This window comes from Micromonospora sp. Llam0 (assembly GCF_003751085.1).
Classification (GTDB): domain Bacteria; phylum Actinomycetota; class Actinomycetes; order Mycobacteriales; family Micromonosporaceae; genus Micromonospora_E.
This window is the reverse complement of sequence record NZ_RJJY01000002.1, coordinates 2,618,783-2,669,580: the sequence shown is the minus strand read 5'-3', so window position 1 is coordinate 2,669,580 and position 50,798 is coordinate 2,618,783. Positions and strand designations below refer to the sequence as shown.

The 50,798-nt window shown below is 71.2% G+C and carries 47 protein-coding genes, 2 pseudogenes and 1 riboswitch (1 of these 50 cut by a window edge); of the genes and pseudogenes, 11 read left to right on the top strand and 38 right to left on the bottom strand.

Going from position 1 to position 50,798, the window contains the following annotated elements; translation table 11 throughout:
• Nucleotides 1–296: 296 nt before the first annotated feature.
• The 3 genes from EDC02_RS39420 to eccB all read right to left on the bottom strand — a co-directional run bounded on the left by EDC02_RS39420 (nt 297) and on the right by eccB (nt 2,197).
• Nucleotides 297–614, bottom strand: coding sequence for a WXG100 family type VII secretion target (locus EDC02_RS39420; protein WP_123605183.1), 318 nt, complete (start codon nt 612–614; stop codon nt 297–299).
• 228 nt (nt 615–842) lie between these two features.
• Nucleotides 843–1,031 carry a type VII secretion protein EccB gene (locus tag EDC02_RS42230; protein WP_233606679.1) on the bottom strand — a complete coding sequence of 63 codons (189 nt, stop codon included), beginning with the start codon at nt 1,029–1,031 and terminating at the stop codon, nt 843–845.
• Entirely contained in the window at nt 995–2,197 is a 1,203-nt protein-coding gene (gene eccB, locus EDC02_RS39415; RefSeq protein ID WP_233606678.1) for a type VII secretion protein EccB, read from the bottom strand. Before eccB ends, EDC02_RS42230 begins: the two co-directional genes overlap by 37 nt.
• Nucleotides 2,198–2,344: 147 nt before the next feature.
• Between eccB and EDC02_RS39410 the strand changes: the two genes are divergently transcribed.
• Nucleotides 2,345–2,731 carry a phage holin family protein gene (locus EDC02_RS39410; RefSeq protein ID WP_123604353.1) on the top strand — a complete coding sequence of 129 codons (387 nt, stop codon included), beginning with the start codon at nt 2,345–2,347 and terminating at the stop codon, nt 2,729–2,731.
• Between the two features lie 141 nt (nt 2,732–2,872).
• Here EDC02_RS39410 and EDC02_RS39405 read toward each other — a convergent pair whose 3' ends face one another.
• The 21 genes from EDC02_RS39405 to mqnC form a co-directional block, all read right to left on the bottom strand.
• On the bottom strand, nt 2,873–3,562 hold the full coding sequence (locus EDC02_RS39405; RefSeq protein ID WP_123607135.1) for an anti-sigma factor: 690 nt from the start codon (nt 3,560–3,562) through the stop codon (nt 2,873–2,875).
• Complete coding sequence (locus tag EDC02_RS39400; protein ID WP_233606748.1) at nt 3,559–4,053, bottom strand: sigma-70 family RNA polymerase sigma factor; 495 nt, start codon at nt 4,051–4,053, stop codon at nt 3,559–3,561. The genes EDC02_RS39405 and EDC02_RS39400 overlap by 4 nt, the downstream gene beginning before the upstream one ends.
• 92 nt (nt 4,054–4,145) lie before the next feature.
• Entirely contained in the window at nt 4,146–4,940 is a 795-nt protein-coding gene (locus EDC02_RS39395) for an IclR family transcriptional regulator (RefSeq protein WP_123607133.1), read from the bottom strand.
• A gap of 243 nt (nt 4,941–5,183) precedes the next feature.
• The gene (locus EDC02_RS39390; protein ID WP_123607132.1) at nt 5,184–6,242 is read right to left on the bottom strand and encodes a polyprenyl synthetase family protein; all 1,059 of its coding nucleotides are present in this window, start codon (nt 6,240–6,242) and stop codon (nt 5,184–5,186) included.
• Between the two features lie 45 nt (nt 6,243–6,287).
• Nucleotides 6,288–7,844 (bottom strand): NADH-quinone oxidoreductase subunit NuoN, encoded by a 1,557-nt coding sequence (gene nuoN / locus EDC02_RS39385; protein ID WP_123607131.1) that lies wholly within the window; start codon nt 7,842–7,844, stop codon nt 6,288–6,290.
• Nucleotides 7,841–9,376 carry an NADH-quinone oxidoreductase subunit M gene (locus EDC02_RS39380; protein WP_123607130.1) on the bottom strand — a complete coding sequence of 512 codons (1,536 nt, stop codon included), beginning with the start codon at nt 9,374–9,376 and terminating at the stop codon, nt 7,841–7,843. Before EDC02_RS39380 ends, nuoN begins: the two co-directional genes overlap by 4 nt.
• Nucleotides 9,373–11,292, bottom strand: coding sequence for an NADH-quinone oxidoreductase subunit L (gene nuoL, locus EDC02_RS39375; protein WP_123607129.1), 1,920 nt, complete (start codon nt 11,290–11,292; stop codon nt 9,373–9,375). The genes EDC02_RS39380 and nuoL overlap by 4 nt, the downstream gene beginning before the upstream one ends.
• A 12-nt stretch (nt 11,293–11,304) precedes the next feature.
• Nucleotides 11,305–11,604, bottom strand: a complete 300-nt coding sequence (gene nuoK, locus EDC02_RS39370; protein WP_123607128.1) for an NADH-quinone oxidoreductase subunit NuoK — start codon at nt 11,602–11,604, stop codon at nt 11,305–11,307.
• A complete protein-coding gene (locus tag EDC02_RS39365; RefSeq protein WP_123607127.1) occupies nt 11,601–12,356 on the bottom strand; it encodes an NADH-quinone oxidoreductase subunit J in 756 nt (251 codons plus the stop codon). Before EDC02_RS39365 ends, nuoK begins: the two co-directional genes overlap by 4 nt.
• Complete coding sequence (gene nuoI / locus EDC02_RS39360; protein WP_123607126.1) at nt 12,353–12,946, bottom strand: NADH-quinone oxidoreductase subunit NuoI; 594 nt, start codon at nt 12,944–12,946, stop codon at nt 12,353–12,355. The genes EDC02_RS39365 and nuoI overlap by 4 nt, the downstream gene beginning before the upstream one ends.
• 1 nt (nt 12,947) lies before the next feature.
• Nucleotides 12,948–14,297 carry an NADH-quinone oxidoreductase subunit NuoH gene (nuoH, locus tag EDC02_RS39355; protein WP_123607125.1) on the bottom strand — a complete coding sequence of 450 codons (1,350 nt, stop codon included), beginning with the start codon at nt 14,295–14,297 and terminating at the stop codon, nt 12,948–12,950.
• On the bottom strand, nt 14,294–16,780 hold the full coding sequence (locus tag EDC02_RS39350) for an NADH-quinone oxidoreductase subunit G (protein ID WP_123607124.1): 2,487 nt from the start codon (nt 16,778–16,780) through the stop codon (nt 14,294–14,296). The genes nuoH and EDC02_RS39350 overlap by 4 nt, the downstream gene beginning before the upstream one ends.
• Nucleotides 16,780–18,132, bottom strand: coding sequence for an NADH-quinone oxidoreductase subunit NuoF (nuoF, locus tag EDC02_RS39345; protein ID WP_123607123.1), 1,353 nt, complete (start codon nt 18,130–18,132; stop codon nt 16,780–16,782). The genes EDC02_RS39350 and nuoF overlap by 1 nt, the downstream gene beginning before the upstream one ends.
• Entirely contained in the window at nt 18,129–19,127 is a 999-nt protein-coding gene (gene nuoE, locus EDC02_RS39340; RefSeq protein ID WP_199758134.1) for an NADH-quinone oxidoreductase subunit NuoE, read from the bottom strand. The genes nuoF and nuoE overlap by 4 nt, the downstream gene beginning before the upstream one ends.
• Entirely contained in the window at nt 19,124–20,446 is a 1,323-nt protein-coding gene (locus tag EDC02_RS39335; RefSeq protein ID WP_123607121.1) for an NADH-quinone oxidoreductase subunit D, read from the bottom strand. The genes nuoE and EDC02_RS39335 overlap by 4 nt, the downstream gene beginning before the upstream one ends.
• The gene (locus EDC02_RS39330; RefSeq protein WP_123607120.1) at nt 20,443–21,189 is read right to left on the bottom strand and encodes an NADH-quinone oxidoreductase subunit C; all 747 of its coding nucleotides are present in this window, start codon (nt 21,187–21,189) and stop codon (nt 20,443–20,445) included. The genes EDC02_RS39335 and EDC02_RS39330 overlap by 4 nt, the downstream gene beginning before the upstream one ends.
• A 31-nt stretch (nt 21,190–21,220) precedes the next feature.
• Nucleotides 21,221–21,898: an NADH-quinone oxidoreductase subunit B family protein gene (locus EDC02_RS39325; RefSeq protein ID WP_123607119.1), complete on the bottom strand. Its 678-nt coding sequence runs from the start codon at nt 21,896–21,898 to the stop codon at nt 21,221–21,223.
• A 10-nt stretch (nt 21,899–21,908) separates the two neighbouring features.
• Nucleotides 21,909–22,274: an NADH-quinone oxidoreductase subunit A gene (locus tag EDC02_RS39320; RefSeq protein ID WP_123607118.1), complete on the bottom strand. Its 366-nt coding sequence runs from the start codon at nt 22,272–22,274 to the stop codon at nt 21,909–21,911.
• Between the two features lie 137 nt (nt 22,275–22,411).
• Entirely contained in the window at nt 22,412–23,683 is a 1,272-nt protein-coding gene (locus EDC02_RS39315; RefSeq protein WP_199758075.1) for a geranylgeranyl reductase family protein, read from the bottom strand.
• A gap of 178 nt (nt 23,684–23,861) precedes the next feature.
• Nucleotides 23,862–24,563, bottom strand: a complete 702-nt coding sequence (locus EDC02_RS39310; protein WP_255500688.1) for a demethylmenaquinone methyltransferase — start codon at nt 24,561–24,563, stop codon at nt 23,862–23,864.
• A 540-nt stretch (nt 24,564–25,103) separates the two neighbouring features.
• Nucleotides 25,104–26,294, bottom strand: a complete 1,191-nt coding sequence (mqnC, locus tag EDC02_RS39305) for a cyclic dehypoxanthinyl futalosine synthase (protein ID WP_123607115.1) — start codon at nt 26,292–26,294, stop codon at nt 25,104–25,106.
• A 2-nt stretch (nt 26,295–26,296) separates the two neighbouring features.
• Between mqnC and EDC02_RS39300 the strand changes: the two genes are divergently transcribed.
• The 3 genes from EDC02_RS39300 to EDC02_RS39290 all read left to right on the top strand — a co-directional run bounded on the left by EDC02_RS39300 (nt 26,297) and on the right by EDC02_RS39290 (nt 29,434).
• Nucleotides 26,297–27,883 carry a phospholipid carrier-dependent glycosyltransferase gene (locus EDC02_RS39300; RefSeq protein ID WP_123607114.1) on the top strand — a complete coding sequence of 529 codons (1,587 nt, stop codon included), beginning with the start codon at nt 26,297–26,299 and terminating at the stop codon, nt 27,881–27,883.
• Nucleotides 27,855–28,823 carry an endonuclease domain-containing protein gene (locus EDC02_RS39295; RefSeq protein ID WP_123607113.1) on the top strand — a complete coding sequence of 323 codons (969 nt, stop codon included), beginning with the start codon at nt 27,855–27,857 and terminating at the stop codon, nt 28,821–28,823. The genes EDC02_RS39300 and EDC02_RS39295 overlap by 29 nt, the downstream gene beginning before the upstream one ends.
• A gap of 95 nt (nt 28,824–28,918) precedes the next feature.
• Nucleotides 28,919–29,434 (top strand): hypothetical protein, encoded by a 516-nt coding sequence (locus EDC02_RS39290; protein ID WP_123607112.1) that lies wholly within the window; start codon nt 28,919–28,921, stop codon nt 29,432–29,434.
• Between the two features lie 27 nt (nt 29,435–29,461).
• On the opposite strand, the gene paaE is transcribed toward EDC02_RS39290, so the two are convergent.
• From paaE to paaA, 5 genes and pseudogenes are all read right to left on the bottom strand, one after another.
• A complete protein-coding gene (gene paaE / locus EDC02_RS39285; RefSeq protein ID WP_123607111.1) occupies nt 29,462–30,580 on the bottom strand; it encodes a 1,2-phenylacetyl-CoA epoxidase subunit PaaE in 1,119 nt (372 codons plus the stop codon).
• Nucleotides 30,580–31,110, bottom strand: coding sequence for a 1,2-phenylacetyl-CoA epoxidase subunit PaaD (paaD, locus tag EDC02_RS39280; RefSeq protein ID WP_123607110.1), 531 nt, complete (start codon nt 31,108–31,110; stop codon nt 30,580–30,582). The genes paaE and paaD overlap by 1 nt, the downstream gene beginning before the upstream one ends.
• Nucleotides 31,104–31,913: a 1,2-phenylacetyl-CoA epoxidase subunit PaaC gene (gene paaC, locus EDC02_RS39275; RefSeq protein WP_123607109.1), complete on the bottom strand. Its 810-nt coding sequence runs from the start codon at nt 31,911–31,913 to the stop codon at nt 31,104–31,106. Before paaC ends, paaD begins: the two co-directional genes overlap by 7 nt.
• A complete protein-coding gene (paaB, locus tag EDC02_RS39270; RefSeq protein ID WP_123607108.1) occupies nt 31,910–32,212 on the bottom strand; it encodes a 1,2-phenylacetyl-CoA epoxidase subunit PaaB in 303 nt (100 codons plus the stop codon). Before paaB ends, paaC begins: the two co-directional genes overlap by 4 nt.
• Nucleotides 32,213–32,307: 95 nt before the next feature.
• Nucleotides 32,308–33,396, bottom strand: a pseudogene (paaA, locus tag EDC02_RS39265) (1,2-phenylacetyl-CoA epoxidase subunit PaaA); the annotation flags it as partial.
• Between the two features lie 408 nt (nt 33,397–33,804).
• On the opposite strand from paaA, the gene EDC02_RS39260 reads away from it, so the two are divergent.
• Both EDC02_RS39260 and EDC02_RS39255 read left to right on the top strand, forming a co-directional pair.
• Nucleotides 33,805–34,785, top strand: a complete 981-nt coding sequence (locus EDC02_RS39260; protein ID WP_123607106.1) for a serine hydrolase — start codon at nt 33,805–33,807, stop codon at nt 34,783–34,785.
• A gap of 73 nt (nt 34,786–34,858) precedes the next feature.
• Entirely contained in the window at nt 34,859–35,866 is a 1,008-nt protein-coding gene (locus tag EDC02_RS39255) for a hypothetical protein (RefSeq protein ID WP_370461633.1), read from the top strand.
• A 34-nt stretch (nt 35,867–35,900) separates the two neighbouring features.
• Here the strand turns inward: EDC02_RS39255 and EDC02_RS39250 are convergent, their stop codons facing one another.
• On the bottom strand, nt 35,901–36,773 hold the full coding sequence (locus tag EDC02_RS39250) for a menaquinone biosynthetic enzyme MqnA/MqnD family protein (protein ID WP_123607492.1): 873 nt from the start codon (nt 36,771–36,773) through the stop codon (nt 35,901–35,903).
• A gap of 281 nt (nt 36,774–37,054) precedes the next feature.
• On the opposite strand from EDC02_RS39250, the gene EDC02_RS39245 reads away from it, so the two are divergent.
• Together EDC02_RS39245 and EDC02_RS39240 are read left to right on the top strand one after the other, a co-directional pair.
• On the top strand, nt 37,055–39,211 hold the full coding sequence (locus EDC02_RS39245) for an AAA family ATPase (protein WP_123607105.1): 2,157 nt from the start codon (nt 37,055–37,057) through the stop codon (nt 39,209–39,211).
• 100 nt (nt 39,212–39,311) lie between these two features.
• On the top strand, nt 39,312–40,304 hold the full coding sequence (locus tag EDC02_RS39240; RefSeq protein WP_123607104.1) for a hypothetical protein: 993 nt from the start codon (nt 39,312–39,314) through the stop codon (nt 40,302–40,304).
• A gap of 16 nt (nt 40,305–40,320) precedes the next feature.
• Here the strand turns inward: EDC02_RS39240 and EDC02_RS39235 are convergent, their stop codons facing one another.
• A complete protein-coding gene (locus EDC02_RS39235) occupies nt 40,321–41,925 on the bottom strand; it encodes an alpha/beta hydrolase fold domain-containing protein (RefSeq protein ID WP_199758074.1) in 1,605 nt (534 codons plus the stop codon).
• 243 nt (nt 41,926–42,168) lie between these two features.
• Between EDC02_RS39235 and EDC02_RS39230 the strand changes: the two genes are divergently transcribed.
• The gene (locus tag EDC02_RS39230) at nt 42,169–42,936 is read left to right on the top strand and encodes a VOC family protein (protein WP_123607102.1); all 768 of its coding nucleotides are present in this window, start codon (nt 42,169–42,171) and stop codon (nt 42,934–42,936) included.
• A gap of 72 nt (nt 42,937–43,008) precedes the next feature.
• On the opposite strand, the pseudogene EDC02_RS39225 reads toward EDC02_RS39230, so the two are convergent.
• The 4 genes and pseudogenes from EDC02_RS39225 to EDC02_RS39210 all read right to left on the bottom strand — a co-directional run.
• A pseudogene (locus EDC02_RS39225) lies at nt 43,009–43,770 on the bottom strand (ABC transporter ATP-binding protein); the annotation flags it as partial.
• Between the two features lie 71 nt (nt 43,771–43,841).
• Nucleotides 43,842–44,918 (bottom strand): iron ABC transporter permease, encoded by a 1,077-nt coding sequence (locus tag EDC02_RS39220; RefSeq protein WP_123607101.1) that lies wholly within the window; start codon nt 44,916–44,918, stop codon nt 43,842–43,844.
• A gap of 1 nt (nt 44,919) precedes the next feature.
• The gene (locus EDC02_RS39215; protein ID WP_123607100.1) at nt 44,920–45,888 is read right to left on the bottom strand and encodes an ABC transporter substrate-binding protein; all 969 of its coding nucleotides are present in this window, start codon (nt 45,886–45,888) and stop codon (nt 44,920–44,922) included.
• 123 nt (nt 45,889–46,011) lie between these two features.
• Nucleotides 46,012–46,076, bottom strand: a riboswitch (cobalamin riboswitch).
• A gap of 139 nt (nt 46,077–46,215) precedes the next feature.
• Nucleotides 46,216–48,120: a M14 family zinc carboxypeptidase gene (locus EDC02_RS39210; RefSeq protein ID WP_123607099.1), complete on the bottom strand. Its 1,905-nt coding sequence runs from the start codon at nt 48,118–48,120 to the stop codon at nt 46,216–46,218.
• A gap of 331 nt (nt 48,121–48,451) precedes the next feature.
• On the opposite strand from EDC02_RS39210, the gene EDC02_RS39205 reads away from it, so the two are divergent.
• Entirely contained in the window at nt 48,452–48,784 is a 333-nt protein-coding gene (locus EDC02_RS39205; protein ID WP_199758073.1) for a hypothetical protein, read from the top strand.
• A 66-nt stretch (nt 48,785–48,850) separates the two neighbouring features.
• A complete protein-coding gene (locus tag EDC02_RS39200; protein ID WP_123607098.1) occupies nt 48,851–49,276 on the top strand; it encodes a DUF2809 domain-containing protein in 426 nt (141 codons plus the stop codon).
• A gap of 1 nt (nt 49,277) precedes the next feature.
• Here EDC02_RS39200 and EDC02_RS39195 read toward each other — a convergent pair whose 3' ends face one another.
• From EDC02_RS39195 to EDC02_RS39185, 3 genes are all read right to left on the bottom strand, one after another.
• Nucleotides 49,278–49,643: a GntR family transcriptional regulator gene (locus EDC02_RS39195; protein ID WP_123607097.1), complete on the bottom strand. Its 366-nt coding sequence runs from the start codon at nt 49,641–49,643 to the stop codon at nt 49,278–49,280.
• Nucleotides 49,640–50,419, bottom strand: coding sequence for a hypothetical protein (locus EDC02_RS39190; RefSeq protein WP_123607490.1), 780 nt, complete (start codon nt 50,417–50,419; stop codon nt 49,640–49,642). Before EDC02_RS39190 ends, EDC02_RS39195 begins: the two co-directional genes overlap by 4 nt.
• 106 nt (nt 50,420–50,525) lie before the next feature.
• Nucleotides 50,526–50,798: the final stretch of a cation-transporting P-type ATPase gene (locus EDC02_RS39185; protein WP_123607096.1), read on the bottom strand. Its footprint extends 2,448 nt past the window's final position; 273 of the gene's 2,721 nt are visible here — the last part of the coding sequence; its start codon lies beyond the right edge, outside the window; the stop codon is at nt 50,526–50,528.

Here is a 50,798-nt window from a genome sequence, read left to right as displayed (position 1 = left end):
ATCTCCCGCAGCAGGGCCTGGAGATTCTGCGCCGCGCCGCGCCACCGGCCTGCCGCTGCTCGTACGCCTGACGGGCCGCACCGTCCCAGGTCGCTACCAGTGGCGCAGCCTCCGCTCCACCTGGTGCAACTGCGACCCGAAGAGTACGCAGCGCCTGCCCCGATGTCGGCGCTGGCCTTGTTGCAACGCCCGAAATCCACCACCAGCTCGCCGTCGGCCAACTTGGTCACCTCCTCTGTGTCATACCGCCGCGCCGCCCGCCAGGTCGTCCCGAGGCGGCAGGCCGCCGGGCCGGCTCAGAGCGGCAGCTCGATCCGTCGCCCCGCCCGGGTCACCCGGTCCGCCGCCGCGACGTCCGTCGCCTGGTACTGCGTCCCCGCGGTACGGATCGCTCCGGCCGTCTCGCGCAACGCCCGGTGCAACGCCGCCTGCTCCCTGGCCCACCCGGCTGTGACCTGCTCGAAGGATCGGCCACCGGCACCACGCCAGGCGTGCTGAAGCACCTCCAACCGCTGCAGCAGACCGCGCAGCATCGCATCGAGCTCCTCGTCGACCTGGTCGAAACGGCTGGCTGCCCGCTGCATGACCGCCAACTCGGCTTGCGTCTGCGACACGCTGTGGCCCCTCTCGGTCCCGGTCCGCCCCGGTGCTCTCCGCCCCGGTGCTTCCCGCGCCGGACGGTGCCCGCTCACCCCGCCGTCGACGGCGGTGAACGTCACCTCGCCGACCGTAGTCGGGTCGGCCCGTCGCCGCTGCCCCGGACTCGTCCGCTGTGGATAACGGCTCGGTTGCGGTGGCACCGGCGACGAATCAGCCAGAGCGCGGCTCAACCGGGGAGGCGGTCAGCCGAGGGCGAGCCGCCGGTCCAGGTCCGGACCGGCCGGCACAAGCTCGACCACCTCGGCCGGCAGCCGCGACCGCGCGGCGCCCGGGTAGCCGAGCGTCGGCAACACCGCTGGATCGGGGACCGGATGGCGTAGTCCAGCGTCGGTGATCAGGCTGACCTGCGGGGTGTCCCCGTCCGGCCGCACCGCCTCGTCCCGCCGTACCGCCTCGTCCGCCGTACCGCCTCGACCAGAGCGCCGCCGCCGGGCGGCAACCGGACGCCCGTGGCCGGGGCGTCCGGATCCACCGCCACCCGTAGCGGGGACTGGATCCCGGCGCCGCCGACGCAGACCGTGCCGGTCGCCGCCGACCGTAGGGCCGGCGTCTCGGCCGGTGGTGCCTGGGGACCGTCCGGGATCAACTCGTCGACCCGGGGCAGGCCGCTGAACCGGCCCTGGGTCAACCGGGTCGGGCCGGCCTGGTCGTGCGCGGTCAGCAGCAGATCGGCCTGCACCTGGGTGATCCCGGCCAGCCCGTCACGGTACGCCACCGCGTACTGTCGCAAGCCGCTCTGAGTGACTACCAGGAAGACCTCGCCGACCGTGGTGTCCGGAATCGTCCGGGACGGCTGCCCGGCACCGGGGACCGTCAGGCGGCCCAGGTCGGCCCCGGCCGGCAGGGCCCGGACCACCGCCGGCGCGACCGGCAACGGGCGGTGCCGGGTCCAGCCGAGCGCGGCGAGCACCAGCTCCGGTTCGGTCACGGCGTGCCGGCGACCCCGCCAGATCAGCTGTACGGCACCGTCCGGTAGCCGGGTGAGCAGCGCGTCGTCGCCGAGCGGCCGACCGCCGGAGCTACCCACGCCGAGCAGCACCGACATGCTGGGCGCGGCTGACTCACCCTGGTCGGCGACGCTGGAGCAAACCGTCCACTCCGGACCGGTCAGGTCCTCGGGGCGGGGCAGCGAGTCCGGCGCGTCGGGGATACCCAGCGGAGAACCTCGCTCGACGCCGCGTAGCGCGGCCTGCCGCACCAGCACGGTACGCGGTGGAGCCGTACCCGCGATCAGCAACGCCGAACTGTAGTTCCGCACCGGGTGCAGCCGGCCGGCGCGGTAGACGTACCGGGCCCCGGACTCCCGTTCGACGATCACCACCCGGCTGTCCCGCCAGTCGGTGGCCACGGATCCGGTCACCGCGCCGTACGCCGCGGCACCACCGAATCCGAGCACGGCGACCAGCACCCCGGCCAGCGTCGCCGGGGCGGTCCGGCGGGCTGGTCGTGCCGGATCGGCCTGCCTGGACACCAACGCTTCGACCAACCGTCGCGCTGCGTACCGGTGGGACTGCAACTGGTGCTGCCGGGACGTCAACCGTGCACCTCCGGGAGCGACGGGCCGCAACCGGTGCACGACATGGCGTCACGGGCGGTTCGACCATGAGAGAGGGTGACACACGATGGTATCGCTGGACGGCGATGCCGGGCGCGACGGCGACGACCGGCATGGCAGGATTCCCGGATGGGTTTCCTGAAAAGCCTCCTCATCCGCCTGGGTAGTACGGCGTTGGCGTTCTGGCTGGCCACCCTGATCATTCCGGGCATCACGTTGCAGACCGACGCGATCGGCGAGGCGGTCGTCACGCTGCTGTTCGTGTCGGTCATCTTCGGCGTGGTGAACGCGGTGCTGCAGCCGATCATCAAGACCGTCGGGTGTGGCCTGTACCTGCTGACCCTCGGGCTGATCGCGGTGGTCGTCAACGGACTGCTGTTCCTGTTGACCGGATTCATCGCCGGCCAGCTCGACCTGCCGTTCCAGGTAGACGGTTTCTGGCCGGCCGCCGTGCTCGGGGCGCTGCTGGTCGGGGTGGTCACCTGGCTGCTGGGTCTGGTGCTGGACCGGGACTGACCGGCCAGCCAGGTCGGCCAGCCAGGTCGGCCAGCCAGATCGGCCAGCCAGATCGGCCAGCCAGATCGGCCGCCGTGGGACGCCACCCAGTCAGCCGACCAGGTACGCCGCCCAGTCAACCGACCCAGTCAACCGACCGGGTCAGCCAACCTGGTACGCCAGGATCGCCGCGCCGTCGGCACGGACCAGTTCGAGCCGTTCCAACTGGTCGTGCTCGAACCGGGTAGCCCCGGTGAAGACGATCTCGGCTCCGGGGCTGACCGCCCACGAGCCGACCTGCTGCTTGGCCCCGTCCCGGTCGTAGGCGACCAGTTCGAAATCCATCGGTCGGCCGTCCGGGTTGGTCGGCTCCCACCAGCAGCGCATGGTGACCTCGGTGCCGTTGGCCGCCGCCTGCAGACCCACCTCGGCGTGGATCGGCAACTGCGAAGCCACCGGCTGCATCGCGACGAGCTGGGAACCGGGCGCGGTATCCGGCGTACCGCCGGCACCCACCCAGCCGACCCCGAAGCCGACCACGATCGCGAGACCGGCGGCGGCCAGCGCCGCCCCGGCGGTCTGCCAGCGGCGCATCCGCCGGCCCCGGCGGCGGGCCCGGCCCGCCGCGTCGACCAGGGTGGCCAACCGGGGCTCGGTCGACGGCGGGTCGCTGATCTGCTCGAAGCCGGCTGGATCCAGCCGGCCGAGCAGACCGGGCAGCACCGCGATGTCGGCGACCGCCTGCCGGCAGCTCGGGCAGCCGGCGAGGTGATGCTCGTACGCCGCTCGCTCGGCGGGTGACAGGGCACCCAGGACGTACGCGCCGTCGTCGTGCGCGTAGTCACACCTCACTGGGTCACCCCCATCTCCTCCAGCACCAGCCGCAACGAGCGCAGTGCGTAATGTGTCCGTGACTTCACGGTACCCGGCGGAACACCGAGCCTGGCCGCCGCCTCCGATACCGAACGCCCCCGGTAGAAGCACTCGATCAGCACTTCCCGGTGCGGTTGGGAGAGCCGGCCGAGGGCTTCGGCGACGGTCCACGCCTCCACGGCACGGTCCGCCTCGTCCACCGCTGGTGGTGGTTCCGGCAGTTCGTCGGTGACCACCTCGCCGACCCGGACACTGCGTCGACGCCAGGCGTCAATCGCGAGGTTCCGAGCCGTGGTGAACAGCCAGGCCCGTACGGATCCCCGCTCCGGGTCCAGCGACTCGGGATGTCGCCAGGCCCGCAGCAGCGTCTCCTGGACCAGGTCCTCGGCCCGCTGCCGGTCGCCACCGGCCAGCCGCAGCGCATGGGCGAAGAGCGCGTCACCGTGCTCTTCGTGCAACGCGCGCATCAGTTGTGAATCCTGGTCGGTCAAGAGGCGCCCTTCCCTTCCGCCTCATGACACGTAGCCGTCGGCCAGGCGGTTCAAGGTCCTGGAGAAACTGTTCAGCAGCCCGGATGCTCGGGGCCGGTCATCGCCTCGGCGACCGCCCGGGCGGCGGTGAGCAGTTTCGCACGGACCACCCGGGCCGAGGTCATCATCTCGGCCGCCGGCAACGCGCAGGCGATCGCCACCCGCCGCTCGACGTCCTTGTCCGCGTTGACCATCACCGCGGCGCAGGCGAGGCCCTGCCGGTACTGCCCGATCTCCAGGTGCATGCCGCGCCGGTCGCCGACCGCGAGATCGGCTTCGAAGCCCTCGATGGTGGTGATCGTGGCCGAGGTGAACGGCCGCATGCCGAACTCTTTGAGGTAGCGGAACCGCTGGTCGGGGGTGAGGGTGGCGAGCAGCGCCTTGCCCAGCGCGGTGGCGTGCGCCCCCTCGTCGAACCCGGGCACCAGGTCCTCAAGGTACGGCGAGCGCAGCCCGTCAGCCGATGCGGTCACCGCCACCTGGGCACCGACGAAGCGGCCGAGGTAGTGGCTGTAGCCGGTCTCCACCGCTGCGCGGCGCAGCGCCTCACCGACCGCTGGCGGGCCGCGGAACGCGGCGACCAGTTCGCGGTAGCGGTCGGCCACCTCGAGGCCGACGATGTAGGTGCCGTCCTCGCGACGGATCACGTAGCCCTCGTACGCCAGGGTGCGCACCAGGTGGTACGTGGTCGCCACGGTCAGCTCGCAGCGCCGGGCAATCTGTTTGACGGTCAGTCCGCGCGGAGCACGTCCGACCGCTTCGAGCACACGCAGTGCCCGTGAAACGCTCCGGATGAGGTCCGAAGGTTCCGCCAAGGGGTCGCGCACAACCACCTCCGCCGCCGGGGACTTACACCATATGAAAAGACAGCCGCCTGTGGAATGCCCTTTCGAATCAGGGGCACCAGGTGGCGACTATCGGTGTGGCGCCCGACACGTACGGTTCATGCTATTGGCTAACGCAACATCATCGCAAATGGAGGTGCCGTTCGTCGCTCCCGTACCCCCGCCAACCGGCGGAAATCCGCCCGTGCGACCGGACCGGGACCGGGACCGAGAACCAGGACCCGGCTAGTTCGTCCGGTCGGCGATGAAATCGCACAGCGACTGCATCGCCTGCCGGGCCGGGCCGGGCGGCAGCGGCGCGAGCCGGGACCGGGCGTCCTCGGCGTAGCCGCGCACCGTCTCCCGGGCCCGCTTCAGCGCCGGCGACTCGCGCAGCAGGGCGAGCGCCTCGGCGTGCAGATCGTCGTCGGTGACCGGGCCGGCGGCCAGGATCTCCCGCAGTCGCCGGGAGGCGGCGTCACCGTCATCCGAGCCGAGCGCGTAGAGCACCGGAAGCGTGTGCACCCCCTCCCGCAGGTCGGTACCGGGTGTCTTGCCCGACTGGGCGGAGTCCGAGGCGATGTCGAGCAGGTCGTCGGAGAGCTGGAACGCCACCCCGATGATCTCGCCGTACCCGGCAAGGGCCTCGACGTGCTCCGGGGCCGCGCCGCCGAACATCCCGCCGAACCGCGCGGAGGTCGCGATCAGCGACCCGGTCTTGTCCCCGATCACCTTCAGATAGTGGTTGACCGACTGCTCCCCGTCACGCGGGCCGACCGTCTCGGCGATCTGGCCGTGCACCAGCCGGGCGAACGTGCGGGCCTGCAGCCGTACCGCCTCGATGCCGAGATCCGCGGCGAGGTCGGCGGCCCGCGCGAACAGGTAGTCCCCGACCAGGATCGCCACCGAGTTGGTCCACCGCGAGTTGGCGCTCGGTGCGCCACGACGCACCAGCGCCTCGTCCATCACGTCGTCGTGGTACAACGTCGCCAGATGGGTCAGCTCCATCACCACCGCCGCCGGCACCACCAGCGGTGCCGCCGGGTCGCCGAAGTGCGCACCGAGCGCCACCAGCAACGGGCGGAACCGCTTGCCACCGGCCTCGACCAGGTGGCGGGCCGCCTCGGTGACGAACGGGTCGGCGCTGAACACGCTGTCGCGCAGCTCGGCCTCGACGTCGGCCAGGATCCCGGCGATGGACGCCTGCAGCTGCGGGTCGACGATGTCGATCCCGATCGAGGTCACCGCTCCCGCGCCGGACGCGAAGGAGCTGCCGTCAGCCGTCCTCACCACACCCCCAACCATGCCACAGCGGCGGTGGCGGCCCAGGTTGGGGGCGGGTGAGGTGGTTCATCGGACAAACTCGGCGGCGTTGCTGGTCAGATCGAGCAGCGCTCCCGGCGCCACCCCGAGCAGCAGGGTGGCCAGTACGCCGATCATCAGCGCCGCCGAGGTCAGCGCACCGGGGATGACCACCGTCGGGGTGGCGTCGCTCGGCTCACTCAGCCACATCATCACCACCACCCGCAGGTACGGGAAGGCGAGAATCATGCTGGTCACCACACCGGCGATCACCAGCCAGATCTGGCCGTCCCCGACCGCCGCCCCGAAGACCGCGAACTTGCTGGTGAAGCCGCTGGTCAACGGGATGCCGGCGAACGCCAGCAGGATGAAGGTGAAGATGCCGGCGAACAGCGGGGACCGCCGGCCCAACCCCGCCCAGCGGGACAGGTGGGTGGCCTCGCCGTCGGCGTCGCGGACCAGGGTGACCACCGCGAACGCGGCGAGCACGATGAAGCCGTACGCCACCAGGTAGAACATCGTGCTGGCCAGGCCCTCGGCGGACAGCGACAACACGCCGACCAGCAGATAGCCGGCGTTGGCCACCGACGAGTACGCCAGCAGCCGCTTGATGTCGGTCTGGGTGACCGCCAGGATCGCCCCGACCAGCATGGTCAGGATCGCGACCGTGCCGAGCACCGGGGTGAAGTCCCACGCCGCGCCGTAGAACGCCACGTGCAGCACCCGCAGCAGCGCACCGAACGCGGCGACCTTGGTGCAGGCGGCCATGAAACCGGTCACCGGTGTCGGTGCCCCCTGGTACACGTCCGGGGCCCAGACGTGGAACGGGGCGGCCGTCGCCTTGAACAGCAGGCCGACCGAGATCAGCGCGATGCCGGCGAACAGCAGCACCGGGCTGGACTGCGAGGTCTCCACCGCCGCCCGGATGGTGGCGAAGTCGACCCCGGGCCCGGTCGGGCTGTCCACCCCGGAGGTGAAGCCGTAGGTCAGCGCCAGCCCGAACAGGAAGAACGCCGAGGAGTAGGCGCCCAGCATGAAGTACTTGAGCGCCGCCTCCTGGCTGAGCAGCCGACGCCGCCGGGCCAGCGCGCAGAGCAGGTACAGCGGCAGCGAGAACGCCTCCAGGGCGATGAACATGGTCAGCAGGTCGTTGGCCGCGACGAACAGCAGCATGCCGGCGAGGGCGAACAGCGCCAACGGGTAGACCTCGGTGGCACCGGACCGGCCGGCGGCCTGCTTGCGGTCCTCGGTCGAGTTGACCACGACCGCCGCCTGGGCGACGAAGGCACCACCGGTTTCCAACGACCGCTCACCGATCAGCAACATCGCCATCACGCCGAGCACCAGGATCGCGCCCTGCAGGAACAGCGTGGGGCCGTCGACGGCGATCGCCTCACCGGCGGTCACCGTCCGGGTGCCGCCCTGCAGGACCACCGCGACCAGCGCGCCGACCATGCTGGCCAGGGCCAGCACCAGCTGCACCGGGTTGCGCAGTGTGCGGGGCACGAACGCCTCGACGAGGACGCCGATCATCGCCGCGCCGAACAGGATCAGCATCGGCGAGATCGCCGCGTAGTCGATCGCGGGGGATGAGAACTCGCTCACCGGGCCGCCTCCTGGATTACGCCCTCGGTCGGGGCGGGGTCGGACGTGCCGACGTCATCGAACAACGTCGCCTCGATGGCCGGGTTGATGACGTCGGTCAACGGCTTCGGATAGAAGCCGAACAGCAGGATCAGGGCGATCAGCGGGGCCACCACGACCTTCTCCCGCAGGGTGATGTCGCGCTTCATGCCGTCGACCGTGGTCAGCGCCGGGTTCAACGTGCCCTGGGTGGTGCGCTGCACCATCCACAGCACGTACGCCGCGGCCAGAATGATGCCGAGGGTGGCGATCACCGCGACCGGTTTGTTCACCGAGAAGGTGCCGATCAGCACCAGGAACTCGGAGATGAACGGCGCGGTGCCGGGCAGCGCCAGCGACGCCAGGCCGGCGAAGAAGAACACCCCGGCGAGCACCGGGACCATCTTCCCGGCCCCGCCGAAGTCGCTGATCAGCGCGGAGCCGCGCCGGGCCACGAACATCCCGACGACCAGGAAGAGCAGGCCGGTGGCGAGCCCGTGGTTGACCATGTAGAGCACCGCGCCGGTGCCGGCCTGGGTGGTGAACGCGAAGATGCCGACGCCGATGAAGCCGAAGTGCGAGATCGAGGTGTACGACACCAGCCGCTTCAGGTCGTTCTGGCCGACCGCCAGCAGGGCCGCGTAGATGATGCCGATCACGGCCAGGGCCAGCGCCCACGGGGCGAACCACTGCGACGCCTCCGGGAACAGCCCCAGGCAGTAGCGCAGGATGCCGAACGTACCGACCTTGTCCATCACGCCGACCAGCAGCGCGGCCGATCCGGCGGGCGCGGCACCACCGGCGTCGGGCAGCCAGGTGTGGAACGGGAAGAACGGCGCCTTGATCGCGAACGCCACGAAGAAGCCGAGGAACAGCCAGCGCTCCACGCCGGTGGACATGTCGATCTCGCTGAGCGCCTGCCAGTCGAAGGTCTGCCCGCCGACCACCCACAGCCCGATCACCGCGGCCAGCATGAACAGACCGCCGACCAGCGAGTAGAGGAAGAACTTCACTGCCGCGTACTGCCGCTGGTGGCCGCCGTAGCTGCCGATCAGGAAGTACATCGGCACCAGCATGACCTCGAAGAACACGTAGAACAGGAAGATGTCGGCGGCGGCGAAGACGCCGATCATCGTGCCTTCGAGCAGCAGCAGCAGACCGAAGTAGACCGGCACCGACCGCTTCGACGCCTCCGCGTCGTGCCAGGAGGCGAGGATCACCAGCGGCACCAGCACCGCGATCAGCATCAGCATGACCAACGCGATGCCGTCGGCGGCGAAGGTGAAGTTCACCCCCCAGTTGGGGATCCACGGGTACGACTCACGGAACTGGAACCGGTCACCGCCGACGGTGAAGGCGAACCACATCACCAGTGACAGCACCAGCACCGCCACCGACCAGCCGAGCGCCAGCCACTTGGCCAGCTCCCCCTGGCGGCGCGGGACGAGCGCCACCACGAGCGCGCCGACCAGCGGCGCCACGGTCAGCACCGAGAGGAACGGAAAGTCGTTCACGCCAGCCATCCCATCTGCAGGGCGAGGAACGCCGCGACCACCACGAAGGCACCGGCGAGCACGGACATCGCGTACGAGCGCACGAAGCCGGTCTGCAGCCGCCGCAGCCGCCCGGAGCTGCCGCCGATCGCGGCGGCCAGCCCGTTGACCAGGCCGTCGACTCCCCGGTTGTCGAGGAAGACCAGCGCCCGGGTGAGGAAGATGCCCGGCTTTTCGAACACCACCCGGTTGAACGCGTCGGTGTAGAGGTTGTGCCGGGCGGCAGTGACCAGCACCCCGGCCGGCTGCTCCTGCTCGGCGGTGCCGTTGCGGAACAGCATGATGCCGAGCAGCGCGCCGAGCACGGTGAGCGCCAACGCCAGGATGGTGACCGTGCCGTGCGACAGCACCGCCTCGTGGTGGCCCTCCTCGCTGCCCAGCACCGGGGTCAGCCACTCGGGCACCGTCGTGGCCATCAGCGCGCCGGCCGCGACCGAGCCGACCGCCAGCAGGACCAGCGGCACCCACATCAGCGGCGGCGGGTCGTGCGGGTGGTCGATGTCTTCGGTCCACCGCTTCGGGCCGTGGAAGGTGAGCACGAACAGCCGGGTCATGTAGAAGGCGGTCAGCCCGGCGCCGAGCAGGGCGGCGCCGCCGAACAGCCAGGCGGTCCAGTCCTCCCGCTCGAAGGCGGCCGCGATGATCGGCTCCTTGGAGAAGTAGCCGGACAGCGGCCAGATGCCGATGATCGCCAGCCAGGCCAGGCCGAAGGTCGCCCAGGTGATCTTCATGTGCCGCCACAGGCCGCCGAACCGCCGGATGTCGACCTGGTCCTTCATCCCGTGCATCACCGAGCCGGCGCCGAGGAACAGCCCGGCCTTGAAGAAGCCGTGCGCCAGCAGGTGCACGATCGCCAGCGCGTACGCCCCGCCGCCGAGCCCGACACCGAGGAACATGTAGCCGATCTGGGAGACCGTCGACCAGGCCAGCACCCGCTTGATGTCGTCCTTGGCGCAGCCGATGACCGCGCCGATCAGCAGGGTGAGCGCGCCGACGCTGACCACCACGGTCTGCAGCGTCGGGTTGGCCGAGAAGATCGGGTTGGACCGGGCGATCAGGTAGACGCCGGCGGTCACCATCGTCGCGGCATGGATCAGCGCCGAGACCGGGGTCGGGCCCTCCATCGCGTCCGGCAACCACGCCTGCAGCGGGAACTGGCCGGACTTGCCGGTCGCGCCGAGCAGCAGCAGCAGGCCCATCGCCAGGATGGTGCCGGAGGCCAGCGCCCCGGCGTTGGTGAACACCGCCTCGAACTGGGTGGTGCCGAGCGTGGCGAACATCAGGAAGATCGCCAGCACCAGGCCGGCGTCGCCGACCCGGTTCATCAGGAACGCCTTCTTACCGGCGGTCGCCGCGGCCGGCAGGTGGTACCAGAACGAGATCAGCAGGTACGACGCCAGACCGACGCCCTCCCAGCCGAGGAACAGCATCACGTAGTTGTTGCCCAGCACCAGCACCAGCATCGCGGCGACGAACAGGTTGAAGTACGCGAAGAAGCGTCGTCGTCCCGGGTCGTGCGACATGTACTCGACCGCGTACACGTGGATCAGGAAACCCACGCCGGTGATCAGCAGCACGAAGACCGCCGACAGCGGGTCGAACAGCAGCCCGAAGTCCACCGACAGGCCACCGACCTCGATGAACTCCCACAGGCTCAGCTCGACCGCCCGGTTGTCCAGGCCGCGTAGCTGGAAAAAGTAGGTCAGGCCGAGGACGAAGATCGCCCCGACGCTGGCCACCCCGAGCCAGTGTCCCCACTTGTCGGCGCGCTTGCCGAGCAGCAGCAGGATCGCCGCGCTGGCCAGCGGGATGGCCACCAGCAGCCACACGCTACTCAGCAGCCCCGTGGCCTGGGCGTACTCCACAGTCGATTCCACGTGTGGGCCCCTTTAGTACTTCAGCAGGTTGGCGTCGTCGACACTCGCCGAGCGTCGAGTCCGGAAGATGGTCATGATGATGGCGAGCCCCACGACCACCTCGGCTGCCGCCACGACCATCACGAAGAAGGCGATGATCTGACCGTTGAGGTCACCGTTGATCCGGCTGAACGTGACCAGCGCCAGGTTCGCGGAGTTGAGCATCAGCTCGATGCACATGAACAGCACGATCGCGTTGCGGCGGACCAGCACGCCGACCGCGCCGATGGTGAACAGCACCGCCGACAGGATCAGGTAGTTGTCCGGAGTCATTTGTCAGTCCCCTTCGGGGCGGCCTCGCTGGGCGAGAGTTCGCGCGTCGGCAGGATCGCCGGGATGCTCCGGTCGGTGAGCGTGCCGTCCGGCAGCCGGCCGGGGGTGGCCACCGAGGTGGAGGTGGCGTAGACACCCGGGCCCGGCTTCGGGCCGGGGTAACTGCCGGGGGCGAACCGTTCCCGCATCATCTCCGGCTGGCCGCGCCGCTGCTCCTTGCGCTTCTCGATGTGCGCCAGGATCAGCGCGCCGATCGCGGCGGTGGTCAGCAGGGCGGCGGTGACCTCGAACGCGACCAGGTAGCGGCCGAACAGCAGGGCGGCGATGCCCTGCACGTTGCCGTCCGCGTTGGCCTGCTCCAGGCCGACCGCCTGCACCCCGCCGAGGCCCCGGTACAGCCCGGTGCCGACCAGCGCGGCGAAGCCGACGCCGAGGGCGACCGCGGCGATCCGCTGCCCGCGCAGCGTCTCGATCAGCGAGTCGGAGGCGTCCCGACCGACCAGCATCAGCACGAACAGGAAGAGCATCATGATCGCGCCGGTGTAGACGATGATCTGCACCAGGCCGATGAACGGCCCGCCCTGCACGACGTAGAACACGCCGAGGCAGAGCATGGTCAGCACCAGCCAGAGCGCGGAGTGCACCGCGTTGCGGGCCCAGACCATGCCGATCGCGCCGAGCAGCGCGAGCGGAGCCAGGATCCAGAAGGTCACCGCCTCCCCGGTGGAGACCTCCGCTGCGAGCTCGGTCATGGCTTGCCCTCTCCCGTCGTCCCCGAGCCGTCCTGGGTGCCCTGCTCCGACCAGGGCGCCCGTTCCGCGCCCGCCGAGGTGCCCGGGTTGGTCAACGCGCCGACGTAGTAGTCCTTCTCGCTGTCGCCCAACCGCATCGGGTGCGGCGGCTGCTCCATGCCCGGCAGCAGCGGCGCCAGCAGCTGCTCCTTGGTGAAGATCAGGTCCTGCCGGGAGTCGCGGGCCAACTCGTACTCGTTGCTCATGGTCAACGACCGGGTCGGGCAGGCCTCGATGCACAGCCCGCAGAAGATGCACCGGGCGTAGTTGATCTGGTACGTGCTGGCGTACCGCTCGCCCGGGGAGAACCGCTGCTCCTCGGTGTTGTCGCCGCCCTCGACGTAGATCGCGTCCGCCGGGCAGGCCCAGGCGCACAGCTCACAGCCGATGCACTTCTCCAGCCCGTCCGGGTGCCGGTTGAGGATGTGCCGGCCGTGGTAGCGCGGCGCGGACACCGGCGGCTTGAACGGGTAGTCGGTGGTGACCACCTTGCGGAACATGTGGGAGAAGGTGACCCCGAAGCCCTTGAACGTTCCCGTGATCGCGCCCACGTCACACCTCCTTGTCGTCGGTGGCGGGACCGACCTGGGCCGGCTCCCGTTCGGCTACCGCCCGCTTGGCCCGTGGGCTGGGCGGGACCTGCAGGTCCATCGGGGGCAGTGGGAAGCTGCCCGGTGGCCGGGAGTCGACCTGCTCCTGCAGGGTCGGCGCCGGCCGTTCCTTGCGCGTCGGCCAGAAGATCACCACGGCGAGCAGGATGGCGACCGGGATGCCGATCGCGATCAGCCGGTCGTTGCGCTCCCAGCCGCTGGTCACCCGGATCCCGCCGAGCGCCAGGATCCAGGCCAGGTTGATCGGCAGCAGCACCTTCCAGCCGAACCGCATGAACTGGTCGTAGCGCAGCCGGGGCAGGGTGCCGCGGAGCCAGACGAAGACGAAGATCAGCGCGATCACCTTGCCCATGAACCAGAGCATCGGCCACCAGCCGCTGTTCGCCCCGTCCCAGATGCTGATCGGCCAGGGCGCCCGCCAGCCGCCGAGGAACAGCGTCACCGTCACCGCCGACATGGTCACCATGGCGACGTACTCGGAGAGCATGAACAGCGCGAACTTCAGCGAGCTGTACTCGGTCATGTACCCGGCGACCAGCTCGGACTCCGCCTCGGGCAGGTCGAACGGTGCCCGGTTGGTCTCCGCCACCGCGGCGATGAAGAAGATGATGAAGCTGGGCAGCAGCAGGATCGCGTACCAGCCCGGGGCGTACAGGTCGAACCCGCCGATCGAGGTGAACAGGTCACCGCCGGACTGGGCGGCGACGATCCCGCTGGTCGACATGGTGCCGGCGGTCATGAAGACGCCGACCACCGACAACCCGAGCGCGATCTCGTACGAGATCACCTGCGCCGTCGAGCGCAGGCCACCGAGCAGCGGGTACGTCGACCCGGACGCCCAGCCGCCGAGCACCAGCCCGTACACACCCATCGACGAGCAGGCCAGCAGCACCAGCACCGCCACCGGCACGTCGGTGACCTGCAGCGGGGTCCGGGTGCCGAAGATGCTCACCATCGGACCGAACGGGATCACCGACAGCGCGGTCACCGCGCAGATCACCGAGATGGTCGGGGCGAAGAAGTAGACCACCTTGTCCGACGCCTTGGGGAGGATGTCCTCCTTGAAGGCCATCTTCAGCCCGTCGGCCAGGGTCTGCAGCAGGCCGAACGGGCCGGCCTGGTTGGGTCCGGGACGGACCTGCATCCGGCCGACCACCCGCCGCTCGAACCAGACCCCGAGCAGGGTGCCCAGCAGCCCGAAGACGAAGGCGAAGACCACCTTGATCAGGATCAGCCACCAGGGGTCCAGCCCGAAGTCGGACAGCGTCGGTTCCTGTGCCAGTGGGTTCACCGCAGACCCCCTACGTTGAGGTTCGTCGCGCCGTTGCCGCTGACCCGGACCACTGATCCGGAGACCGCGCCGAGGCTGCGGCGCACCGTCGAGCCGGGCGAGTTCGTCGGTAGCCAGACCACCCCGTCCGGCAGCAGATCGGTGACCGCCGCCGGCAGGGTGACGGCACCCCGGTCGGTGCCGACGGTGACCGGATCCCCGTCGGCCACCCCGAGCGCCCCGGCCAGCGACTTGGCCAGCCGGACCACCGGCGGCCGTGCGGTGCCGCCCAGGTAGGGGTCACCGTCGGTGAGGGTGCCGAGGTCGATCAGGTGGTGCCAGGTCGCCAGCACCGCCTCGCCGGCACCCGGGCTGGCCGGTGCCGTCGGGTCGACCAGCGGCAGCCCGGGACGCTGCGCCTTGGTGGCCGGCAGCGCGCCGAGCTCCCGGCGGATCAGGTTGACCTCGCCGGTGCCGAGTGCGACACCGAGCTGGGCGGCGAGCGCGTCGAGCACCCGGGAGTCGGCCATCGCGGTGGTGTTCAGCACCGCCTCGAAGGTGCGCAGCCGGCCCTCCCAGTCGAGGTAGCTGCCGGCCTTCTCCACCGCCGGTGCCACCGGCAGGACGACGTCCGCGCGGCGGGTCACCGCGCTGTGCCGGATCTCCAGGCTGACCAGGAACGGCACCGCGTCGAGCGCCTGCTCGGCGAGCCGCGGGTCGGCCAGGTCGGCCGGGTCGACCCCGGCGACGACCAGCGCGCCGATCTTGCCGGCGGCGGTCGCCGCGACGATCGCGTCGACGTCGCGGCCCGGCTCGGACGGGATGGTCCCGGCGCCGATGTCCCAGGCCCCGGTCAGCTCCGCCCGGGCCGCCGCGTCGGCGACCGGACGGCCGCCGGGCAGCAGGTTCGGCAGGCAGCCGGCGTCGACCGCGCCCCGGTCGCCGGCCCGACGCGGCACCCAGGCCAGCTTGGCGCCGGCCCGCTCGGCGACCGCGCCGGCGGTCGACAACCCACCGGGTACGGTGGCCAGCCGCTCGCCGACGAACAGGATCGCGCCGGACCGGCCGAGCGCCTCGGTGACCGTACGGTCCTCGGTGAGCAGCCGGGCCTCGTCGCCGGGCACGGTCGGCACCAACGTGGCGCCCAGCTTCTCCAGCCCTCGGCTCAGGTACGGGGCCAGGGCGATCACCCGCAGCCCCTTCTTGGTGTACGCCTTGCGCAGCCGCAGGAAGAGGATCGGGCACTCCTCCTCCGGCTCCAGCCCGGCGATCACCACCACCGGGGCCCGCTCGATGTCGGCGTAGGTGACGTCGGAGCTGCCGGCCACCCGGGCGGCCAGGAAGTCGGCCTCCTCGGTGGAGCCGGCGGCACCGGTGACCGGTCGGGCCCGGAAGTCGATGTCGTTGGTACGCAGCGCCACCCGGGCGAACTTGGCGTACGCGTAGGCGTCCTCGACGGTGAGCCGGCCGCCGGTGAGCACCCCGACGCCGTACGCCCCGTCACGGGCGTTGCGCAACCCGTCGGCGGCGACCGCCAGGGCCTCGCTCCAGGATGCCTCGCGCAGCTCACCGGTGTCGGCGTCGCGGACCAGCGGGGTGGTGAGCCGGTCGGTGGCGGTGGCGTAGCGGAACCCCCATCGACCCTTGTCGCAGTTCCACTCCTCGTTGACCGCCGGGTCGTCGCCGGCCAGCCGGCGCATCACCTTGCCGCGCCGGTGGTCGGTACGCTGCGCGCAGCCGGCCGAGCAGTGCTCGCAGACGCTCGGCGAGGAGACCAGGTCGAACGGGCGGGCCCGGAACCGGTACTGGGCACCGGTGAGCGCGCCGACCGGGCAGATCTGCACCGTGTTGCCGGAGAAGTAGGAGTTGAACGGCACGTCGCCGTCGCCCTCACCGTCCGGCGTCGGTTCGGCGCCGAACGCCTCGTCCCGGTAGACGTTGATCTGCTCGCCGGAGGAGCGGTCCATCAGGTCGATGAAGGCGTCGCCGGCGATCTCCTCGGAGAACCGGGTGCAGCGCTGGCAGAGCACGCAGCGCTCCCGGTCCAGCAGCACCTGGGTGGAGATCTCGACGGGCTTCGGGTACTCCCGCTTGTGCTCGTGGAACCGGGAGTCCGGCCGGCCGGTGGACATCGCCTGGTTCTGCAGCGGACACTCGCCGCCCTTGTCGCACATCGGGCAGTCGAGCGGGTGGTTGACCAGCAGCAGCTCCATGATCCCCTGCTGGGCCTTCTTGGCCACCTCGGAGGTGAGCTGGGTGCGGACCACCATGCCGTCGGCGACGGTCTGGGTGCAGGAGGCGACCGGCTTACGCTGCCCCTCCACGTCGACCAGACACTGCCGGCAGGCACCGGCCGGGGCGAGCAGCGGGTGGTCGCAGAACCGGGGGATCTCGATGCCCAGCTTCTCGGCGACCCGGATCAGCAGTGCGCCCTTGGGCGCGGTGACCTCGACACCGTCGATGGTCAACGTCACCGTCTCGGCGGTCTTCGCTACCTCTGCCATTAGTGCGCACCTACCAATGCTTTCTCCGACAGCTTCGGTGCCGTGCGGCCCTCGATGTAGTCGAGGTAGTCCTGCTTGAAGTACTTCAGCGAGGACGTCACCGAGCTGGTCGCGCCGTCGCCGAGGCCGCAGAACGAGCGGCCGAGGATGTTGTCGCAGGTGTCGAGCAGAGTGTCCAGGTCCTCGTGGGTGCCCTGACCGGCCAGGATCCGCCGGAAGACCCGCACCATCCAGTAGTTGCCCTCCCGGCACGGGGTGCACTTGCCGCACGACTCGTGGTGGTAGAACTCCAACCACCGGTAGGTGGCGTACACCGGGCAGTCCTGGTCGGAGAAGATCTGGGTGGCGGTGGTGCCGAGAATCGAGCCGGCGCCGGCCACCCCTTCGAAGTCCAGCGGTACGTCCAGGTGCTCGGCGGTGAGTAGCGGGGTCGACGAACCGCCCGGCGTCCAGAACCGCAGCTCGTGACCGGGCTGCATGCCACCGGCCAGCTCGATCAGCTCGCGCAGGGTGATGCCCATCGAGCACTCGTACTGGCCGGGGTTGGCGATCCGACCGGAGAGCGAGTAGATCATCGGGCCGGACGACTTCTCCGTACCCATGGTCTTCCACCAGGCGGCGCCACCGAGCACGATGTACGGCACGCTGGAGATGGTGCCGACGTTGTTGACCACTGTCGGGCAGGCGTACAGGCCGTGGGTGGCCGGGAACGGCGGACGCAGCCGGGGCTGGCCGCGGAACCCTTCGAGGGAGTCCAGCAGCGCCGTCTCCTCGCCGCAGATGTAGGCACCCGCCCCGCTGTGCACCACCAGGTCCAGGTCGAACCCGGAGCCGAGGATGTCCTTGCCGAGGTAGCCGGCCCGGTACGCCTCGTCGACCGCGTTGCGCAGCCGGCGGGCGGCGTGCACCGCCTCACCCCGGATGTAGATGAAGGCGCGGCTGGCCCGGATCGCGTACGAGGCGATGATGACGCCCTCGACCAGCGAGTGCGGGTCGTACATCATCAGCGGCAGGTCCTTGCAGGTGCCCGGCTCGCCCTCGTCGGCGTTGACCACCAGGTAGTGCGGCTTGCCGTCGCCCTGCGGGATGAACCCCCACTTGAGGCCGGTGGGGAAGCCGGCACCGCCCCGGCCGCGCAGCCCGGAGTCCTTGATCAGCTTGATCAGGTCGTCCGGGTGCACCGGGTCGGCGCCGCGGCCCCGGCCGTCCGGCGTACCAATCAGCGCCTTGCGCAGCGCGGCGTAGCCGTCGAGCTGCTGGTAGACGTCGATCTTCCAGGCGTCCGGTGACAGCCAACGCTTGGTGAGCACCGGGGTCAGCTTCTGCAGAGTTTCTGGTCGCGGCTGGGTCATCGGGTGCCCTCCTCGCTGCGCGCGTCCCGCAGCGACCCGCGCTGTGGCTGCGGGTTGTCGCCGGCCGGTTTGGCGTCACCAGCGGGCGGGTTGGCGGCGGCGCCGGCCGACTCGGCGGCCTCGGCGTCGCTGTCCGGCTCGGCCCGGTCGGTCGGCACCGTGGTGCCGGGGGCGTCCGGGGCCGGGGTCTTCGCGTCCGGGGCGCGGGTCTCGGCGGCCCGGATCTCCGGCGACTTGGCCTGTGGTGCCTTGACGTCCGGGGCGGTGCTGCCGGTCGCCGCCGGTGCCGGCCGGCTGGGTGCCGGGGCGGGGGCGTCGCCGCTGATCGGCGTGTTCGGGTCGAAGCCGGCGACCGAGACGCCGTGCTGCTGGGCCAGCCGCAGGCCGCGCAGCGTGGCGTCGCCGGCCGGGCCGTCGGCGACCGCACCCTCGCGGGTGTCGGAGAAGCCGGCCAGCTGCAGCGACATCTCCTTCAGCGTGCACAGCCGGGCACCCCGGGTGGGTGCCGGGCGGCCGCCGGCGCGCAGCTCCTCGACGACGCCGAGCGCGACGTCCGGGTCGACCTTGTCGAAGAAGTCGTAGTTGACGGTCATCACCGGGCCGTAGTCGCAGGCGGCCAGGCACTCGGCGTGCTCCAGGGTGATGGTGCCGTCGGCGGTGGTCTCCTCGTGGCCGACACCGAGGTGTTCGCTGAGCGCGTCGTAGACCCGCTGGCCGCCGAGCACGTCGCACATGGTGTTGGTGCAGACGCTGACCAGCCAGTCGCCGGTGGGCCGGCGCTTGTACATGGTGTAGAAGGTGGCGACCGCGCTGACCTGGGCCTTGTTGATGCCCAGCGCTTCGGCGCAGAACTCGACGCCGGCGGGCGAGACGTGGCCCTCCTCGGACTGCACCAGGTGCAGCAGCGGCAGCAGCGCCGACCGGGAGCGGTCCGCCGGATAGCGGGCGATGATCTCCCGGGCCCGGTCGTGCGTTTCCTGACTGAAGCCCATCAGCGGTCACACCCACCCATCACGGGGTCCAACGAGGCGCCCCCGGCGATCACGTCGGCGAGCAGCCCGCCCTCGGCCATGGCCGGGATCGCCTGGAGGTTGACGAAGCTCGGTTCGCGGTAGTGCACCCGGTACGGTCTGGTCCCGCCGTCGGAGACGGCGTGCACGCCCAGCTCGCCGCGGGGCGACTCGATGCCGACGTACACCTGGCCGGGCGGCACCCGGAAGCCCTCGGTCACCAGCTTGAAGTGGTGGATCAGCGACTCCATCGACTGACCCATGATCTTGGCGACGTGCTCCAGTGAGTTGCCCATGCCGTCCACGCCGATGGCCAGCTGCGCCGGCCAGGCGATCTTCTTGTCGGCGACCATGATCGGACCGGGCTTCAGCCGGTCCAACGCCTGCTCGATGATCTTCAGCGACTCGCGCATCTCGGCCATCCGGACCAGGTAGCGGCCCCAGACGTCGGCGGTCGGCGTGGTCGGCACGTCGAACTCGTAGTCCTCGTAGCCGCAGTACGGCATGGTCTTGCGCAGGTCCCAGGCCAGCCCGGCGGAGCGCAGCACCGGCCCGGTGACGCCCAGCGCGAGGCAACCGGTGACGTCGAGCACCGCGACGTTCTGCGTCCGCTCCAGCCAGATCGGCTGCCCGGAGAGCAGATCCTCGTACTCCTTGAGCCGCTTCGGCATCACCTTGAGGAACTCGCGGATCTTGCCGATCGCCTCGTCCGGCACGTCCTGGGCGACCCCGCCGGGCCGCACGTAGGCCATGTTCATCCGCAGCCCGGAGACCAGCTCGAAGATCTCCAGGATGTACTCGCGCTCCCGGAAGCAGTACAGCATGATCGAGATCGCGCCGAGCTCCAGGCCGGTGGTGCCCAGCCAGATCAGGTGCGAGGAGATCCGGTTGAGCTCCATCATCAGCACCCGGATGGTGTTCGCCCGCTCGGTGACGTCGTCGGTGATCCCGAGCAGCTTCTCCACCGCCAGGCTGTACGCCGTCTCGTTGAAGATCGGCGCCAGGTAGTCCATCCGGGTGACGAAGGTGGTGCCCTGCACCCAGTTGCGGTACTCGAGGTTCTTCTCGATCCCGGTGTGCAGGTAGCCGACGACCGTCCGGGCCTCCCGGACGGTCTCACCCTCCAGCTCCAGCACCAGCCGCAGCACCCCGTGGGTGGACGGGTGCTGCGGACCCATGTTGACGATGATCCGCTCGTCGGTGAGCGGGTCCGTGCCGCCGACCACGGTGTCCCAGTCGCCACCGGTGACGGTGAAGACCTTGCCCTCGTCGGTCTCGCGTTCGGTTGCGTATCCGGCCGTCATTGGTAGCTCCTCCGCTTGTCCGGCGGTGGGATCTCGGCACCCTTGTACTCCACCGGGACACCGCCCAGCGGGTAGTCCTTACGCTGCGGGTGACCCTCCCAGTCGTCCGGCATCAGGATCCGGGTCAGCGCCGGGTGGCCGTCGAAGACCACCCCGAACATGTCGTACGTCTCCCGCTCCTGCCAGTCGGCGGTCGGATAGACGGCGGTGACGCTCGGCAGGTGCGGATCCTCGGCGGTGACCGCCGCCTCCAGCCGGACCCGACGCCGGTAGGTCATCGAGGTCAGCTGGTAGACGACGTGCAGCCGACGCTCGTCGGCACCCAGGTAGTCCGCCCCGGACACCGAGGAGCAGAGCTCGAAGCGCAGCGCCTCGTCGTCGCGCATCACCCGGCAGACCTCGGCGATCCGCTCCGGCTTGATGTGCAGGGTCAGCTCACCCCGGTCGACCACGACCTTCTCGATCGCGTCGGCGAAGGCCGGGTACGCCTCCTCGAGGGCGTCGCACACCTCGTCGAAGTAGCCGCCGTACGGCCGCTCGCTGCCGGCCACGCTGGACCGGCGGCGGACCAGGCCACCGAAGCCGGACGTGTCGCCGGAGCCCTGGATGCCGAACATTCCCCGGCCGGCCCCGCTGGCCGGCGGGAACTCGGCCGGCGCTCCGCTGGTCGCCCCGACCGGCGGGGCGGCTGCGGGTACGCCACCGCCCGGCTGCTCACTGGGCGCGTTGGTCGGCCCGGTCACTGGATCGTCCTTTCGCTGGTCGACGCGGGAATCACTTCAGCCGCTCCCGGGCGTGCAGGTGGTTCTGGGCCTTCATCCAGTTCTCGATCCGCAACTGTTCCTCGCGGCCTTCCCGGACGGCCTGCTCCCACTCGGCCCGGCGGGCCTTGTCGGAGCGGTACGACGACGGCATCGCCCCGGGCGCGACCACCGGCACGTCACCGCGGGCCCGGCGGGCCTCCAGCATCTTGCGGCCGTTCGGGCCGAGCGGCTCGTGGCCGATCTTCTCGCGCAGCTTGAGAACCGCGTCGATGAGCATCTCCGGGCGGGGCGGGCAGCCGGGCAGGTACATGTCGACCGGCACCACGTGGTCCACGCCCTGCACGATGGCGTAGTTGTTGAACATGCCGCCGCTGGAGGCGCAGACCCCCATCGACAGCACCCAGCGGGGCTCGGCCATCTGGTCGTAGATCTGCCGCAGCACCGGGGCCATCTTCTGGCTGACCCGCCCGGCGACGATCATCAGGTCCGCCTGACGCGGCGAGGCCCGGAACACCTCCATGCCCCAGCGACCCATGTCGTAGTGCGGGGCACCGGCCGCCATCATCTCGATCGCGCAGCAGGCCAGGCCGAAGGTCGCCCCCCAGACGGAGGTCTTGCGGGACCAGTTGACCAGCTTCTCCACCGAGGTGAGCAGTACGCCGGCGGGGAGTTTCTCCTCGATTCCCATGGTTCCTCCGTCAGTCCCAGTCGAGCCCGCCGCGCCGCCATTCGTACACGTAGGCGACCGAGACGGCGACGATGAACAGCGAGACCGCGACGTAGCCGAACGCGCCGAGCGGGTCCAGCGAGACCGCCCACGGGATCAGGAAGATGATCTCGATGTCGAAGATGATGAACATCATCGCGGTCAGATAGAACTTGATCGGGATCCGACCGCCGCCGACCGGCTCCGGGCTGGGTTCGATCCCACACTCGTACGCTTCGAGCTTGGCCCGGTTGTAGCGCAGCGGCCCGGCCAGCCGGGCGGCGGCCACCGAGAACAGCGCGAAGGCCGAGGCGAGGGCGAAGACCCCGACGATGGGTATGTAAGGCGAGAGCGACATGGGCTTCTCCTGCTCGTCCTTCCCTGCCCGCGGTCAGTTTCCAGCGATCTGTGATGTCTCCCGCCGGGACCGGGCGTCGTTGCCCCATCCTGGCGACTACTGCGGTGGGCCGACGGCCCGGGGTGCTGCCGGCGGCGTCACACGGCCGGAGCCACCTTGGTCATCGCGTTGATCATCCGGTCCATCGCGTCCCCGCCACGTGGATCGGTCAGGTTCGCCAGCAGCTTCAGCACGAACCGCATCAGTGTCGGATGCGGCATGCCGTGCTTGGTAGCGATTCGCATGATTTGTGGGTTGCCGATCATCTTCACGAAGATGTTCCCGAGCCGGTAGTAGCCGCCGTAGCGGGCCTTCAGCTCGTTCGGGTAGTGCGCCAGCGCCCGCTCCCGGTCGACGCCGGCTGGCCGGGCCAACGCCTGCACCGCCACCTCGGCGGCCAGCTCACCGGACTCCATCGCGTACGCGATGCCTTCACCGTTGAACGGGTTGACCATACCGCCGGAGTCACCGACCAGCAGGACTCCCCGGGTGTAGTGCGGGACCCGGTTGAAGCCCATCGGCAGCGCCGCACCGAGGATCGGGCCGTCGGCGTTGGCCTCGTCGGCCAGCCCCCAGTCCGGTGGCGTGCTGCCCAGCCAGTCGGTCAGCATCTGCCGGTAGTTGGTCTTGCCGAAGGCGCTGGACGAGTTGAGCACGCCCAGGCCGACGTTGACCCGGCCGTCACCCATGCCGAAGATCCAGCCGTAGCCGGGCAGCAGTTTCTCGCCGCCCTCCCGGCTGCGCAGCTCCAGCCAGGACTCCAGGTACTCGTCCCGGTGCCGCGCCGGCGACCGGTAGTACCGCCGGACCGCGACCCCGATCGGCCGGTCCTCGCGCTTGGCCAGCCCCATGGCGAGCGGGAACCGGCCGGAGACCCCGTCCGCGGCGACGATCAACGGGGCGTGGAAGGTGGCCGGCTGCTTGTCCGGGCCGACCTCGGCGGTCACGCCGATCGCCCGCCCGGTGGCGTCCAGCACCGGAGCCACCACGTTGGTGTTGGTGTGCAGCACCGCTCCCGCCTCGACCGCCTGCCTTGCCAGCAGGTCGTCGAAGTCCAGTCGGGTGCGGACCAGGCCGTAGTTGGGGAAGCTGGCCAGGTCCGGCCAGTCGAGCTCCAGCCGGATGCCGCCGCCGATCACCCGCAGGCCGCGATTGCGCAGCCAGCCGGCCTCGGGCGAAGTGTCGACACCCAGCTTGATCAACTGCTTGACGGCGCGCGGCGTGAGCCCGTCACCGCAGACCTTCTCCCGGGGGAAGGTGGTCTTCTCCAGCAGGAGTACCCGTACGCCGTGCCGGGCGAGGTGGAAGGCGGTCGCGGAACCACCGGGGCCCGCCCCGACGACGATCACATCGACTTCGGTCTCGCTCACAGCCACCTCCCGTTCGCCTCCCAGTCGCTCGTGAAATGCTTCACAAGCCGTCTCGCAGGTGAGTCTAGAACCGTTAACAGGGCGGCAAACGGTTAGGCGACCCTAACCCTGCGAGGTAGCGACCTCGGCGGGTGACCGACGACACGAAATCACCCATCGACGGACACCGAACATGGCGCTACCGCCGGGTGGCGCGGTGCAGCGCCACGATCCCGCCGGTGAGATTGCGCCACTGCGCCGACCGCCACCCCGCCGCCGTGATCCGCCCGGCGAGCGCCGTCTGGTCCGGCCACTGCCGGATGGACTCGGCCAGATAGACGTACGCGTCCGGATTGCTCGCCACCGCACGGGCCACCGCCGGCAGCGACCGCATCAGATAGGACAGGTAGAGCGTCCGGAAGGCGGGACTGGTCGGCTGACTGAACTCGCACACCACCAACCGCCCGCCGGGCCGGGTCACCCGGGCCAGCTCGGCCAACGCGGCGTCGGTGTCGACCACGTTGCGCAGAGCGAACGAGATGGTCACCGCGTCGAAGGTGGCGTCCCGGAACGGCAACGCCAGGGCGTCCCCGGCAAGCAGCGGCACCTGCGGACGGACCCGGCGGCCGGCCTGCAGCATGCCGAGCGAGATGTCCGAACCGACCGCCCACACCCCGCCCCGGCCGAGTTCGGCGGTGGAGACCCCGGTGCCGGCACCGATGTCGAGCACCCGGTCGCCGGGGAGCAGGTCGAGCGCCGCCCGGGTGGCCCGGCGCCACCGTCGGTCCTGGCCGAAGGAGATCACCGTGTTGGTCAGGTCGTACCGGCCGGCCACGCCGTCGAACATCGCGGCGACCTCGGCCGGCTGCTTGTCCAGGCCGGCGCGGACCGGCGGCGGGATGTCAGTCACGCCCGACCACTCTGCCAGCCACCCGCCCCGACCTGCGGCGCGGGGCAGCGATCTCGCCCACGGTGCGGACCGGCGATCCCGGCCGCGGCGCGGACCGGCGGTACGGGTGACCGACGCCACACACACTACGGGCGAGGTGGTCGAACCACCTCGCCCGCAATGCCGTGCGTTATGTGGACGGCCCCCTCGGACCGCTGGAGTACGGCTCCGGCGACCACCGCCCTTGGGGGACGTGACCTGCGACGACCAGGGGGACGGCGTCGCGGCGCGGGCGGCTGCCGGAACGTTGTTGACGAGGACGTTAGCGGCCGACGGGAAGCTTCGCGCCCCTCGTGATCAACACGTTATGGCCCCTTGGCCTAAGGTTCGCGACACCTCACCGCATCGACAGTGCTGCCCGCCACGACCGGCCGACCACCGGCCCACCCGCCAGCCGGGAAGGGCTGACTGGTCGGCCCCGCCAGCCACCCGATCGGATGAATCCGGGCCGGTCAGCGCGCGTCCGGGCCAGTCAGCGCACGTCCGGGGCGGTCAGCGCGCGTCGACCAGCGGCAGATCGCGGCGGGCCCCGCCGTTGGGCAACGCGATCGAAGAGAAGTGCGACACCACCCGCTCGTCGGTCGGGTCGTCCGCCGGATCGCGGTGCACGGCGAGGTGGTGGTACTCGGTGTTCCGCTGGGCGGGGATCCGACCCGCTGAACGGATCATCCAGATCAGCTCGTGCAGGTTCGACCGGTGCCGGGCACCGGCCGAGGAGATCACGTTCTCCTCCAGCATGATCGATCCGAGATCGTCGACCCCCATGTGCAGCGCCAACTGCCCGACATCCTTGCCGGTGGTCAGCCAGGACGCCTGCAGGTGCGCCACCTGGTCGAAGAAGAGCCGGGAGACCGCGACCATCCGCAGGTACTCCAGGGTCGTCGCCTGGGTGCGGCCCTTGAGGTGGTTGTTCTCCGGCTGGTACGTCCAGGGGATGAATGCCCGGAAACCACCGGTGGAGTCCTGGACGTCCCGGATCATCCGCAGATGCTCGATCCGCTCCGCGTTGGTCTCCCCGGTGCCCATCATCATCGTGGCGGTCGACTCGATGCCGTGCCGGTGCGCCAGCTCCATGACCTCCAGCCAGCGCGCCCCGGACTCCTTGAGCGGTGCGATCGCCCGCCGAGGGCGGTCCGGCAGCATCTCGGCGCCAGCACCGGCGATCGAATCCAGCCCGGCGGCCTTGATCCGACCGATCGCCTCGTCCAGCGAGACGTCGGACACCTTCGCCATGTGCAGGATCTCGCTCGGTCCGATCGAGTGGATCACCAACTGGGGGTACGCCGCCTTGACCGCGCCGAACAGCTGCTCGTAGTACTCCACCCCGAAGTCCGGGTGGTGACCACCCTGCAGCATCACCTGGGTGGCGCCCAGCTCGACCGCCTCGCCGCAGCGACGCAGGATCTCCTCGATCGGGTGGGCCCAGCCCTCGGCGTGCTTGGGCGCCCGGTAGAAAGCGCAGAAACGACACGCGGTGACGCAGACGTTGGTGTAATTGATGTTGCGATCGATCAGATACGTCACGACGTTGTCCGGGTACCGGCGACGGCGCACCGCGTCCGCGGCCTCGCCGAGGGCGTGGAACGGCGCTTCGGTATAGATCAGCAGCGCCTCCTCGGCGGAGACCCGCCCACCGTCGGCGCCACGCTGCAGGATGCTGTCGATCTCCCGGCTGGTAGTCACGCATGAAGCGTACTGCCATGTCGAGGGAGGGGCAGAGCCGCCGGATGACGTCACTGCGCCGCCACCTGCCCCTGGTGATCCTGCTCGCCGCCGGTCTCGGGCTGCGGATCGCCTACCTGGTCGCGTACCGGCCGGCGTTCTGGTTCCACGGTGACAGCGGCGAGTACCTGCTGATGCTGCAGCAGCCGCTGGAGCCGCACCCGAACCGGCCGATCGGCTACGTACTGCTGCTGTCCGCGCTGCAACAGACCCGCACGCTCGCCGCCGTCGCGGCCATGCAGCACCTGCTCAGCCTGCTGCTCGCCGTCGGCCTGTACGCCCTGCTGCGGCGCCGGGGCGTGGTCCGCTGGCTGGCCACGCTGGCAGCCGTACCGCTGATCTTCGATTCCCTGGTCCTCACCATGGGGCACTACCTGCTGCCCGACCTGATGTTCATGGTGCTGTTCGCCGCCTCGGTCGGGGCACTGCTCTGGTCGCCGCGACCCGGTCCGGTGGCGGCCGTCGTCTCCGGCGGGTTGATCGCCGTCGCCTGGGTGACCAAACCCACCGCGCTGCCGGTCGCTTTGCTGCTCGCCGGCTACCTGGTGGTACGCCGGGTCGGCTGGCGGCCGGTGCTCGGCTACCTGCTCGCCTTCGGTGTGCCGTACGTCATGGTGATGGTCTGGATCGGCGACCGGCAGAGCGTCTACAGCGCGCAGAGCGGCACCGCCCTGTACGGCCGGGCCGCGATGATCGCCGACTGCGACCGCATCGAACTGACCGACGAGGAACGGATCGCCTGCCCGGACCAGCCGCCCGACCAGCGTTGGGACCGGGCCGACGCGTTCTTCTGGCGGCGGCCGGCCCGACTCGGCGACTGGGTCTACACCCCGGAGGGCGCCCGGGTGCTGACCAGCTTCTCCCGGTCGGTGATCAGCCAGCAGCCCGGCGACTACCTCGCCACGGTCGGCCGGGAGAGCGCGGCGCACTTCGTCCCCGGCCTGTATCTCGGGCCGATGAACGAGTGCCTGCGGCAGCGGCTGGTGCCGCCGGTCCGGTTCCGCTCCGCCGACGTGCGGGTCGAGCAGAACTGTCCGCCGGCCCAGGCGTCCATCGGGTTCCAGGCGGCGGTCGCCGAGCCGGTCGTCGCGGACCCGGCCACCCCGCTGACCCGGGCGCTGCACCAGTACGGCGGCTGGACCCGGGGCATCCCGGTGGTGATGTCGTTGGCGGTGCTACTGACCGTCGCGGCGCTGGCCGCCGGACGGCGGGTCGCCGGCTGGATCCGGTTCGACACCGTACTGCTGGTGGTCGCCGGCCCCGGGCTGGCCGTGTTCACGGTGGCGATCGGCATGTACGAGCCCCGGTACGCGCTGCCGGCCCTGCCGCTGGCGGCGGCGGCCGCGGCCCTGGCCGCCCAAGGCCTGATCCACCGCGACGCCCCGGCCCGGCCGGAGCCACTTGGACCGCACGGGCCAGTCGGACCGCAGGGGACAGTCGAATCGGCGGAGACAGTCGGATCGGCGACGCGAGACACCGACGGGGCGGCGGGCCGACCAGCCGGCCGGGCAGACTCTGGCGATGCCCCGCGCCCGGCGGATCCCGCGTGAGCTGAGTATCGGCCCGTTCTCCGGCACCCGCGCAGTGGCCGCCGGACTGCTCACCCGGCGGATGCTCGCCGGTCGGACGTGGCGCCGCGTGCTGCCCGACGTGTACGTGCACGCGGCCGTCTTCGACGCCGACGACCACCGGATGTGGTGCGAGGCGGTGGCGCTGAAACTGCCGCCCGGCGGGGCGGTCCGTGGGCTGAGCGCCGCGTACCTGTGGGGTGTCGACCTGCTGCCCCGCGACAGCCCGGTGTACGTCGATCTGCCGCCGACGACGCGGCTGTGGCGCCACCCCCGCGTCTCGGTCACCCATCACACGCTCGAACCGGCCGACATCACCACGTTGTCCGGCGGGATACCACTGACCACCGAGGTGCGTACCGGCTTCGATCTGGGGCGCAGACTGCCCCGCGCCGACGCGCTCGCCGCACTCGACGCGCTGCTGCACCATCGGTCGTTCCGCCGCGAGGCGCTCGTCCGCTACGTCGACGCCCACCCGGGCCGCCGCGGCACGGCGCAGCTGCGGGAACTCGTCGCCCTGGCCGAGCCGCTGAGCGAGTCGCCGATGGAGTCCCGGCTGCGGCTGTTGCTGCACGATGCCGGTCTGCCCCGCCCGGTCCCGCAGCACGAGGTACGGACACCGCCGGACACGTCAGCGACATCGGCGACATCGGGCGCGCCACCATCGGCGGTACGGGGCGCGCCGCGCGGACGTTTCCTGGCTCGCGTCGATCTCGCCTACCCGCGCTGGCGGATCGCCATCGAGTACGAGGGCGACCACCACCGGGAACGTGCGATGTTCCGCCGGGATGTGGCCCGCTACAACGCGCTGCGGGCGGCCGGTTGGCTGGTGCTGCGGTTCACTGCCGACGACGTACTCCGACAAAGTGGACAACTCGTGCATGATGTCCGGCAGGCGATCGCCGAGCGGGCCGCGAGTTGAAGGCCAGACACCCTACGTCAGCTTTTTGAGGTATCTGACCTTCAACTCGAACGACAGACGGCACGGAGGGCAGCACCACGGAGGGGAGCAGCGAGGTGCGGCGGGTGTCGGTGATGGGGGTGCCGGGATCAGGCAAGTCGACTCTGGCCGCCGAGTTGGCCGTCCGGCTCGGTGTGCCGCACATCGAGTTGGACGCCCTGTTCCACCAGCAGGACTGGCAGCCGACGCCGGAACCGGAGTTCCGGGAACGGGTGGCGGCTGCTGTCTCCGGCGACGGCTGGGTGGTGGACGGCAACTACTCGACGGTGCGCGACCTGATCTGGTGGCGAGCCGACACGGTGATCTGGTTCGACCTGCCGCGCCGCCAGGTGATGGAGCAGATCGTCCGGCGCACGGTACGCCGCGCGGCGCGCCGGGTGGAGCTCTGGACCGGAGCCGGCTGCAGGAGGCTTCTGCCGACCCCCGGTGGAGCCGGCTGCGGTTCGTCCGACTCACCTCCCACGAGCAGGCCCGCCAACTGCTCGACCAGCTCGATCGCCGATCGTCACCGTGACGCACGCCAGGCGTCGTGGTCGACGGTGAGCGTCGTAGTCGGCAGTCAGGCGTCGTAGTCGGCAGTCAGGCGTCGTAGTCGGCAGTCAGGCGTCGTAGTCGACGGTGAGCGTCGGGGTGGTGGGCGTCGATTGGCAGGTCAGCACATAGCCGGCGGCCACCTCGTCCGGCTCCAGTGCGTAGTTGCGGGCCATCGTCACCGCGCCGTCGACGATCTTCGCCCGGCAGGTCGAGCAGACCCCACCTTTGCAGGCGTACGGCAGCTCGGACCGGACCCGCAGGGCCGCGTCGAGCACCCGCTCCCCCGGCCGCGTCCGCACCGTCGACGCCCGCCCGTCGAGCAGTACGGTCACCGCCGTGCCGGCCGCCGCGTCGACATCGGTGACCGCGTCGGCTCCGGCCGGCGGTGCGTCGCTGGCGTGGAAGAGTTCGCTGTGTACGGCCCCGTCTGGCACGCCCCGCTCGGCGAGCACCTGCCGGGCCGCCATGACCAGCCCGTACGGCCCACAAAGGAACCACTCGTCCACTTGATCGCCCGGTACCACGGTGTCCAGCAGGCGGTCGAACCGGGCGGCGTCGATCCGCCCGGTGAGCAGCTCCGCGTCCTGCGTCTCGCGGGACAGCACGTGCACCACCTGCAACCGGTCCGGGTACCGGTCCTTCAGGTCGGCGATCTCGTCGGCGAACATCACGGTGTGCGCAGACCGGTTGCCGAAGACGAGACTGAACCGGCTGCCCGGCTCGGTGGCCAGCCCGGTGGCGAGCAGGGACAGCACCGGGGTGATGCCGGAGCCGGCGGCCAGCGCGCCGTAGTACCGGCTGCGGCCCGGTTCGAACCCGGTGGTGAAGTGTCCGAGCGGCGGCATCACCTCCACGGTGGCCCCGGCGGCCAGCTGGCGCACCGCGTACCCGGAGAAGGCGCCACCGGCGACGTGCCGCACGCCGATCCGCAGCCGGCCGTGGTCGGCGAGCTCCGCCGGGGTCGAGCAGATGGAGTACGAGCGGCGGATCTCCGGGCCGCCGGCTGGGTCGACCAGCCGTACGGTGAGATGCTGCCCGGCCTGGAACCGGTACGCGTCGCGCAGCTCGGGCGGTACGGCGAAGGTGACCGCGACGGCGTCGGCGGTGAGCTGATCGACGCCGGCGACCGGCAGCGGGTGGAACACCGGACGCCGTCGCGCCGGTCGGCTGATCGTCACCGCCATCAGAACGCCTTCATCTGCTCGAACGGCTCGGTGCAGTCCTGGCACCGCCACAGCGCCTTGCAGGCCGTGGCACCGAATCGGCTCAGCTGCTCGGTGCGCGGTGAGCCGCAGGCCGGGCAGCGAATGGTCAACGGGACCGGCACCGGCCCGGTAGCGGCCGGCGGCGGTGGAGCGATCCCGGCGGCGGCGAGCTTGCGCCGGCCCGCCTCGGTGATCCAGTCGGTGCTCCACGCGGGCGCCAACTCGGTGACGACCGCGACGTCGGTGAAGCCGGACCGGTGCAGCGCCGCCCGGATCTCGGCCCGGATCAGCTCCATCGCCGGGCATCCGCTGTAGGTGGGGGTGACCGTCACGCGGACGGCACCGGTGGCTGCGGTGACCTCGACAGCGCGGAGGATGCCGAGCTCAGCGATGGTGAGTACGCGGATTTCCGGATCGAGGACGGCTTCGACCGCCGCCCAGGCGACCGAGCTGGCCCCGCCGACAGCTGCGCTGGCCCCGTCGGCGGCTGCGGGGCGTCCGCTCACCATCGCGCGCCCGGGTGGGCCCGGTGCACCACCTGCATCTCGGCCAACAGGTACGACAGGTGTTCGGTGTGCCGGCCCAGCCGACCGCCGCCGGGCCGCCAGCCGCCACCGTCGCCAGCGCCAGCGCGACCGGCGGCGCCGCCGGTGGTGGTGGGCCCGGTGCCGGTCGGCGCAACCAGGGTCGCTTCGGCAAGGATCGGACCGACTGCGGCGAGCCAGTCGGCCCGCAGGTCGGCAAGGCCGCTGCCGGGCACCGGGGCGACCAGCTCATAGGTGTACGGCCAGAGTTCGTCGACCGCGAGCTGCATGCGACGGTGCGACTCCTCGGTGCCGTCGCCGAGCCGCAGGGTCCACAGTCGCGCGTGGTCGAGATGGTAGGCGGACTCCTTGGCCGCCTTGCCGGCGATCGCCCCGAGCCGCTGGTCGGCGCCGACGCTCAGTACGGCGTAGAGCCGGACCTGGTACGCGGCGAGGAACAGCAGCTTGCCGATGGTCACCGCGTAGTCGTCGTCCGGCAACTCCACCAGCAGGCAGTTGCGAAACTCCTGGTCAGAGCGGAGGAAGGCCAGAGTGTCCTCGGTGACCGGCTGGTCGGCCGGCGCGGCCGGCACCGCACCGGGGGTGAGCTGCTCGGCGGCGTACGACAGCAGCAGCCGGGCCACGCCGAGCTGGTCGAGCGCGATGTTGGTGAGCGCGACGTCCTCCTCCAGCTCGGGGGCGCGGGCGCACCACGCAGCCAGCCGCTGGGCGGTGATCAACGCGTCGTCGGCCCAGCAGAGCAGCTGGTCGGGGGGTGTCGCGGTCACAGGTGCTGCGCTCCGTCCGGCACCTGGTAGAAGGTCGGGTGCCGGTAGACCTTGTCGGCCGCCGGGTCGAAAAAGGCGTCCTTTTCGTCCGGACTGGACGCGGTGATCGACTCAGCGGGTACCACCCAGATCGAGACACCTTCCTGCCGTCGGGTGTACAGGTCGCGGGCGTGCCGCAGGGCGAGCGTCGCGTCCGGCGCGTGCAGGCTGCCGACGTGGGTGTGGGCGAGCCCGCGCCGGGACCGGATGAAGACCTCCCACAGCGGGGTGGGCGGGGTCCGGCCCGGTTCGCCGCTCATCCGGCACCCGCTCCGACCGGCGGAGCGCCCACTCCGACCGGCACGGCACCCGCTCCCACCGGCACGGCACCGACTCCCGCCGGTACGGTGCCGGCTTTCCGCCGGCTGGCCTGTTTCTCGGCGTACGCCCGGGACGCCTCGCGGACCCAGCCGCCGGCGTCGTGCGCGGCCCGCCGGTGGGCGAGCCGCTGCCGGTTGCACGGCCCGTCGCCGCGGATCACCCGGAGCAGTTCGTCGTAGTCCGGCTGGGTGAAGTCGTACGCCTGACACTGCTCGTTCCACCGTAGTTCGGGATCGGGCAGGGTGAGCCCGAGCGGGCCGACCTGCTGGACGCACATGTCCACGAAGCGTTGGCGCAGCTCGTCGTTGGAGAACCGTTTGATCTTCCATCGCATCGACTGGCCCGAATGGGTCGAGTCGGCGTCCGGCGGCCCGAACATCGCCAGCGACGGGTACCACCAGCGGTCCACCGCGTCCTGGGCCATCTGACGCTGAGCCGGCGTGCCGTGCGCGAGGGTGTGCAGGATCTCGTAGCCCTGCCGCTGGTGGAACGACTCCTCCTTGCAGACGCGGATCATGGCGCGGGCGTACGGGCCGTACGAGCAGCGGCACAGTGGGACCTGGTTGATGATCGCCGCACCGTCCACCAACCAACCGATCGCTCCGACGTCTGCCCAGGTCAGCGTGGGGTAGTTGAAGATGGAGCTGTACTTCTGCCGGCCGGCGAGCAGCAGGTCGACCAACTCTTCCCGACTGACGCCGAGGGTCTCCGCCGCGGCGTACAGGTACAGCCCGTGGCCGGCCTCGTCCTGCACCTTTGCCAGCAGGATCGCCTTGCGGTGCAGGCTGGGCGCCCGGGTCAGCCAGTTGCCTTCGGGCTGCATGCCGATGATCTCGGAGTGCGCGTGCTGCGCGATCTGCCGGACGAGTGTGCGGCGGTAGCCGTCCGGCATCCAGTCGCGCGGCTCGATCTTCTGGTCGGCGTCCATCATCTCGGTGAAGTTCCGGTCGGGATCGGCCGGATGGTCGGGATCGGCATCGGCCGGATCGTCGGCGGCGCGTGGACCGGGGATCCGGCCGCGTAGCGCCGCGTCGCGCAGGTCAGCTTCGGCGGCCTCGACCTCGTCGAGGAGTCCACTGCGGGTGCCACTCACCGTCTGGGCGTCGTCACCGTCCACCAACATAGTGTTACAAGAAACTCCAGTCGCAGCCAAGCCCTGTAACAGCACTTGAAAAATCTTCACGGCACGGAACCAAGTCAGCACAGTTTGTAATCGGCGACACCTGGTGAACATGATGTTTATCCACTTATTATCCTGAAAATACTCAGGTAACCGGACGAAGCATATGGATTCACCACTCATCACCTGAGATCTCCGGCACGCGAGGGCTGGCACTCCGAGATTCGCCCCGTAAACTGCCCAATGGCGCGGCGGCGACGAGGCCCGCACCGGCCCACCTGACCCGCATTGTCGGCAGAAGAACCCGCAGTCCCAGAAACACCCGGTAGACCCAGGATCATCCCGTACCGACGCAACCGTCAGAGCACCGACGAGCTGAAATCACCGATTCACTCCCCGGAGCAGCCCCCCATGAGTTCACGCGTGACACTCACTGTCGTGCTGGCAGCCCTGGTGGTCGGTGCCGTTCTGATGATCCCCACCGCCTCGGCCCGGTTCGTCGGCGGGACGGGCACCAACCGGTCCGCCGTCGAGCTGACCGATCCGGCCCTCGCCATGGCCGAGTCCCCTGAGCCGCCGGCCGTGCCGACGTTGCGGGCCGTACCGGTCTCGGTCCCGGTCGACGGTTTCCTGACCTGGGCGCTGCTGGACCGCGACAGCGGCGAGATCGGCGGCTCGGCCAACATGACCGAGACCAGCTCCACCGAATCGATGATCAAAATCTGGATCGTCGCGGACTACCTACGGCGACTCGACGACGCCGAGCCCGAGCCCGACGTTCTGCAGCTGGCCAGCCTGGCCATCCGCGACAGCGACGACCGGGCCACCGACCGGCTGTACTACGAGGCCGGCGGCGACGACGTGATCACCCGGATGATCAAGATGTGCGGCCTGCAGCAGACCCGGATGGTGGTGCCGCCAAAGGAGGACAACGTCTGGTGGAGCTACACCCAAATGTCGGCGCGCGATGCCGCGCTGATGGGCGAGTGCGTCAAGAACGGCACCGCCGCCGGCCCGTTGTGGACCGACTGGGTGCTCGACGAGATGTCCCAGGTACGGGGCGGGACCGCCGCGTCCGAGCAGGAAACCACCTCCGGCGGAGGCCGCTGGGGCATCATCGACGGACTGCCGGAGAGCCTGCTACGGGAGTCGCCGGTCGGCATCAAGAACGGCTGGACGCTGATCTGGTCGGACGGCCTGTGGCATCTCAACTGCCTGGCCGTGCACGACGACTGGGTGCTCGCGGTGATGACCCGGTACCCGGGCCCTTACGGCCTCGAGTACGGGTCGGGCATCTGCCGCGAGGTGGCCCGGCAGCTGGTCACCCCACACGCCGGCGCCGCCATCCAACTGCCCGCCGAACTGCCGCCCCCGGCGCCACCGGCCGGGTGACATGCCACCCGACTCCTGGATTCCGTCGACCGGCCGGCTGCGCCGGCTGTTCACCAGCCGACCGGGTCGGCTGATGGCCAGCCGACCCTCCCGGCCGGTGACCGGGCGACCGGGCGTCGTGGCCCGCCACACCCGGGCCGGGCGGCGTACGCCGCTGATCGTGATCGGGGTAGTCGCTCTGGCAGTCGCCGGCATCGCCGGGTTGCGGCTGGTTCCCGGCGCGCCGTTGGCCGCCGCCGGCGAGCAGCCAACCGACCAGCAGGACACCGACCAGCAGCCCAGCTGGCGTCAACCGGCGTCGACCCCGACGGCCGGCCTGAGCGAGAGCCCGACCCCGGAGCCCGACCCGACGCTGTCACCGCTGGCCGTCGCGCCGACCACGGTTCGGCTGGCCGGCATCGACGGTTGGTGGTCGTGGGCGATGCTCGACCAACGGACCGGCGAGATCCACGGATCGGCCAACCTGGCCGAGACCAGTACCACGGCGTCGCTGATCAAGGCGTGGATCGCCGCCGACTACCTGCGTACCTCGGCCGAAGCGGGCCGGTCGCCGAGCGACTTCCGGATGCGGCAGCTCGAAATCATGATCAGGGACAGCGACAACCAGGTCGCTGAGGAGCTGTGGCAGGAGATCGGCCGGACCGCGGCGACCGAGCGGATGATCCGGATCTGCGGGCTCACCGACAGCCACAGCTCGACCGAGAACCGGTGGAGCACCACCCGGCTCTCCCCCCGCGACGTGGCCCGGATCGGGGCGTGCATCGTCGACGGCCGGGCGGCCGGCGCCGAGTGGACCGACTGGCTGCTGACCGAGATGCGCAGCGTACGCAGTCCAGGCGATTTCGGGGTGATCGAGGCATTCCCGGCAGACGAAGCCGACGAGATCGCCATCAAGAACGGCTGGGTGATCCGGGACAACGAGCAGGAGTGGCACGTCAACTGCCTGGCGATCGGCGACGGATGGACCATCGGAGTGATGACCCGGTTCCCGGTCGACCGGCCCTACACGTACGGCGCGAAGATCTGCCGTGAGGTGGCCCAGCAGTTGCGGGCAGCCGCGACCGCCTCGGCCGGCAGCTGAGCCACCCAGGCACGGTCAGGGCAGGCAGAGGCGGTCAGGGCAGGAAGAACTCGGGGCCGCCGGGCGGCAGCGCCGGGGCGGCACCCGACCCGGCCGCCCGGCGGGCGAACTCCCGCAGCCCGGCCACCTGCCGGTCACCGAGCGAGAAGTCCAACGCCCGGAAGTACGAAGCCAGCGTCGGCGCGTCGAACGGTTCCCACCTGGCGGCGGCTCGGGCCACCTCGTCGAGCTCGGCGAGGCAGAGGTCACGCGACCGCAGGAACGCCTGGTGGACCTCCTTGACCTGGCCGGGGTGGGCGGCGGCGAAGTCACGGCGGACCGCCCAGACGGCGAAGACCATCGGCAGCCCGGTCCAGTCCCGCCACGCCTGCCCCAGGTCGGTGACGGCCAGGCCGCGCGCCGGCGCCTCGTGGTGGGCCCGCAACGCGACGTCGCCGATCAGCACGGCGGCGTCGGCCTCCAGCAGCATCTGGGTGACGTCCGGCGGGCAGGTGAAGTAGTCCGGTTCGACGCCGTACCGCTCGGCCAGCAGCATCCGGGCCAGCAGCACCCCGGTACGTGAGGTGGAACCCAGCGCCACCGGGCGGCCGGACAATTCGCCCAGTGGCCGGGTGGCGACGACGTTCACCGACAGCACCGGCCCGTCGCTGCCGACCGCGATGTCCGGCACCAGCAGGAACTGGTCGGCGTGCCGCAGGTACTCGACCAACGAGATCGGGCCGATGTCCAGGTCGCCGGCGACCAGGGCGGCACCGAGCCGCTCCGGGGAGTCCTTGTGCAGGTCGACGTCGAGCAGCGCGCCGGAGCGCATCAGCCCCCAGTAGATGGGCAGGCAGTTGAGGAACTGGATGTGCCCGACCCGTGGTCGGCGCAGCCCGCCGCCCTCGCCCCCGTCACCGTGACTCATGATCTCCACGGTAGCCCTCGGGTGGTCGCCGCGCCCGGCGGCGGCCCGGCCTGTGGCGCACCCCGCACCCCGGGCAGCCGTCGAGCAGATTGGCCGGCGACACTGTCGCGCCCGACGTAGCGGGGAAATCTGGTTGACCGGCGACGGGCCAGGGGTAAAGTCGATGGCCGCTTGACGGCCGCGGTGAGTCGCACCGCAGCGGACGTCCCCCGCGCCGGGCACCGGCCGACCCGGTTCCGGACACGCGAGCGAGCACGCCGGCGATCCAGCCAGGAGTCAGCATGCCCGCACCCGACCACCCCGCACCCGCACCCGCTCCCGACCTGGACGGCGAACTCGCCGCTGAACGCGCCCATCTGACCGCGTCCCGGGCCGCACTCGCCCGGATGCGCAACCGGGCCGAAGCCCTGTTCAGCACCGGCGACCGGGTCGCCGGGGACGCGTACACCGCCGAGACCCTGGGCCGGCACCTGGCCCGCCGGGTCGCCGAGCTGGCCGACAACCCGGACACGCCGCTGTTCTTCGGCCGGCTCGACGTCGACATCGATCCCGACCTCGACGACGACCTCGTGCCAGGCCACGAGCCAGGCCACGAGCCCGATCCGGGCGAGCTGCGGACCGGTCGGGACCAGCTCAACCGGGACCAGATCAGTCGCCACCACATCGGCCGCCGGCATGTCGCCGACGACACCGGCGAACCACTGGTCCTCGACTGGCGTGCGCCGATCAGCCGGGCCTTCTACCAGGCCAGCGCCCGCGACCCGCAGCAGGTACGGGTCCGCCGCCGGTTCGGCTACGCCGGCGGCGAACTCACCAGCTTCGAGGACGAACACCTCGACCGGGGTGAGGAGCTCGGCACTGCCTCCCGCATCCTGACGACCGAGATCGAACGGCCCCGGGTCGGCCCGATGCGGGACATCGTCGCCACCATCCAGCCCGAACAGGACGAGCTGGTCCGCGCCGAGCTGACCGAGTCGATCTGCGTACAGGGCGCGCCCGGCACCGGCAAGACCGCGGTCGGCCTGCACCGGGCCGCCTACCTGCTGTACGCGCACCGGGAACGGCTACGCAAGGCCGGGGTGCTGATCATCGGGCCGAACCGGGTGTTCCTGTCCTACATCGCCAACGTGCTGCCTGCCCTCGGCGAGGTCGAGGTGGCCCAGTGCACGGTCACCGACCTGATCGACTCGGTGCCGGTACGGGCCGAGGACACCCCGGCCGCCGCCGCGCTCAAACACGACCCCAGGATGGCGCAGGTGCTGCGCCGCGCCGTCGAGGCGTACCTCGGCGAACCGGACGAGTCGATCGTGGTGCCGGACGGCTCCTACCGGTGGCGGATCGGCGTCGAGGCGTTGCACCGGATCGTGCGGACGGTCCGCGAGGAGAAGCCGCCGTACCGGATCGGTCGGGAACGGGTGCAGGCCCGGATCGTCGCGCTGCTGCAACGCCAAGCCGAGACCCGGCGCGCCGAGTCACCGAGCGACGCCTGGCTGCGGCGGATGGCCCGGGTCGCCCCGGTACGCGCCCTGCTGGACCGGGTCTGGCCGGCGCTCACCCCGACCGAGGTGGTGTCCGCGCTGCTCACCGATCCGCAGCGGCTGTCGGCCGCCGCCAGCGGTCTGCTCGACGAGGCCGAACAGGCGGCGCTGCTGCGGCCACCGGCCAGGTCGGTCCGCACCACCAGGTGGACCGAGGCCGACCTGGTGCTGATCGACGAGGTCGCCGGGCTGCTCGACCGGCCGACCGGGTACGGGCACGTGGTGGTCGACGAGGCGCAGGACCTGTCGCCGATGCAGTGCCGGGCGATCGCCCGGCGCTGCGAACACGGCTCGGTCACCCTGCTCGGCGACCTGGCCCAGGGCACCGCCCCGTGGGCGGCCACCGACTGGCACCGGACCCTGACCCACCTCGGTCGGCCGGACGCCCCGGTGGTGCCGCTGACGGTCGGCTTCCGGGTGCCGGCGGTGGTGGTCGAGCTGGCCAACCGGCTGCTGCCGGCGCTCGAAGTGGACGTACCACCGGCGGTTTCACTGCGTCGCGACGGGTCGCTGTCGCTGCGTACGGTCGACGATCTGACCGCTGCCACGGTGGCCGAGGTCCGCGCGGCGCTGGCCCACGACGGCTCGGTCGGGGTGATCGCCGCCGGGTCCGCGGTGCCCGGCCTGTGCGATGCTCTGACCGCCGCCGGTGTCGGCGTCACCGGAGCCGCCGGCGACCCCGCGATCCGGGTGTCGGTGGTCGCCGCGACCGAGGTGAAAGGGCTGGAGTACGACCACGTGGTGGTGGTCGAGCCGGCCGGTATCGTCGCGGCCGAGCCGCGTGGGCTGCACCGGCTGTACGTGGTGCTGACCCGGGCGGTGTCCCGGTTGACGGTGCTGCACGCCGAGCCGTTGCCGCCCCCGCTGACCGACCACGCCCGGACCGACCAGCGGCACTAGCAGACCGGGCGCGCCGGCCGGCGGTACTAGCAGAACGGCGCGCGCCACACCGCCCGCCCCCTCCGGGTTGGCCCGGCGACAGCTGGGAAACAATCGCCAGGTGAGCGACGGAGGGACGGCTGGGCAGGACCGCGCCGGTGGCGGCGGCCGGCGGCTGCTCGGTTTCCTGCTCGCTGTGCTCGCGGTCGCCGTGGTGCCGGTGACCGCCGAGGCGCTGCGCCACCGGCTGCCGGACCGGCTGCCGATGCACTGGAACACCGCCGATGTGGTCGACGCGACCAGTTCGCTGACGAACAGCGTGACCGGCTACACGATCGGTGCGGCCGCCGGAGCGGTGCTCGCCGCGGTCGGGGTGCTGCCGCTGGGGCTGCGGTGGCAGCTGCGCCGGTGGCTGATCACCATCGGCGCGGCGGTCGCCGGGGTCGTCGCCGGAATCTGGCTGACCACCGTGGCACTGTCGGTCGACGTACTGGACCCGACCCGGGCACCGGCTCCGAGCTGGCACGTTCCCGCGCTGATGGTCGGGGTGACCGGTTGGACGGTGCTGGCGTACGCGGCGTGCGGTCCGCCGCCGGCCCGGCCGGCGGCTCACGGCCGGCCCGCCGCCGAGCTGCCCCGGGTGCCGCTGCCGGCCGACGGCGCCGGGTGGACCGAGCAGACGTCGGTGTCCCGCACCGGGCTGTGGATCCTGGTCCCGTTGCTGCTGCTCGCCGGGGTCCTGGCGGTCTGGATCAACGTCTGGGTGGCCAGCCCGGTGCTGCTCACCGTGGCGTTGGTGACACTGCTGCTGGTCAACCGGCTGACCATCGACCGGCACGGCATCCACATCGGATTCGGGCCGTTCGGGTGGCCGCGGATCAGCGTACCGGCGCGGGAGGTCGTCGGGGCCGTCCAGACGACGGTACGGGTGTCCGAGTGGGGCGGCTGGGGCTACCGCTACCACCCCGACACGCGGGGACGTGGCCTGATCACCCGGTCCGGCCCGGGCATCCGGGTGCAGCTGTCCGGTGGGCGCTATCTCGTGCTGACCACCCGGGATCCACAGACCGCGGCCGGTCTGGTGAACACCATCGCCGACCTCGCCGACCGCTGATTCCCGTGCCGGCGGCTCACAGGCCGGTCGGCCAGCCGCTCGACGACTGGCCGGACGGGTTGAACACGGTGTGCAGCTCGGCCGCCACCCGGTCCTGGGCCGCCTCCGCCACGTCCAGCACCGCACCCATGCCGAAGAACTCGTGCGGTACGCCGTCGTAGTGGATGTGCTCGACCGGAACCCCGGCCGCCCGCAGCCGCTGCGCGAACGCCTGCCCCTGGTCGCGCAGCGGATCCCGTTCCACGGTCAGCACCACCGCCGGCGGCAGGCCGGCGAGCCGTTCCACCGGCAGGTCGAGCAACGCCACCCGGGGGTCGTCGAGCATCTCCGGCCGGGGAAAAGCATGCCGGGCGAACCAGCTGAGCATCGGACGGTTCAGCGGTGCCGCGTCAGCGGCGTCCACCCCGGATCCGTCGTCGATCGTCACACTGGTCACCGGGTAGATCAGCACCTGCAGCATTGGCAGCCGCTGACCGGCGTCGCGCAACTGCAGACAGGTGGCCGCCGCCATGTTGCCGCCGGCGGCCTCGCCGGCGATGGCGATCCGTTCCGGGTCACCGCCGATCTCGCCGGCGTTGTCCAGCAGCCACCGGGTCGCGGCGAGCACGTCGTCGTGGGCGGCCGGGAACGGATGCTCCGGGGCGTGCCGGTAGTCCACCGCCACCACCAGACACCGTTCCTTGTTGCACAGCGCCCGGGGGGTTGCGTCGTAGGTGTCCAGGCTGCCGACCACCCAGCCACCCGCGTACAGGTAGATCAGCACCGGCAGGCCGCCGGTTGGTGATGCCGACGTCGGCCGGTACACCCGCAGGGTCAGTTCCCCGCCGGGACCGTCGATGGCGAAGTCGAAGACCGAGTCGACCGGCTCCCGTTCCTCCAGGTCCCCCCGGTCGGTACGGATCCGGGCCACCGCGTCGGACAGGGTCGGCTGGCGCCGCGCCTCGACCGGATCGAGGATCTCGGTGGGCCGGGGGCCGAGCGCGGCGAACGCGTCCAGCAGCGCCTGGGACTGCGGTTCCAGCAGCCCGGACGCGTCGGTGGCGAACCAGCCACGCCGCCCCGAGGTCCGGTCGCGGAGCCGGTCGACCAGCGCCGCCGGCCCACCCAGCAGCCGGCTGCTGCGGGAAGTGTTCGGAGTCTGCGGGTGCGGATGGGTCGGGGCACGGTACTTCGCGGCGGTGAACTGCGCGCCGAGTTCGGCCATCCGCTGCGGACCGACCGCGGCCCGCAGCGCCGGCAGCAGCGTCCCCTCCTGCTCGGCGGCCTGCCGGCGCACGTCGGCGATCAGGTGGTTGAGCGCCTCCTCGAAGTCCAGGTTGCCGGGCCTGGACCGGTCGATCTCGGCCGCCGCCTCCTTGATCCGCTGACGGGTGTCCCGCCCCCGCCGGATCAGCTCGGCCACCGACCCGGCGGTCAGCTGTTCGGTCACCGTCGGCTCGTCGAAGACCGGGTCGAGGACCTGCTCCTCGGCCGCCAGGTGCATGGAGATCCGGTAGACCACCTGGTCGGCCAGGATCCGCCGGTCGCCCTGACCCGTCTCCAGCCGCCGGAAAAGCTGGTCCAGCAGGACGTGATCGTCGTTGATCGCCCGGTCGATGTCGCCCGGCAACACCTCGATCACCCGTACCATCGTTCTCCCCCGCTGTCCCGCGTCCCGGCCGGTGCCCCGCGCCGCAGGCGGTGCCCGGCACTTCCGCCCGGGCTTCGGTCGGTGACGTCAGCCCGGGTACGGGTACCCTCGGCGCGGGCCATGATTCCGCGCGACGGGCGATTGCTTCGGCGAATCTCCCCCGACCGTCGGCGACCGGGTGCCAGGATTCGGTCAGCAGGGTCCACCCAGCCGATCCGCAGGAGGAAATCCGCCATGTCCGTCGCCGCAGCCGGGGTACCCGCCTGGGTCGACCTCGGCACCTCCGACCTGCCCGGTGCGATCCGGTTCTACGGCGAACTGTTCGGCTGGTCCGCGCAGCCGCCCGACGACCCGGACGCAGAGGGCTACACCCTGTTCAGCAAGGACGACAAACTGGTCGCCGGGGCCGGCTCGGTCTCCACCGGCGGGCAGCCGCCGACCTGGACCACGTACATCGGCACGCTGGACGCCCAGGCGAGCGCCAAGCTCGTCGAGTCGGCCGGCGGCACCGTGCTGATGCCGCCGTTCGACGTGCTCGACCGGGGCCGGGCGGCGGTCTTCACCGACCCGGCCGGGGCCAGCTTCGCCGTCTGGCAGCCGCTGTCCATGGCCGGCGCGGAGCTGGCGAACGTGCCCGGCTCGCTGTGCTGGAACGAGCTGACCACCCGCGACCCGGAGGGCGCGAAGGAGTTCTACGGCACGGTCTTCGACTGGGAGACCCGGGACACCCCGTTTCCGCCGATCATGTACACCGAATGGCTGGTCGAGCAGCAGCCGGTCGCCGGGATGATGCCGATGGTCGGCGACGACTGGCCGGCCGACCTGCCGGCCCACTGGATGGTGTACTTCGCGGTGAACGACTGCGACGCCACCGCCGAGCACGCCGCCGCGCTCGGCGGCACCGTCTCAGTCCCGCCCACCGACCTGCCGCACGGCCGGTTCGCCGTGCTCAACGACCCGCAGGGGGCCTTCTTCTCGGTGATCCGGATCGCCGGCGACTGACGGATCCGTACCGGCAACGGACCGGTCCGCGTCCCGTCGGGCCGGCTCGGCCGTCCGGTCGCCGGCCGGACGGCGGTCGCGGACCGGGACGACCAGCGGGCCGTGCGCGCCGGGCAGCACCCGCACCCGGGCCCGGTAGTACCGGGCCAGGTTCTCCTCGGTGAGTACCTCGGCTGGCGGGCCGGCGGCCACCGTCCGGCCGGCGGCGAGCAGCACCAGCCGGTCGGCGTACTCGCCGGCCACCGACAGGTCGTGCATGGTGGCCAGCACGGTCAGCCCCCGGTCCCGGCGCAGCTCGTCGACCAGCTCCAGCACCTCCTGCTGGTGGCCGATGTCCAGCGCGCTGGTCGGCTCGTCGAGCAGCAGCAGCGGGGCGCCCTGGGCCAACGCCCGGGCCAGCAGCACCCGCTGACGTTCACCACCGGACAGGGTGGCCAGCCGCCGGTGCGCGAACCCGGTCAGGTCGAGCCGGGCCAGCACGTCGTCGACCACCGCCAGGTCGGCCGCCGACTCCCGGCCCAGCAGCGGTACGTACGGCGTACGGCCGAGCAGCACGTAGTCGGCGACGGCGATCCCGGCCGGCACCACCGGCGACTGTACGACGGTGGCGACCAGCCGGGCCCGGGCGCGGCGGCCGAGCCGGGTGATCGGCGTACCGAACAGGTCCAGGCTGCCGTCGACCGGCAGCAGCCCGCCGACCGCCCGCAGCAGGGTCGACTTGCCGGCCCCGTTCGGCCCGATCACCGCCACCCACTCACCGGCGGCCACGGTCAGATCGACACCATCCAGCACCGGCGCGCCGCCGAGGCGTACCCGCAGATCACGGCCGACCACCGGGGTGCCGGCGGCGGTCGCCGGCCCGGTCTCGGGCGCGGCCCCGGCCCCGGCCCCGGCCCCGGCCCCGGTCACAACGTCACCGTCCGGCGGGTGGTACGCAGCACCAGCACGAAGAACGGGGCGCCGAAGAAGGCGGTGACCACACCGATCGGAATCTCAGCCGGCGCGGCCACGGTACGGGCCACCACGTCGGTGACGGTCAGGAACGCGCCGCCGAGCAGCATCGACAGCGGCAGGATCACCCGGTAGCTGCTGCCGGCGACCAGCCGGACCAGGTGCGGCACGATCAACCCGACGAAGCCGATCAGCCCGGACACCGACACCGCCGCAGCAGTACCCAGCGACGCGGCGGCGAGCAGCAGGTAACGGGACCGCTGCGGGTGCAGGCCGAGGCTGGCCGCCTCCTCGTCACCGACCGACAGCACGTCCAACTCGCGGCGGTGCGCCAACACCACCACGGCGGCGATCACCGCGTACGGCAGGACCAGCCGGACCTCGTGCCAGCCGTCGGTGGCCAGCCGGCCCAGCAGCCACGAGTAGACCTCCCGGATGGTGTCCACGTGGCGCTGCAGCAGGTAGGTCTGCCCGGCGGCGAGGAACGCCGACACCGCCACCCCGGCCAGGATCAGCGTCGCGGTGGACCGGTCCGGCCCGGCGGCGCCGGTACCGAGCAGGTACGTCAGCGCCACCGCCCCGACCGCACCGACGAACGCGGCCAGCGGCACCGTCACCGGCAGCCCGGTCAGCACCCCGGTGCCGGAGCGCAGCGCGATGACCGCGGTCACCGCCAGCCCGGCCCCGGCGGCGACGCCGAGCAGATGCGGGTCGGCCAGCGGGTTGCGGAACACCCCCTGGTAGCAGCCGCCGGCCAGGGCCAGCATGCCGCCGACCAGCAGCGCCAGCACCACCCGGGGCAGCCGCAGCTGGGTGACGATCGCCACCTGCCGGTCGTTGAGTCCACTGTCCACGTCTACGCCGGGCAGCAGGTTGAGCAGTTCGGCGGCGACCGCCAGCGGCGGCAGGCTGGCCGGGCCGAACGCCAGCCCGGCCAGGGCCGCCAGCACGACGGCGGCCACCGCGCCGGCGAACCAGCCGGCGGTCAGCCCCGGCCGCCGGCCGGGCCGCCGCGCCGGCGTGCGGAGCATGTCAGGACGCCGCCGCGTCGACCGCGTCGACGATCGCCCGTACCAGGTCGACCACCCGGGGGCCCCAGCGGGAGGCGATGTCGTCGTCGAGCTCGACCACCTGACCGGCCTGGACGGCGGTGATGGTGGACCAGCCGGCCCGCTGCGCCACCGTCTGAGCGTTCTGCTGGCAGCACTTGGTGTCGGCCAGGAAGATCAGGTCCGGGTCGGCGTCGATCAACGCCTCGGCGGACAGCTGCGGGTAGCCGCCGGCCTCCCCGGACGGATCCGCCGGGTCGGCCACGTTGGTCAGCCCTACCATGGTGAACAGCGAGCCGACGAAGGTTTCGCTGGTCACCGTGTACAGGGTCGGGTCGAGCTCGTAGTAGTAGCTCAGCGGCTCGGCCGGCTGCGCCACGTCGGTGACCAGCTTGTCGATGTCGGACCGCATGGTGTCGACCAGGTCGGCCGCCGCGTCCGGGTGCCCGGTGAGGGCACCCAGCTCGGTGATCTGGCGGTACGTGTCGTCCAGGGTGACCGCCGCCCCGGCCAGGTAGACCGGGATCGACAGTCGAGTCAGCCCGGCCACCACCTCGTTGGTGTCGCCGGAGAGCACCACCAGGTCGGGTTCGTAGCCGGCGATCGCCTCGACGTTCGGGGTGAACCCGGACAGCTCGGTGGTCGGTGCCTCGGCCGGAAAGTTGGAGTTGTCGTCGACCGCGGTCACCTGGTCACCGGCGCCGATCGCGAAGAGCATCTCGGTGGCGGTCGGCGACAGTGCGACGATCCGCTCCGGGCGTACCTCCAGGGTCAGGTCACCGACGGTGACCGGGTAGCTGGCGGCGGCCTCCGGGCTGACGCCGGGCTGCGCGTCGTCGGGTCCGCCGGAGCCGTCGCCGGCCTGGCCGCAGCCGGTCAGGGCGAGGACGGCGGCGGTGGTGACCGCGGCGGTACGCAGCAGCGCTGCCCGCAGCGGGTGGGATCTGCTCATCTGGTCCTCCTGTCGGTCGAGGGCTGGTGCTTCGCCGACAGGTCGGGGGTGGTGACGCCGGCCCCGGCCAGGTGGCGAGGCGCCCTTCCTCGAGAGCGCGGTTCGCGACCACGCCGCAGGCGACCTGGCTGGCCCCGACCGTCGGCCGGGACATCACAGTTGCGGGACAGCGCCGGGTTCGCACCGGCTTCGCTGCGGGGCGGTCGTTAGCACGGTAACCCACCGGCGCCGGCCGGCCGGCATCGCGACAGCGCGGGGCTGCCGTACGGTGATGTTCACCGCACGGCAGCCCTGCGTGCCGTCAGTAGCCGGCAGCCCTGCCCTCCGTCAGGAGCTGGTGATCCGGACGTCGTCGATGGCCGCCTCGACCAGGCTGGCGGTGGAGGCGTCCGCCGCCTCGACCAGGATCCGCACCGTCTGACCCGCGTACGGGGTCAGGTCGTAGCTGCCGGTCGACCAGGACCCGTACCGGTTGCTCCCCGCGCCGGACTGGTTCAGCAGCATCGTCGTGCCACCACTGTGTACCACACTGATCCGCAGGTAGTCGGCTGACGACGAGTTGTTCAGGTGGGCCAGGTACCAGGCGAGCGACAGGGTGAGGGTGCCGCTCGACGGCAAGACGACGGCCGGCGAGCGGGCGCTGGTCGCCCCGCTGTCGATGTCGTACGAGCCGGCCGAGGAGCCGGCCAGCCGACCGGTGACCAGGCTGTTGCTGCCCTGGTAGGCGGTCAGCTGCAGGGCCCCGCCGGAGCTGGTGGCCTGCGCGACGCCGCGCTCCCACTGCCCGGTGCTGGCGGTGTCGGTGCCGCTCGGGTCGGTCGTCCAGCCGGTGGCGGACTCGAAGTCGTCCGCCCAGACGGTGCTGCCCGGCGGGTCGACCGGGCCACCGCCGCCGCAGTACTGCGATTCCTTGCCGATCACCCGGTACGGGCAGTCGGCGTACTCGCTGAGCATCAGCACCGCGTCCCGGTTGCGGGCGGTCTGGGCGGGGATCACCTCGTCGGGCGGGTAGAAGCCGCCGCCACCGGACGAGCCGGGGTACATCTCGAAGGTGTACGCCCAGATGCCGTGCTCCCCCCACATCCAGTCGATGCTGCTGCCGTCGGTGATGTACAGGTCGGAGGCCTGTTCCGGGGTGTAGCCGTTGGTCGCCGCCATCTGCCCGCCGAGGGTGGCGAAGGTGTTGTACTGGTCGGCGGTCATCCCGGACGGGGTGTTGGCGTTGGTCCAACCGAACGGCCAGAGCACCAGCTCCGAGTAGCTGTGGAAGTCGATGTTGGCCTTGATCTGCTGCTCACCGCCGACGACCCGGCTGTCGACGAAGTCGCGCAGCGCCTGGGTCTCCGGGGCGGAGAAGGCGTACGGGCCACGGTAGGTGGCCGACGACGGGGAGCCGGACGAGCCGCCGCAGCAGCCCCACAGGTAGTCCCAGTTGCGGTTCAGATCGGTGCCGACGGCGAGCGCACCGCTGTTCGGCTGCCGGTTCTTGCGCCAGGACCGGTACGAGCCGGTGGCGATGTCGTACTCGCTGCCGTCCGGGTTGACGGTCGGCACGATCCAGATCTCGCGGGTGTTGACGATGTTGGTGATCCGCGAGTCGCTGCCGTAGCCGTCGGTGAACAGGTTCAGCAGGTAGACCGCCATTTCGACGGTGAGGTGCTCGCGGGCGTGCTGCTGCGAGTTGAACAGGATCTCCGGCTCGTCCTCGTCGGTGGCGACGTTGTCGGAGATCTTGACCGCCATCAGGTCGCGGCCCTCGTACGAGGTCCCGATGCTGATCTTCCGGGCGATGTTCGAGTGGCTGGCGACGACCTGGTTGACCACCGTGGTCAGCTCGGCGTAGTTGTGGTAAGCCGAGTCGGCCGGCGGGAAGTCCAGCGTGGTGACGTCGCTGGAGTCGTCGGTCCTGGTGGGTGCCCGGACCGCTTCGACGTCGAAGCCGAGCGCTTGGATCGCGCTGACCTCGGCCCGGGTCGCGGTGATGTTGAGGATGCCGTGTTCGATGTAGTCGATCGCGGCACCGGTCCCGGCCACCGCGTCGCGGTCGGCGAGGGTACGCGGTCCGAGGACCCGGTACGGGCCGGCGATCGACTCCCGGTCGACACCGCTGGGTTTGGGATCGGCCGAGACCGGGCCGGTCACGACGGCGAACAGGCCGACGACGGTCGCGACGGCCAGGACGGTGGTCCTGCGCCACGAGCCGGCGTTGGCAGTTGGTGCGCGGAATCGCATCTAGACCTCCTGGGGTGGGGAGGACTCCGCTGGTGAGCACAACTGCACCACCTGTCACATGGTCATATCAATATCTATTACGCTCAGTTCCATGCCAAGCTGATCATCACACGGCGCGAATACTTCGCGTACCGGACATCACCGAGGGAGAGAACGACAGTTCACGACGGGTCTCAGCTACCACGGACTCCTCGATCCGCTGCGCCGCGCGTACCACGGACGCGGCCGTCCGCGACCGACGAGACGCGCGCCGACGTCGAGGTCGAGGCCATGGCGAGAGCACCGGTGCCGACTCCGCAGGTGCTGTGGCGTAGACCGCCCGTACTCGCGCTTGCTGCCGTTGCCGGGACGGCGCTCGGCCGGCTCGGCGAGCCGTCGGCGACGTCGTCGGCGGCGAGGTCACCGGCGTGCCGACTGGTCCGAGGCGGGCCGGGGTGACGCCCTGTTCGATCTCGCCACCCTGACGCTGGGGCACCGGGAGCGCCTTGGTGACGTCCTCGTCGGCTACGGCACCGACGTCGACCTCGATGTGATCCGCGCCTGGTGGTCGGTGCGCAGCCTGCTTGCGATCCGTTGGCTTGTCGAGCACGGCTTCGACCCGGCCTCGCCGGGCTGCGAGATCGACGTACTGAGATCCGCCGGGACCCCGCTGACCGACCGGTGACCGACAAGGCCGGTGACCGACAGGGCCGGTGACCGACAGGGCCGGTGAACTGTAGGGTCGAGCACCGTGGCGGGTCTCAAGTGGCGGGTACGGTTGGCGGGCGTGACCGCCGCTGCCGGGTTCCTCGCCGTGGCGCTCGGCATCCGGGTGCTGGCCGGTGGGGACGGCGTGCTGGACAGTTCCGGCGCGCTGCAGCAGTACTCCGGTACCGCCCTGTACGCGTCGATGGTCTACGCCGGGGTGTTCGTCCTGGCACCGGGTGCCGGGCCGATCGTGGCCGGGGCGGGTGCCGTCGTCTTCTGCTGGCTCGTCGAGCTGCTGCAGCTGACCGGCGTACCGGCGGAGCTGTCCGAGCGCAGTCTGCTGGCGCGACTGGTCCTGGGCGTCCATTTCGACCCCACCGACCTGGCCTGGTACGTGGTGGGGGTACTGCCGTTGGTCCTGCTGCACGCGGGCGTCGACCGTTGGCGACTGCGCCACCGTGGCCGGTGAGTCACGGTGTGGCCGGTTGACCCAGGGCCGCCTGGACGATCCGGATCGCCTCGGCGGGGTCGATGCCGCTCCTGGCGATGATCGTCGCGTAGTCGCGGGCCGCGCGGTGGGCCTGTTCGAGAGCCTGGTCGCCGGCGGCCGTGACGAACGAGCCGGCCCGGCCACGGGTCTCGATCAGCCCGGCCTCCTCCAGCTCCCGGTACGCCCGGCCGACGGTGTTCACGGCCAGGCCGAGGTCGGCGGCGAGCCGGCGGACCGTCGGCAGCCGGGTGCCGACGGCCAGCGACCGGTCCTGGATCTGCCGGGCGAGCTGGGCCCGCAGCTGCTCGTACGGCGGCGTCGGCGAAGCGGCGTCGATGACGATCATCGGACGATCATGGCCTGCCGTGCGGTCGCCCCGACAGCCGTGGCCCGGGTCTGGATCAGGCCGAACGCGACGACACCGGCCAGGACGAGTCCGATCGCGACCGCGTTCCACCAGCCCAGCGACTCCCCGTACAGGAAGATGGCCGGCAGCGACCAGACCAGGCTGGGGGTGACCAGGGCGCGGGCGTCCTCGACCCGCATGATGACGCCGGCCGTGAGGGACGCCTCGTCCTCGGCGACGGCCGGGCTGGTCAGCATCTGACGCAGTTGCATGACGATGCCGGCTCCGGCACCGACGAGCCCGATCAGTACGACGGCGGCCCCGGCCCGCAGCACCGGGTCGGAGACCGGCAGTACGCTGACCGCGAGCGCCAGTGCGCCGGTGTAGGCGGCGACCGTGAAGGTGGCGTACGGCCGGCCGAGCACCGCCGACCAGCCGAACTCGACCGGGTGGGCCACCCGCCGGGGCAGTTGCGCGCCGGCCCGCCGGTCGACGCGGCGGACCCATTGACGGAGCAGCCACTGCGCCACCAGCAGACCGACCACCAGTGCGGTGAGCAGCGGCAACGGCAGCCAGGAGTACGCGGCGTCGGTGAGCCGGCTCAACGTGTGGGTGAGCGCCGCGCCGATCAGGAACGCGGCCAGCAGGACGTCGCCGGCGAGCCTGGCCCGCCTTCGCACGGCCAGCCGCGTCGCGAGCAGCGGGGTCGGCTCGGTGTCGGTCAGACCGTGCTGGTCCAGCCACTGCCTGGTCTCGCTGTGCTCTGTTTGACGCATCGCCACCACCTCCATTGTCGCAAAGTTTGTCTCATAACCATGAGGCATGGGATGCGACAAAGTCAATGGGGCACACCCGCTGACGTGGACAGACCAGGATCTGGGGTCACGCCGGTCGCCGCAGACGCTTGTCGACCGCGATGACCAGGCTGGCCACGACCGCGATGCCGAAGATTCGCAGCCATGCGTCGCCGCTGAGGGGGGCGGTGCCGAACAGGGTGTTCATGGCGGGTAGGTAGGTGATGGCGAGTTGGCCGATCGCCTGAACGGTGACTCCGACGATGATCCACAGGTTGGTGAACAGTCCGATGCGCCACGCCGAGCGGGTCAGGGATCGGCAACTGAACAGGTAGAACGCCTCGACGACAACGAATACGTT

Bases quoted from the DNA above. Each gene is read 5' to 3' on its own strand.
- EDC02_RS39195 (WP_123607097.1), bottom strand. From the start codon at position 49,643: ATGATCGTCATCGACGCCGCTTCGCCGACGCCGCCGTACGAGCAGCTG.
- EDC02_RS39295 (WP_123607113.1), top strand. From the start codon at position 27,855: ATGCCCCGCGCCCGGCGGATCCCGCGTGAGCTGAGTATCGGCCCGTTC.
- nuoF (WP_123607123.1), bottom strand. From the start codon at position 18,132: ATGACCCAGCCGCGACCAGAAACTCTGCAGAAGCTGACCCCGGTGCTC.
- EDC02_RS39335 (WP_123607121.1), bottom strand. From the start codon at position 20,446: ATGACGGCCGGATACGCAACCGAACGCGAGACCGACGAGGGCAAGGTC.
- EDC02_RS39190 (WP_123607490.1), bottom strand. From the start codon at position 50,419: ATGCGTCAAACAGAGCACAGCGAGACCAGGCAGTGGCTGGACCAGCAC.
- paaD (WP_123607110.1), bottom strand. From the start codon at position 31,110: ATGGTGAGCGGACGCCCCGCAGCCGCCGACGGGGCCAGCGCAGCTGTC.
- paaB (WP_123607108.1), bottom strand. From the start codon at position 32,212: ATGAGCGGCGAACCGGGCCGGACCCCGCCCACCCCGCTGTGGGAGGTC.
- EDC02_RS39215 (WP_123607100.1), bottom strand. From the start codon at position 45,888: ATGAGCAGATCCCACCCGCTGCGGGCAGCGCTGCTGCGTACCGCCGCG.
- paaE (WP_123607111.1), bottom strand. From the start codon at position 30,580: ATGGCGGTGACGATCAGCCGACCGGCGCGACGGCGTCCGGTGTTCCAC.
- EDC02_RS39390 (WP_123607132.1), bottom strand. From the start codon at position 6,242: ATGGTTGGGGGTGTGGTGAGGACGGCTGACGGCAGCTCCTTCGCGTCC.
- EDC02_RS39410 (WP_123604353.1), top strand. From the start codon at position 2,345: ATGGGTTTCCTGAAAAGCCTCCTCATCCGCCTGGGTAGTACGGCGTTG.
- EDC02_RS39255 (WP_370461633.1), top strand. From the start codon at position 34,859: ATGGCCAGCCGACCCTCCCGGCCGGTGACCGGGCGACCGGGCGTCGTG.
- EDC02_RS39245 (WP_123607105.1), top strand. From the start codon at position 37,055: ATGCCCGCACCCGACCACCCCGCACCCGCACCCGCTCCCGACCTGGAC.
- EDC02_RS39220 (WP_123607101.1), bottom strand. From the start codon at position 44,918: ATGCTCCGCACGCCGGCGCGGCGGCCCGGCCGGCGGCCGGGGCTGACC.
- EDC02_RS39320 (WP_123607118.1), bottom strand. From the start codon at position 22,274: ATGTCGCTCTCGCCTTACATACCCATCGTCGGGGTCTTCGCCCTCGCC.
- EDC02_RS39300 (WP_123607114.1), top strand. From the start codon at position 26,297: ATGAAGCGTACTGCCATGTCGAGGGAGGGGCAGAGCCGCCGGATGACG.
- EDC02_RS39210 (WP_123607099.1), bottom strand. From the start codon at position 48,120: ATGCGATTCCGCGCACCAACTGCCAACGCCGGCTCGTGGCGCAGGACC.
- EDC02_RS39260 (WP_123607106.1), top strand. From the start codon at position 33,805: ATGAGTTCACGCGTGACACTCACTGTCGTGCTGGCAGCCCTGGTGGTC.
- nuoK (WP_123607128.1), bottom strand. From the start codon at position 11,604: ATGACTCCGGACAACTACCTGATCCTGTCGGCGGTGCTGTTCACCATC.
- EDC02_RS39250 (WP_123607492.1), bottom strand. From the start codon at position 36,773: ATGAGTCACGGTGACGGGGGCGAGGGCGGCGGGCTGCGCCGACCACGG.
- EDC02_RS39365 (WP_123607127.1), bottom strand. From the start codon at position 12,356: ATGACCGAGCTCGCAGCGGAGGTCTCCACCGGGGAGGCGGTGACCTTC.
- EDC02_RS39325 (WP_123607119.1), bottom strand. From the start codon at position 21,898: ATGGGAATCGAGGAGAAACTCCCCGCCGGCGTACTGCTCACCTCGGTG.
- EDC02_RS39230 (WP_123607102.1), top strand. From the start codon at position 42,169: ATGTCCGTCGCCGCAGCCGGGGTACCCGCCTGGGTCGACCTCGGCACC.
- EDC02_RS39350 (WP_123607124.1), bottom strand. From the start codon at position 16,780: ATGGCAGAGGTAGCGAAGACCGCCGAGACGGTGACGTTGACCATCGAC.